The organism is Ruminococcus flavefaciens, from assembly GCF_900116855.1.
In the GTDB taxonomy this organism is placed as follows: Bacteria; Bacillota; Clostridia; order Oscillospirales; family Ruminococcaceae; genus Ruminococcus; species Ruminococcus flavefaciens_R.
The window spans coordinates 1-57671 of sequence record NZ_UETD01000002.1; the positions used below are offsets into that span (position 1 = coordinate 1).

At 43.5% G+C, this 57671-nt stretch carries 56 protein-coding genes, 2 tRNA genes and 1 riboswitch (1 of these 59 running past the window's edge); of the genes, 42 read left to right on the forward strand and 16 right to left on the reverse strand.

Going from position 1 to position 57671, the window contains the following annotated elements; all coding sequences use genetic code 11:
- The coding region (locus DSZ37_RS00010) for an RNA dependent RNA polymerase (protein WP_431768057.1) at positions 1-1796 on the reverse strand (1796 nt) is incomplete at its 3' end.
- A gap of 327 nt (positions 1797-2123) precedes the next feature.
- Between DSZ37_RS00010 and DSZ37_RS00015 the strand changes: the two genes are divergently transcribed.
- The 6 genes from DSZ37_RS00015 to DSZ37_RS00040 all read left to right on the forward strand — a co-directional run bounded on the left by DSZ37_RS00015 (position 2124) and on the right by DSZ37_RS00040 (position 7233).
- A complete protein-coding gene (locus tag DSZ37_RS00015; protein WP_109724939.1) occupies positions 2124-3314 on the forward strand; it encodes an AAA family ATPase in 1191 nt (396 codons plus the stop codon).
- 343 nt (positions 3315-3657) lie between these two features.
- Entirely contained in the window at positions 3658-3969 is a 312-nt protein-coding gene (locus DSZ37_RS00020) for a plasmid mobilization protein (protein WP_109724940.1), read from the forward strand.
- Positions 3969-4382: a relaxase/mobilization nuclease domain-containing protein gene (locus tag DSZ37_RS18185; RefSeq protein ID WP_431768058.1), complete on the forward strand. Its 414-nt coding sequence runs from the start codon at positions 3969-3971 to the stop codon at positions 4380-4382. Before DSZ37_RS00020 ends, DSZ37_RS18185 begins: the two co-directional genes overlap by 1 nt.
- A gap of 30 nt (positions 4383-4412) precedes the next feature.
- Positions 4413-5294, forward strand: coding sequence for a hypothetical protein (locus DSZ37_RS00030; protein ID WP_431768059.1), 882 nt, complete (start codon positions 4413-4415; stop codon positions 5292-5294).
- Between the two features lie 88 nt (positions 5295-5382).
- A complete protein-coding gene (locus tag DSZ37_RS00035; RefSeq protein WP_109724943.1) occupies positions 5383-5580 on the forward strand; it encodes a hypothetical protein in 198 nt (65 codons plus the stop codon).
- Positions 5581-5652: 72 nt separating this feature from the next.
- Entirely contained in the window at positions 5653-7233 is a 1581-nt protein-coding gene (locus DSZ37_RS00040; RefSeq protein ID WP_109724944.1) for a recombinase family protein, read from the forward strand.
- A gap of 33 nt (positions 7234-7266) precedes the next feature.
- Here DSZ37_RS00040 and DSZ37_RS00045 read toward each other — a convergent pair.
- Positions 7267-7353, reverse strand: a tRNA-Leu gene (locus DSZ37_RS00045).
- A 644-nt stretch (positions 7354-7997) separates the two neighbouring features.
- On the opposite strand from DSZ37_RS00045, the gene DSZ37_RS00050 reads away from it, so the two are divergent.
- The 16 genes from DSZ37_RS00050 to DSZ37_RS00125 all read left to right on the forward strand — a co-directional run bounded on the left by DSZ37_RS00050 (position 7998) and on the right by DSZ37_RS00125 (position 20187).
- Positions 7998-8861, forward strand: a complete 864-nt coding sequence (locus tag DSZ37_RS00050) for an SPL family radical SAM protein (RefSeq protein ID WP_109724945.1) — start codon at positions 7998-8000, stop codon at positions 8859-8861.
- Positions 8862-8875: 14 nt separating this feature from the next.
- Entirely contained in the window at positions 8876-9535 is a 660-nt protein-coding gene (locus DSZ37_RS00055) for a response regulator transcription factor (RefSeq protein WP_109724946.1), read from the forward strand.
- Positions 9536-9622: 87 nt separating this feature from the next.
- Positions 9623-10537: an ABC transporter ATP-binding protein gene (locus DSZ37_RS00060; RefSeq protein WP_109724947.1), complete on the forward strand. Its 915-nt coding sequence runs from the start codon at positions 9623-9625 to the stop codon at positions 10535-10537.
- The gene (locus DSZ37_RS00065; protein ID WP_109724948.1) at positions 10530-11390 is read left to right on the forward strand and encodes an ABC transporter permease subunit; all 861 of its coding nucleotides are present in this window, start codon (positions 10530-10532) and stop codon (positions 11388-11390) included. The genes DSZ37_RS00060 and DSZ37_RS00065 overlap by 8 nt, the downstream gene beginning before the upstream one ends.
- Positions 11391-11399: 9 nt before the next feature.
- Complete coding sequence (locus DSZ37_RS00070) at positions 11400-12272, forward strand: ABC transporter permease subunit (protein ID WP_109724949.1); 873 nt, start codon at positions 11400-11402, stop codon at positions 12270-12272.
- A 10-nt stretch (positions 12273-12282) separates the two neighbouring features.
- Positions 12283-13011: a hypothetical protein gene (locus DSZ37_RS00075; protein WP_109724950.1), complete on the forward strand. Its 729-nt coding sequence runs from the start codon at positions 12283-12285 to the stop codon at positions 13009-13011.
- Between the two features lie 12 nt (positions 13012-13023).
- Positions 13024-13896: a sensor histidine kinase gene (locus tag DSZ37_RS00080; RefSeq protein WP_109724951.1), complete on the forward strand. Its 873-nt coding sequence runs from the start codon at positions 13024-13026 to the stop codon at positions 13894-13896.
- A 70-nt stretch (positions 13897-13966) separates the two neighbouring features.
- A riboswitch (TPP riboswitch) is annotated at positions 13967-14073 on the forward strand.
- Between the two features lie 53 nt (positions 14074-14126).
- Positions 14127-14321, forward strand: coding sequence for a sulfur carrier protein ThiS (gene thiS / locus DSZ37_RS00085; protein ID WP_109724952.1), 195 nt, complete (start codon positions 14127-14129; stop codon positions 14319-14321).
- Position 14322: 1 nt separating this feature from the next.
- Positions 14323-14961 carry a sulfur carrier protein ThiS adenylyltransferase ThiF gene (thiF, locus tag DSZ37_RS00090; protein WP_109724953.1) on the forward strand — a complete coding sequence of 213 codons (639 nt, stop codon included), beginning with the start codon at positions 14323-14325 and terminating at the stop codon, positions 14959-14961.
- A 13-nt stretch (positions 14962-14974) separates the two neighbouring features.
- Positions 14975-15745, forward strand: coding sequence for a thiazole synthase (locus DSZ37_RS00095; protein ID WP_109724954.1), 771 nt, complete (start codon positions 14975-14977; stop codon positions 15743-15745).
- The gene (locus DSZ37_RS00100; RefSeq protein ID WP_109724955.1) at positions 15745-16227 is read left to right on the forward strand and encodes a GNAT family N-acetyltransferase; all 483 of its coding nucleotides are present in this window, start codon (positions 15745-15747) and stop codon (positions 16225-16227) included. Before DSZ37_RS00095 ends, DSZ37_RS00100 begins: the two co-directional genes overlap by 1 nt.
- 27 nt (positions 16228-16254) lie before the next feature.
- Positions 16255-16920, forward strand: a complete 666-nt coding sequence (locus DSZ37_RS00105; RefSeq protein ID WP_109724956.1) for a signal peptidase II — start codon at positions 16255-16257, stop codon at positions 16918-16920.
- A complete protein-coding gene (gene thiH, locus DSZ37_RS00110; RefSeq protein WP_109724957.1) occupies positions 16920-18173 on the forward strand; it encodes a 2-iminoacetate synthase ThiH in 1254 nt (417 codons plus the stop codon). Before DSZ37_RS00105 ends, thiH begins: the two co-directional genes overlap by 1 nt.
- Entirely contained in the window at positions 18166-18762 is a 597-nt protein-coding gene (locus DSZ37_RS00115; protein WP_109724958.1) for a thiamine phosphate synthase, read from the forward strand. The genes thiH and DSZ37_RS00115 overlap by 8 nt, the downstream gene beginning before the upstream one ends.
- A 5-nt stretch (positions 18763-18767) precedes the next feature.
- The gene (gene thiE / locus DSZ37_RS00120; protein ID WP_109724959.1) at positions 18768-19403 is read left to right on the forward strand and encodes a thiamine phosphate synthase; all 636 of its coding nucleotides are present in this window, start codon (positions 18768-18770) and stop codon (positions 19401-19403) included.
- A gap of 10 nt (positions 19404-19413) precedes the next feature.
- Positions 19414-20187 (forward strand): TatD family hydrolase, encoded by a 774-nt coding sequence (locus tag DSZ37_RS00125; protein WP_109724960.1) that lies wholly within the window; start codon positions 19414-19416, stop codon positions 20185-20187.
- Positions 20188-20397: 210 nt separating this feature from the next.
- Here the strand turns inward: DSZ37_RS00125 and DSZ37_RS00130 are convergent, their stop codons facing one another.
- Together DSZ37_RS00130 and DSZ37_RS00135 are read right to left on the reverse strand one after the other, a co-directional pair.
- Entirely contained in the window at positions 20398-20871 is a 474-nt protein-coding gene (locus DSZ37_RS00130; RefSeq protein WP_109724961.1) for a TspO/MBR family protein, read from the reverse strand.
- A gap of 59 nt (positions 20872-20930) precedes the next feature.
- Positions 20931-21593 carry a metallophosphoesterase family protein gene (locus DSZ37_RS00135; RefSeq protein ID WP_109724962.1) on the reverse strand — a complete coding sequence of 221 codons (663 nt, stop codon included), beginning with the start codon at positions 21591-21593 and terminating at the stop codon, positions 20931-20933.
- 242 nt (positions 21594-21835) lie between these two features.
- On the opposite strand from DSZ37_RS00135, the gene DSZ37_RS00140 reads away from it, so the two are divergent.
- Positions 21836-23257 carry a D-alanyl-D-alanine carboxypeptidase family protein gene (locus DSZ37_RS00140; protein WP_109724963.1) on the forward strand — a complete coding sequence of 474 codons (1422 nt, stop codon included), beginning with the start codon at positions 21836-21838 and terminating at the stop codon, positions 23255-23257.
- Positions 23258-23294: 37 nt separating this feature from the next.
- Here the strand turns inward: DSZ37_RS00140 and DSZ37_RS00145 are convergent, their stop codons facing one another.
- On the reverse strand, positions 23295-24032 hold the full coding sequence (locus tag DSZ37_RS00145) for an N-acetylmuramoyl-L-alanine amidase (RefSeq protein WP_109724964.1): 738 nt from the start codon (positions 24030-24032) through the stop codon (positions 23295-23297).
- Positions 24033-24356: 324 nt separating this feature from the next.
- Between DSZ37_RS00145 and DSZ37_RS00150 the strand changes: the two genes are divergently transcribed.
- Positions 24357-25208 (forward strand): prephenate dehydrogenase, encoded by an 852-nt coding sequence (locus tag DSZ37_RS00150; protein WP_109724965.1) that lies wholly within the window; start codon positions 24357-24359, stop codon positions 25206-25208.
- On the opposite strand, the gene DSZ37_RS00155 is transcribed toward DSZ37_RS00150, so the two are convergent.
- Positions 25201-26151: an RluA family pseudouridine synthase gene (locus DSZ37_RS00155; protein ID WP_109724966.1), complete on the reverse strand. Its 951-nt coding sequence runs from the start codon at positions 26149-26151 to the stop codon at positions 25201-25203. The two genes, DSZ37_RS00150 and DSZ37_RS00155, sit on opposite strands and share 8 nt — an antisense overlap.
- A 207-nt stretch (positions 26152-26358) precedes the next feature.
- On the opposite strand from DSZ37_RS00155, the gene DSZ37_RS00160 reads away from it, so the two are divergent.
- The 15 genes from DSZ37_RS00160 to DSZ37_RS00230 all read left to right on the forward strand — a co-directional run bounded on the left by DSZ37_RS00160 (position 26359) and on the right by DSZ37_RS00230 (position 47287).
- Positions 26359-27978, forward strand: coding sequence for a glycoside hydrolase family 25 protein (locus tag DSZ37_RS00160; protein ID WP_242978528.1), 1620 nt, complete (start codon positions 26359-26361; stop codon positions 27976-27978).
- Positions 27979-28042: 64 nt separating this feature from the next.
- Positions 28043-31378: a PD-(D/E)XK nuclease family protein gene (locus DSZ37_RS00165; RefSeq protein WP_109724968.1), complete on the forward strand. Its 3336-nt coding sequence runs from the start codon at positions 28043-28045 to the stop codon at positions 31376-31378.
- Between the two features lies 1 nt (position 31379).
- On the forward strand, positions 31380-35018 hold the full coding sequence (gene addA / locus DSZ37_RS00170) for a helicase-exonuclease AddAB subunit AddA (RefSeq protein WP_109724969.1): 3639 nt from the start codon (positions 31380-31382) through the stop codon (positions 35016-35018).
- A gap of 195 nt (positions 35019-35213) precedes the next feature.
- Entirely contained in the window at positions 35214-36287 is a 1074-nt protein-coding gene (locus DSZ37_RS00175; protein ID WP_109724970.1) for a D-alanyl-D-alanine carboxypeptidase family protein, read from the forward strand.
- Positions 36288-36332: 45 nt separating this feature from the next.
- A complete protein-coding gene (locus DSZ37_RS18080; protein ID WP_109724971.1) occupies positions 36333-37304 on the forward strand; it encodes a D-alanyl-D-alanine carboxypeptidase family protein in 972 nt (323 codons plus the stop codon).
- A gap of 74 nt (positions 37305-37378) precedes the next feature.
- Complete coding sequence (locus DSZ37_RS00185; RefSeq protein WP_109724972.1) at positions 37379-38518, forward strand: D-alanyl-D-alanine carboxypeptidase family protein; 1140 nt, start codon at positions 37379-37381, stop codon at positions 38516-38518.
- A 135-nt stretch (positions 38519-38653) separates the two neighbouring features.
- A complete protein-coding gene (locus tag DSZ37_RS00190; protein WP_109724973.1) occupies positions 38654-39988 on the forward strand; it encodes a glucose-6-phosphate isomerase in 1335 nt (444 codons plus the stop codon).
- A gap of 70 nt (positions 39989-40058) precedes the next feature.
- Entirely contained in the window at positions 40059-40466 is a 408-nt protein-coding gene (locus DSZ37_RS00195) for a hypothetical protein (protein ID WP_109724974.1), read from the forward strand.
- A 95-nt stretch (positions 40467-40561) separates the two neighbouring features.
- Complete coding sequence (locus DSZ37_RS00200; protein WP_109724975.1) at positions 40562-41023, forward strand: YceD family protein; 462 nt, start codon at positions 40562-40564, stop codon at positions 41021-41023.
- 22 nt (positions 41024-41045) lie between these two features.
- Positions 41046-41231, forward strand: a complete 186-nt coding sequence (gene rpmF, locus DSZ37_RS00205; protein WP_019678749.1) for a 50S ribosomal protein L32 — start codon at positions 41046-41048, stop codon at positions 41229-41231.
- Positions 41232-41305: 74 nt separating this feature from the next.
- Positions 41306-42607 (forward strand): DUF512 domain-containing protein, encoded by a 1302-nt coding sequence (locus DSZ37_RS00210; protein ID WP_109724976.1) that lies wholly within the window; start codon positions 41306-41308, stop codon positions 42605-42607.
- A gap of 96 nt (positions 42608-42703) precedes the next feature.
- Positions 42704-44032 (forward strand): ribosome biogenesis GTPase Der, encoded by a 1329-nt coding sequence (gene der / locus DSZ37_RS00215; RefSeq protein WP_028520601.1) that lies wholly within the window; start codon positions 42704-42706, stop codon positions 44030-44032.
- Positions 44032-44706, forward strand: a complete 675-nt coding sequence (plsY, locus tag DSZ37_RS00220; protein WP_109724977.1) for a glycerol-3-phosphate 1-O-acyltransferase PlsY — start codon at positions 44032-44034, stop codon at positions 44704-44706. The genes der and plsY overlap by 1 nt, the downstream gene beginning before the upstream one ends.
- Before the next feature lie 27 nt (positions 44707-44733).
- Positions 44734-45723: an NAD(P)H-dependent glycerol-3-phosphate dehydrogenase gene (locus DSZ37_RS00225; protein ID WP_109724978.1), complete on the forward strand. Its 990-nt coding sequence runs from the start codon at positions 44734-44736 to the stop codon at positions 45721-45723.
- Between the two features lie 25 nt (positions 45724-45748).
- Entirely contained in the window at positions 45749-47287 is a 1539-nt protein-coding gene (locus DSZ37_RS00230; protein WP_109724979.1) for an asparagine synthetase B family protein, read from the forward strand.
- 38 nt (positions 47288-47325) lie between these two features.
- On the opposite strand, the gene DSZ37_RS00235 is transcribed toward DSZ37_RS00230, so the two are convergent.
- From DSZ37_RS00235 to DSZ37_RS00285, 10 genes are all read right to left on the reverse strand, one after another.
- A complete protein-coding gene (locus tag DSZ37_RS00235; protein ID WP_109724980.1) occupies positions 47326-47637 on the reverse strand; it encodes a TfoX/Sxy family protein in 312 nt (103 codons plus the stop codon).
- A gap of 69 nt (positions 47638-47706) precedes the next feature.
- Positions 47707-48900 (reverse strand): homoserine dehydrogenase, encoded by a 1194-nt coding sequence (locus DSZ37_RS00240; protein ID WP_109724981.1) that lies wholly within the window; start codon positions 48898-48900, stop codon positions 47707-47709.
- A 20-nt stretch (positions 48901-48920) separates the two neighbouring features.
- Entirely contained in the window at positions 48921-49364 is a 444-nt protein-coding gene (locus DSZ37_RS00245) for an ACT domain-containing protein (RefSeq protein WP_109724982.1), read from the reverse strand.
- 169 nt (positions 49365-49533) lie between these two features.
- Complete coding sequence (locus DSZ37_RS00250; protein WP_109724983.1) at positions 49534-50808, reverse strand: replication-associated recombination protein A; 1275 nt, start codon at positions 50806-50808, stop codon at positions 49534-49536.
- An 18-nt stretch (positions 50809-50826) separates the two neighbouring features.
- Positions 50827-51177, reverse strand: a complete 351-nt coding sequence (locus tag DSZ37_RS00255; protein WP_109724984.1) for a VOC family protein — start codon at positions 51175-51177, stop codon at positions 50827-50829.
- A 15-nt stretch (positions 51178-51192) separates the two neighbouring features.
- Entirely contained in the window at positions 51193-51633 is a 441-nt protein-coding gene (locus DSZ37_RS00260) for an NUDIX domain-containing protein (RefSeq protein WP_109724985.1), read from the reverse strand.
- Positions 51634-51690: 57 nt separating this feature from the next.
- Positions 51691-52947, reverse strand: a complete 1257-nt coding sequence (glyA, locus tag DSZ37_RS00265) for a serine hydroxymethyltransferase (protein WP_109724986.1) — start codon at positions 52945-52947, stop codon at positions 51691-51693.
- Positions 52948-53781: 834 nt separating this feature from the next.
- Positions 53782-54738 (reverse strand): dockerin type I domain-containing protein, encoded by a 957-nt coding sequence (locus DSZ37_RS00275; RefSeq protein WP_109724987.1) that lies wholly within the window; start codon positions 54736-54738, stop codon positions 53782-53784.
- A gap of 8 nt (positions 54739-54746) precedes the next feature.
- Complete coding sequence (locus tag DSZ37_RS00280) at positions 54747-55031, reverse strand: hypothetical protein (RefSeq protein ID WP_109724988.1); 285 nt, start codon at positions 55029-55031, stop codon at positions 54747-54749.
- Positions 55032-55048: 17 nt separating this feature from the next.
- Positions 55049-55309 (reverse strand): hypothetical protein, encoded by a 261-nt coding sequence (locus tag DSZ37_RS00285; RefSeq protein ID WP_109724989.1) that lies wholly within the window; start codon positions 55307-55309, stop codon positions 55049-55051.
- Positions 55310-55526: 217 nt separating this feature from the next.
- On the opposite strand from DSZ37_RS00285, the gene DSZ37_RS00290 reads away from it, so the two are divergent.
- From DSZ37_RS00290 to DSZ37_RS00300, 3 genes are all read left to right on the forward strand, one after another.
- A tRNA-Pro gene (locus DSZ37_RS00290) sits at positions 55527-55602 on the forward strand.
- A gap of 132 nt (positions 55603-55734) precedes the next feature.
- The gene (locus tag DSZ37_RS00295) at positions 55735-56967 is read left to right on the forward strand and encodes a UTP--glucose-1-phosphate uridylyltransferase (RefSeq protein WP_109724990.1); all 1233 of its coding nucleotides are present in this window, start codon (positions 55735-55737) and stop codon (positions 56965-56967) included.
- A gap of 71 nt (positions 56968-57038) precedes the next feature.
- Positions 57039-57671, forward strand: partial view of an ABC transporter ATP-binding protein gene (locus DSZ37_RS00300; RefSeq protein WP_109724991.1) — the 5' end (the start) only. It continues 1101 nt past the right edge of the window; 633 of the gene's 1734 nt are visible here — the first part of the coding sequence; the start codon lies at positions 57039-57041; its stop codon lies off the right edge, out of view.

Here is a 57671-nt window from a genome sequence, read left to right on the forward strand (position 1 = left end):
GGAGTCTCAGCCTTTGAATTGCGCTTGACACATCGGTTGACGATTGGATCGGAGATAGTTTTTATCATATCGCCGTCGAAGTCCGCACCGCCGAGACGCTCCGCAGTCAGCGAGTCCCAGTTCACCATAACAACGTCGGTGAGGTGGCTGAGATAATACTTCCTCATATTCTCAACGTCGGGATAGACTTGCAGCTGAACCTCTTCGTTTCGGGAAATATGCGGATTTCGCAAGAGCGTACATTCATTGCTGTGAGTATACGCCATTGACGGAGCATAGAAAGCGTTCTTCTCAAATTCACTTTGTATTGCACCGTTGAAGAAGTTGCGCTGACTTGTATTTCTTTTCGCTTTGGCAGGAATAAAACTTCTAAGAAAACCGAGCAGGTCTGCGGAGAGGTAGCGGTTGTCGCCTGCAACGATAAGACGTCCGAGAGCATATTGTTTCAGCACCGCCTGAGCCCGTGACTTCAATCTGTCAGCGTAAACAGGCTCGGCAATGAACTTCGGATTTTTCTCCAGAATCTTTTTGAGATAGTATTCTTTAGTACCACGTCTGTGTTTTGGGCTTGTGAAAAAGCTCAGGCGGTACTCCCTGTCGGTACAAAGCCTGTGGTATTCTCTTTCCGTTTCCTTGGTGAGCCAGTGGCGGTTATCATTCACAGGGAAGGAAAGCGGCAGATCAAGAGGTCGGAACTCGTCAGCTGTCATTGAAAGTGTGTTGAGGAACTGATAGTTCAGCTCCGTAAACTTCTGCGGACTGTCTTTGCTGACACCAGAGATGTACAGAGCGTGCTTGTATCTGCGGAATGCGTCCCAATAGTTCTCCCAGCTCATATTGTTATCGCAGAGCCAGCCGTAGCCCTTGAACATACTCTTGGTTAGGATAATGTCAACGTCAGCAACCTTGTGCTCAACTCCCCAGATGTCGGTGAGCATTGCAACTCCTGCGCTTTTGAAGAAGTCGTGAATATCTATCTGGTGCAGCATACCCTTGATGTACGGCAGACGAATCTGAAACGAGGTGTGCTCGCCGCCTAACTTTTTATTGATGACCTTGGCGAACTCCTTAGAGATAACTCCTTCGCCGTCATAGCCGAGAATATCAACACTTTCCCTGCGCTCAACACGATGATACTTTCGCACAGGTGCGTCGCTGCCGTCGTCCTCAACAGTGATAACATCTGTGTCGTGAACGGTGTGTTTTTGATTTTCCACAACTATAACTCTGTGGGGCTTGTCGATGCCGATTCCGTCAACACGGATACCGCCCGAGAGCATAAGTCCGTTGTATGCGTACAGCTTGCTGAGCTGACACTTTGTTATCTCCATGCCGAGACGTATGCGCTCAGTGACCTTCCAGAAAATGTCCTCACGGATAAATGACAGCACAGCATTTCTGCTCATGCTGGCTGAGCGCTCAAACGCAACGTACTTGTGCATACCGTTGCCGAAATCTATCTCCACTCCTCTGTTCGTAAACAATGACGCAGCCTTCTCTTGGAGCTGTGCATAGTAAGGGTGCGATGCGTCACGGTCAAACACCCGTGAGAAGTCTGCGTAAAAAATAACATCGGACAGGTCCGTCACAAGGTCAGCGTTCTCATACTTGAAGTCGTCACCGTGCAGCACGCACATTATCTGATAGAAAAGTGCATTGTCGTCCTGCTCATGAGCGGAGTGTTTCAGACAGCTCCGCAGTGCGTTTTTATCAATAACTGTTTTGTAAAACAGTCCGTCAGGCTTTGAGTAGTTGAGCATTGCTCTGACGGACAGATCATATATCCTGTACTTCATGGTCTCACCACCTGCTAAAAGTATATCACAAAACCTGCCAAAATGCAATAAGGATACTGCTCCCACATTTTCATTCCGAAACGTTCATTTTTGGCTGAAAAACATTCAAAACTGTCATAATATCAGTTTTGAGTTTAAATGTCTGTAAAGCTCTATTCTATGAGCAATGCAGCTGTTTTTATGCTTTAGTGAGAAATGGTCAGTTCTCATGAAAATCAATTTGTGTTTCGGAAAACGTTTCAGAGCGGTCAAAATCTTATGCAAAAACAGGTTGATTTGCATATAGGATACTGCTCCCACATTTTTATGAAGAAAGGATGATTTTTATTGACAAAACGAATCGAAATCGAGTTCAAAAGCAGCGTCGAGATAATGAACACGCCGATGAAAAAGAGACGCTTCATCGTTGACGAAATGATCTATCCCGGTCTCCATGTACTGTCAGGTGATCCGAAGATTGGCAAGTCGTGGATGATGATGGATATGTGTCTTGCGATTGCCAAAGGTGAAAAGTTTCTTGGACGCAAAACAGAACAAGGTCATGTGGTTTACATGGCACTTGAAGATACGTCTGATAATTTGCAGACGCGAATGTATGAGCTGACAGATGAGCCGACGGATAATCTGCAATACGTTTTGCTCGTCAACACTCTCGGCAACGGTCTTGAAGATGACCTGCGTAAGTGCAAGGAAACATTCTCAGACCTGAAGCTGATAGTCATTGATACTCTGCAAAAAGTGCGCGATACAGTTGATATGAAGTACGGCAGTGATTACAAGGACGTATCAACGCTGAAATCTATTGCTGACGAGTTAGGCATCGCAATTATTCTTGTTCATCACAACCGAAAACAGCAAGACTCCAATCCGAACAACATGATACTTGGTACAAATGGTATCCCCGGTGCATCAGACGGTTGTCTTGTACTTCAGAGAAACGGAGACAGCAAGAATGCTGTGCTGAACATCAGCGGTCGCGGTGCTCCGTCACTCGACATAAATGTTATCAGGGACGGAGCAAAGTGGAAACTGCTTGACAAGCCGCCCGAAGACAAGCCTGATAACTTCCCGTCAGTGATACATGATTTTATGTTGGAGCGAAAAGAGTTCCGCGGAAGTGCGTCAGAGCTGTGCGAACTCTTATGCAAAAAGTTCCCGTCAGAGGAATTCAAAAACAACTGGATGTATCGCGAACTATTGCAGCACGATGAAGAAGTTCACTCGCTCGGTATCAGCTATGGCAAAACAAAAAGTAACGGCACTCGCAGTATCTGTGTCCGTTACGAAGCTGATAGGGACAGCAGTGGCAGTAAATTACTGTACCCTGAAAGTGGTGCCCCTGCCGTCCCTGAAACGTCTTCAAACGCTGATATATCTTCGCAAACCGTTACTCCTTCTGCAAGTGATGTTAAAACAATTGCTGTCCCTGTTGGTGATAAACTTATTGAGTGGGCAGCGAACCGAATCACAGAAAAGTTAGCGGAGCAAGGCATTGAAGTTGAGCCGTTTCAGCCGTGAGGCACAAAACCGCCCGTTTTTGCCGCCAATACAGAAATCGGGTAGTTATCCCACCTGCGGCGGTGAAAGCGATTGTGGCGCAACGTGGAGCGAGTGTGGCGATACCGCACAGATACTATCGGCAGAGGAGAAAAGTGGTGGTACCCGAAAAAATCAACCCTTTTGGGTTGGCAAGCATAGCTGCTGGCGTTCCGCCTGCCGCCTTGCTTGTCGGGCAGAAGCCCGAACCCACTTACGGCGAGCCGCCGCTCCCAGTTGTGCCTCCGCATAGTCCCTACGGACAGGAAGTACAATTGTCGGCACGCTGAAACATTTTACAAAACGGAAGAAAAGGAGGGATTCTATGAGACGGAGAAACACAACCATAGCGATACGCTGCACAGAGGAAGAAAGCAGACGTGTCCATGAGCTCGCTGAGAGGCACGGCTTGAAGCTGAATGACTTCGTAATGCGGTGTGCTCTCGGTAAGAAAATCGTTGTCGCCAACGGCATCGACGAGATAGTCAGGCAGCAGAAAGCTATCGGACGAAACCTGAATCAGATAGCTACACTTGCAAACATGGACAGGCTGACCGCCGTGAACTTCCAGCCGCTCCTTGACGAGCACAGGAAGGTCACGGAGCTGATAGGTCAGCTGCTTCGGGAGGTGAAATAGTGGCGACGGTCACAGCGATAAGCACGAAAGGCGGTGGCGGAGGCAAGAAGAGCCTCGACTACATCTGCCGCGATGCCAAGACCGAGAATAAAAAGTTCGTGACGGCTCTCAACTGTTCGCTGCCCACGGCATATCAGGAGTTCAAAAACACAAGGGAGATGTACGGCAAGACTGACGGAGTTCATTACTATCACTTCGTCCAGTCACATCCCAGCGGCTACAAGATAGAGCCAGCTCTTGCTCATAAAATAGCAGTTGAGTTTGCGGAGAGAGCCTTCCCGGGACACGAAGTTGTAGTAGCAACTCACATCGACGCAGACCATATACACTCGCACTTCATACTCAATGCGGTCAACGCCGAGACAGGTCTGAAGTACCACTCCAACAAGTTCACACTGCATGACCTGCGATAGCTCAGCGATGAAATTTGTCAGAAGTACGGATTGACAACGCTCGGCAAACCTGAGATTCACAAGCAGAGCAACGGTATCACTAACGGTGAGTATCGAGTTGCAATGCGAGGTGAGAGTTGGAAAATGGCTCTCTCCAATACCATTGACGTGGTAATGAAAAGAGCCAAGAGCAAGAAACAATTCCGCTTCTACATGAAGCAGTGTGGCTACGATGTGAAATGGGAAGACAGCCGAAAGTACATCACATACACCTGTCCCAACGGCAGGAGATGCCGCGACAACAAGCTTCACGAAGCGAAATACAGGAAGGAGAATATGGAATATGAATTCGAAATACGAAGAAGCGAAAGAAGCCTCCAAACAGAATTTAGAGGAGACACAGGACATACCAACTATGGTCTGCGTCCAGGAGCACAACTGGCTGGCGCTGATCTCGCAGCTGAAACTTCTGACAGATACGCTGTTCGATGTCAAGGCTCAGACAGACGAGACAATGACATATGCACAGATGAAACAATACCTGCAAAATCAGCGGACGATATACAATCAGCTGCTGGAACAGGGAAAGGAGATACAGGAGCAGACGTCACAAAACGTGACGGCAGAGGTGTCGAAGTTGGATCAGGCGGCGAAGGACCTCGTCTCACAGGCTGGGAAGCTGAACGAGCAGACCTTATCGCAGCTGAAATGCGCCGAAGAGCAGAGCAGAAGTCACGGCTTCAGACTGCTCCGACTGGTGGTGTTGATAGAGTTTCTGCACCTGATATCGTCGGTGGCATTGCTGCTATGGCTTCGATAATTGAGGACGAGCCTGTCGATGACGATACTGAGTATGCTCGAGAGCATGTTGACAGCAAAGCACTTGCCGAGGAACGAGAGCGTAAGGAAGCTCACGGAATACACATGGGATAAACCAAATTTAAACGAAAGGAATTTTGAAAATGAACAATATAGTTCACATCAGAAACATAAACGGAATAATTGAGAGGAGCGTGGTATATTGGGAAGAACGAGAACTGAACCTAAGATCAAAACAGCAAATTTCATATACAACAGTGATAAGACCGCCTTTGATAATTTCATAGAGGCTATGATCCACGACTATCTGAACTCGTTAGAATCTGCACAGACTGCTCAGGTGGATTTTAGTGGAAAGGTCGAATTTTCGGAAGATAAAGAAAAAATAGTAGACTTCTGAGGAAGTCTGTGGTATGGTGTGTCGTAGCACCGGACAAGGTGCTGCGACTGCCAAAAAAAGGAGAGTGATTATATGAGAGCATGGCTCTATTATAGACTGTCCCGTGACGAGGACGCTGAGATGAACAGCTTACAGAATCAGAGGCAGATACTTGCGGACTACGCAGAACAGAACGGATACGACGTTGTCGGAGAAAGCTTCGATGATAATGTTTCAGGTATGACATTCAATAGAAATGGTATTGGTCAGCTTGAAACAGCGGTCGATGAGGGAAAAGTTGACATAGTTTTAGTCAAAGACTTATCCCGACTCGGCAGACATCGAACTCAGACTGCTTTGTTTATCGACCATCTGCGCGAGAACAACGTAAAGGTTTATTCAGTGACAGAGGGCATAGACTCGACTAATGAAAACGATGATATGCTCATCGGCTTCAAGCAGTTGTTCAACGACTTCTATGCCAAGGATATAAGCAAGAAAGTTCGCGCAGGAGTGCGGCAGAAGCAGAAAACCACCGGCATAGTCGAGACTCTGCCGATGGGATATGTAAAGGATAAAAATACAGATATGATAACAATTGATGAGGAGACAGCATGGATAGTCCGGGAGGTTTTTCGCTTGTACATAGACGGATACGGTCTGACAACCATAGCAAAGAAGATGAACGCGGACGGAATTAAGTCACCTGACTATTACTTCAACCGAAAGCTGAGCGACCATAAGCCTGACATCTCCAAGAAATATCTGTGGGTTCAGACTACAGTGAAGCGTATGCTGACTAATGAGCTTTATCACGGAACACTTGTGAATCACAAGACGGTCAGCTCAAAGATATACAAAACCAAAACGACGGTCCCGGAGGATGAACAGTATCGTCATGATAATTACTGCGAGCCTATAATTGATGAAACTACATGGAAACAGGCACAGTTCATGCTGGAACAGAGGTCGAAGATAAATCCACGCTCGCAGTGTGGACGTAACATTCACAAATATGCAGGAATTATAAAATGTGCCGAGTGTGGTGCAAGTTTAATCGCACGGAGAAGGAGGTGGAAGGAAAAGGAGTACGTTGAATACACCTGCAACAGCAACCACCGATACGGCAAGGAATACTGCACACCACATTCAGTCCACGAGGAGCAGCTTGATGCACTGATAAATATTGAAATCGTATCTCTGCTTGAGTATATACAAGCTGAGAGTGCGAAGTACGAGAAGATCATCAAGAACTGGCTCAAAAAGAAGCCTAAGTATGATAAGGAAATACAGCGCAGCAATGAGAAAATCAAGCAATGCCGCGATGAGATAGAACAGATCATCATAGAGCGTATCAATGATCGTGACCATGCTAAGATCTACAATGATATGATTGAAAAGCGTGAAGCTGAGATACGCTCACTTGAAAAGAAGATAGCAGACCTTCGGCATTATGATGAGGTATGCAAGAAGCGCCGTGAAGAATTGAAGAACACTTCCGAGTTGATAGAGACTATACTTGCAGACGGACATATCTCAAACGTCAACCTGAGAATGCTTGTCCGTCAGGTCACAGTTCACCAGAACGAGGACAAGTCTATCGACATAAGCTTCGATATGAACGGCGCGTTCAATTACAACATAATGGAAGATGTTACAGATGAGATACTTTGATACAAAAAAAGCGCCTCACATTATGTGAGGCACTGGTGCGGATAACAGGACTTGAACCTGCATGAACTTGCGTTCATATGGACCTGAACCATACGCGTCTGCCAATTCCGCCATATCCGCTTGTATAATTGAGTCGAAAATTTTTACACGGTACGACTCTTGACCGAGGTGGACTTATTACAAGTTGCTCCACAGAAATGCTGATAAGTAATGCGAAATTAATTTTTACACTGACGTAACGTAACCTGAACCATACGCGTCTGCCAATTCCGCCATATCCGCTTGTATAATTGAGTCGAAAATTTTTACACGGTACGACTCTTGACCGAGGTGGACTTATTACAAGTTGCTCCACAGAAATGCTGATAAGTAATGCGAAATTAATTTTTACACTGACGTAACGTAACCTGAACCATGCGCGTCTGCCAATTCCGCCATATCCGCATATAATGTCTGATAAATTTTACACGGTCCAGACTTACCGAGGCGGACCGTATAACCGGTTGTTCCGCAGTACCTAAATATTTTACCACATATTAAATCGTTTGTCAAGAGCTTTTTTAAAAAAAATCAAAAATATTCTTGGTAATGTTTTTCTGCTGTTGCAGCTTTGAGACTTTTGTGGTATAAGCGGCGAGCCGCCGCTCCCCCCCGATTTTGCGGTACAGCTATTGTTAACATCTTCTTTCACACTGCGCACCTTGCTATTGATAATAAAATGTGGTATAATTTTTTATAACTTGATCATTCTGAAAGGAGAAGCCATGCACTTTGTTGATGCCAAAGGAATACTGTCATCCAAGAACGGTATGAATATATACAGAGGCTGCTCTCATGGGTGTATATACTGCGACAGCCGCAGCACCTGCTATAATATGAGTCATGCATTCGAGGATATTGAGGTAAAGCAGAATGCTCCTCAGCTTCTTGAGAAGGCTCTGCGTTCAAAGCGTAAAAAATGCATGATAGGAACTGGCTCCATGAGCGATCCGTATATGCCAGCGGAAGCTGAACTGAAGCTTACCCGCCGATGTCTTGAACTAATAGAGCAATATCAGTTCGGGGCAACAGTTCTGACAAAATCTGACATGATACTTCGTGATGCCGATCTGCTGGCTTCTATTAATGAGCAGCAGAAAGCTGTGGTGCAGATGACAATGACTACATACGATGACGACCTTTGCAGAATAGTCGAACCTAACGTATGTCCTACGAGCAGGCGATTTGAAGTCCTTATGGAGATGAAACGGCTCGGCATTCCCACGGTAGTTTGGCTTTCGCCGTTTCTTCCGTACATAAATGATACGGAGGATAATCTGAAAGGACTTCTTGATTACTGTGCTGAGGCTGGAGTAAAGGGGATAGTCTGTTTTGGCATCGGTATGACACTGAGAGACGGCAACAGGGAATATTTATACTCTGCACTTGACAGGCGTTTTGAAGGTCTGTCACAAAGATACCGCCGAGAATACGGAAATTCATATGAGATAGTCAGCCCTGAACACGGTAGGCTCATGAGTATATTTAATGATTTTTGCGAAAAATACGGCATCATTCATGATTTTAACGAGTGTTTCAGCTATCTGAACGAGCTTCCGGAGAAATACCAACAGCTTACATTATTCTGACTGGAGATATTACAATGAATGAACATATAATGGTTATTGATGATGACATACACATAGGTAATATGCTGGAAGAAGCCCTTTCCCGTGACGGTTACAAGGTTTCAAGGGCGTACTCGGGCACTGAGGCGCTCATGCTGCTTTCAGCACAGAAGCCCGATCTTGTTTTGCTTGATCTTATGCTTCCGGGGCTCAGCGGAGAGGAACTTCTTCCAAAGATCGAGGGAATACCTGTAATAATAGTAAGTGCAAAGATAGATATCGATAATAAAGTCGAGCTCCTTCTCAGCGGTGCTGCTGACTATATTACCAAGCCTTTTGATATAAAGGAATTGAAAGCACGCATAAGGGTCCAGCTTCGCAGCAGACAATTTACATCTTCTGCTGAACTTGTTTACAAGGAACTGAAGCTCAATACAGATACCCACAATGTAACGGTGAACGGAGAGGCTATCAGGCTGACAAGGACGGAATTTGCCATTCTGAAGCTTCTCATGATGAATCCGGATCAGGTCATCACAAAGTCAATTATACTTGACAGGATAAGCGACGATACTCCCGATTGTACAGAAACCTCTTTGAAGCAGCATATAAGCAATCTTCGCAGGAAACTACGCTCCGCTGACGGAAAAGACTATATAGAGGCTGTATGGGGTATCGGCTTTAAAATGGCGTAATATTTACTATATCTTTACTTTTTTCTTTACCGCTTTCTTTACTTTTGTGGTATAGGATAGTATCATAAGGTCAAGGAGGTACGAACTATGGAATACATCATAAAGACAAATGATCTTAAAAAGAATTACAGAAGCTTCAAAGCTCTTGACGGACTCAGCCTTAATGTCCCCAAGGGCTCCATTTATGGACTTGTAGGACGTAACGGTGCAGGAAAGACTACTTTTTTCCGTATACTCTGTGGACTGCAGGAGCCCTCATCAGGTGACTACGAGATATACGGAGTTAAGAATAATGACAGAGGCATAATGAAATCGCGCAGAAGAATGGGCGCAGTCGTGGAAACTCCCTCTATTTACCTTGATATGAGCGCACAGCAGAATTTAAAGTATCAGTGCAGGATGCTGGGGCTGCCCGATTACAGCTGCGTTGATGAGCTTCTCAAGCTTGTTGGACTTGCAAATACCGGCAAAAAGAAGGCAAAGAACTTTTCCCTTGGCATGAAGCAGCGTCTCGGTATTGCTATTGCGCTTGTCGGTGAGCCCGATCTTCTTATACTGGACGAACCGATAAACGGACTTGATCCTCAGGGAATAGTCGAAATGCGAGAGCTTATCCTCAAGCTTAACCGCGAAAAAGAGATAACAGTAATGATATCCAGCCATATCCTTGATGAGCTTGCCAAGCTTGCCACATACTATGGCTTTGTCGACCACGGCAGAGTTGTCAGGGAAATGAGTGCAGAGGAGCTTGAAAACACCTGCCGCAAATGTATCAGAATGGAGGTGACTGATACAGCAGCTATGGCGAGAGTCCTTGACGGCATGGAAGTTGAGTACAAGATACTGTCAGAGACTACCGCAGATGTTTTTGCAAAGCTCAACTTCTCAAAGCTTTCTGAGGCACTTGCCAAGGAAAACTGCGAGGTAATATCCATGAACGAGCATGACGAGAGCCTTGAAGGCTTCTTTATCTCCCTTGTGGGAGGTGGCGGAAATGATTAAGCTGCTGAAAGCAGAGTTTGCACGCTGCTTTTCGGGAAAGGTCTTCTGGCTTATTGCTCTGTTTACTCTTGTGACGGCATCAAGCTTCAACTTTATCAAATATATTACAGTAAAGAGGGAGCATCAGACAGAGGTATTCAATGACAGTATGCTCTATATCGGTCTTATCTCTCTTGGTATGATAGCTGCAATATTTGTGGCTTTCCATGCGGGCGGAGAGTTTGACGAGGGAACTGTAAGGAACAAGCTTATTGCCGGCAACACGAAAACAGGAATATATTTGTGCCATCTGGCTGTCAGTTCAGTGGCTATGGCCATTATACAGTATCTGTTCTTTTTTACCTTCTATGTTTGCTCTTATCTGTTTTTCGGAGCATTTCATCATTCATTCTCTGTTATGATGCAGATCCAGCTCATCGGAGTTCTTGGAACTGTTGCTGTTACAGCTTTCATGCTGATGATAACAATGATCGTCCGCAGCAGGACCATAGCAGTAACAGTGTGTATGACAGCTGCCGTCATTATGTTCATTATAGGCGTAGCCCTCATAAACGAACTGGAAGAGCACAGCATGGAGCTTATGGCGATGGAAGATATCATTTCTCCCGAAAAGTATGCTATACTCAATAAATACAGCTATGTTTACGGAGTTGACAGTGAATCTCTTTCGGGGGCTGAGCTTGCCGTAAAAGAGGCTTTATATGATGGTCTGTTTATTTGTCAGGCATTCAGATTCAGCTCGGAAAGGGAACTTCCTTATCACTGGGAGTTCATGGCTGTTTACAACATCGCAATAACGCTGGTAACAACGCTTATAGGCTCTGTTACGTTCCGCAGACTTGACCTGAAGTGAGGTGGAAATATGAAAAACTTGTTAAAAGCCGAGTTCAGCCGTATGTTCAGATCAAAGCTTTTTTGGATATTTATGGTGCTGTCAGTACTTTTTTCTGTACATAGCATATATGATGAGGCAACAAGACCTGTAATGGACAGTTACTCAGCGGAAGCTTACGGATATGTCTTTGAAGCTGCTCTGTACTTTTATATAATGGCATATTGTTTTGCTGCTGCTGTTATAGACAGTCTCTTTATCAGTCGGGAGTACGCTGACGGCACTGTACGCAACAAGATCATCTCAGGACATTCAAGAGCCTCTGTTTACCTGACCGAGCTCATCGTATGCACTGTAACGGGGATTATGATGTTCATTGTGAATTTAGCGATCATAAGTCTGCCTTTTCTGAAATTCGGTATACATGGTATGGACGGATGGGTGACTATGAGAAGGATAATACTTATCGCTGTACTGATAATAGTGATAAATGCAATGTTTGTTCTGTTCTCCATGCTTATTTCATCGAGAGCAAGCTCTATTGTTTGGTCGATAGTATTTATGATCATCATGCTCGTCTCATCGGGACTAATACAGGAAAAGATTTCCGGTGATTCATGGAGCCGAAACAGGCGTGAAGCGGGAGAATACTATAACGAGAGCGAGATACTGAGCGTCACAGAAAGAAAGGTATATAAAGCCTTTGATCGTATTCTGCCGACCGATCAGGTGCTCCATACCTATGATATTGACGATTATCTTACAGACTATAAGGATCCTTCAACTGTTTCGCAGAAAAAGCTCAACACAGCACTTGCAGATATATGCATTTTGGATGCGGTTACGATCGCAGTTGTAACGACCGCAGGAATTGCTTTATTCAGGAAAAAAGATTTGAAATGAGGTAAACAGATTGACTAAGCTTATAAACTCGTATTTATGGCGGCTTTTCAGAAATAAATTACTATACGTCGGACTTGCAGCCGCTTTTATCATAACTTTCGCAGGAGCAGGTACAGAAAGCTCGTCTGAGCAGGCTTTTCTGATGATAAAGGTGTTCGGAGTAGGGATAATTGCCTTTACATCGGTGTTTGTGCCGCTGTTTCTCGGACGCGAATATTCCGATAAGACTATCAGAAACAAGTTCGTTTGCGGATATACAAGACCACAGGTCTATTTTGCAAGCTGTATTGCTGTTACAGCAGTTGTTGTTCTCATGACAGCCGCATGGCTGACCGGAGCTGTCCTTGCTATGCAGGTAACAGGAGGGGATGTGGGGCAGATCACTGCACACATAGGGGAGATACTGCTTTTTTGTATAGCACATTCGGCTTTTGTGACTTTTTTCAGTATGCTGATACCTTATCCTGCTATATGTGTAGCTATACAGATAATGATCTTCCAGATCGGTTCATTTGTTGCACCGGTTATGCTGTCAATTAGCCATAATACTGGCGGAGAGCTCGGAAAAGCTTTGATATATGCAGCAAATGCTTTCCCGTTGGGGCAGTGGTTTTCATCTATCGGTCTCACTGAAGGCTTGGGCGGAATGGGGGCATATAGGGCAATTGCTTCTGTTGCTGTGATAACTGTGTTTACATTATCGGGGTGCCTGATGTTCAGAAAGAAGAATATTCGTTAAGGGAGTACATCTATGGTAGTTCTGACTATTCTGCTGGCTTTATTGTCGGCTTTCTTATCAGTGAAGATCTGGCTTCTGCGTAGATCATCAAAAGAGATCGCAGAGGCTTTGTCGGAATGCCTAAAAACAGATACAAACTCGATAATAACGGTGTCAAGCAGAGATAAACAGGTCAGAAGACTGGTAACAGAACTTAACAAGGAACTTAAACTTCTCCGCGAGGAGCACCACCGCTTTGTGCAGGGTGATATGGAACTGAAAAATGCCGTCACCAATATCTCTCATGACCTGAGGACTCCTCTTACAGCTATATGCGGTTATCTTGATATGCTGAAAAGTGAGGATAAGTCTCCTGAGGCAGAGCGCTACCTTGAGATCATCGGCGGAAGAGCAGAGTCAATGAAACAGCTTACAGAGGAGCTTTTCCGCTATTCTGTCATAATGACCTCGGAAAGTGAACCAAAGCAGGAGCAGGTGATCGTGAACGATGTGCTGGAGGAGAGTATAGCAGGGTATTATTCAATACTCAGTGAGAAGAAAATATCACCTGAAATAGATATCACATACAAAAAAGTGATAAGGATACTTGACCGCTCTGCACTTGCGAGGGTGTTCTCAAATCTTATAAACAATGCAGTCAAGTACAGTGATGGCGATCTTTCTGTAAGGCTTTCAGATGACGGGACAACTGTTTTTTCAAACCATGCTTCGCAGCTTACTTCTGTGCAGGTGGACAAACTTTTTGACAGGTTCTATACAGTTGAAGCAGCCCGTAACTCAACAGGTCTGGGGCTTTCAATAGCGAGAACTCTTATCGAAAAGATGGGCGGAACGATATCCGCTTCTCTTGAAAACGGTGTATTATCCATTGTTATTCGGCTTTAGAGCTTATCTGCCGTGATATATGAAGTATTTTTGCTTCAACACTTGATTTAGAGAAAAATATGTGATATAATAATATTTGCAGGGGAGCTTGCGGGACAGGCTGAGAGGAAGGTGCTACCTTCGACCCTTCGACCTGATTTGGTTAATGCCAGCGTAGGGAGTCTGATATTGTTATGTACATTCAGGGAACTGCGCAGGCGGTTCCCTGAATTTTTTAAGGAGGTGCCTAAATGGTAAAGATAAATGGTGAACTGCTTGAAAAAGACGGAAAAACTGTAACGGAAATGCTCGCTGATATGGAAATAAGCGGTCAGAGAGTGGCTGTGGAAATAAATGAGGAGATCGTTCCGAAGGCAAAGTACGATGAAACTATACTTAAAGACGGCGACCGTGTAGAGGTCGTTCGTTTTGTGGGAGGCGGCTGATATGCCAATACCTTCGAGAGAGGAAATGTACAGCGCTCTTGAGGAAAGACACGGAACAGAGCTTCAGAAAAAGCTTGACAGCGCTTCCGTAGCTGTCTGCGGACTTGGCGGACTTGGCTCTAATATTGCCATTGCACTTGCAAGAGCTGGTGTGGGATATCTTCATATCATAGATTTTGATAGAGTTGATATCTCAAATCTGAACCGTCAGCAGTACTTTCCCGAGCAGCTCGGGGAGCCAAAGTCCGAGGCTATGAAGGACACACTTGAGCGTTTAGCTCCGTATTGCCATATAAAAGCTGATAACATAAAGCTTTCTGAGGATAATATACCTGCTCTGCTTTCTGATGCGGATATTATCGTAGAAGCTTTTGACAAAGCAGACCAGAAGGCAATGCTGGTAAACTGTGTTCTGGAGAATATGCCTGATAAATACCTTGTATCGGGTTCGGGGATGGCAGGCATAGCTCCCTCGAATATTATAACCACTAAAAGGATAACAAAGCGCTTTTATCTTTGCGGTGACGGCGTAAGCGATGTTGATGACGGAATGGGACTTGTTTCATCACGGGTACTGATCTGTGCCGGGCATCAGGCTCATGCAGTCATAAGGATAATTGCAGGCGAATTTGATATATAAGGAGAGACCATTAATGAAGGACGATAAGCTTATTATAGGAGGACATGAGTTTTCCTCACGTTTTATTCTCGGCTCGGGAAAGTATTCCCTCAGTCTCATTGAGGCTGCCGTAAAGTATGCAGGTGCAGAGATAATCACACTTGCTGTACGCCGTACCAATTCCAAAGAACATGAGAATATCCTTGACTATATTCCCGAGGGAGTAACACTTCTTCCCAATACTTCTGGAGCAAGAAATGCTGATGAGGCTGTTCGTATAGCACGACTTGCCCGGGAGCTTGGCTGCGGAGACTTTGTAAAGATAGAGATCATGCGCGATACTAAGTATCTTCTTCCCGATAATCAGGAAACTGTACGCGCTACGGAGATACTGGCGAAAGAGGGATTTGTTGTAATGCCCTATATGTATCCCGATCTTAACACAGCCCGTGATCTTGTGAACGCAGGTGCGGCTTCTGTAATGCCCCTTGCATCACCAATAGGCTCCAATAAGGGACTTGCTACAAAGGATTTCATACAGATACTCATTGACGAAATAGACCTTCCCATAATCGTTGATGCAGGAATAGGCAGACCTTCACAGGCTTGCGAGGCTATGGAAATGGGCGCAGCTGCTGTTATGTCAAATACTGCACTTGCTACTGCGGGAGACCTTCCCGTAATGGCGGAGGCTTTCAAGCAGGCTATTGAAGCAGGCAGAAAGGCATATCTGTCCGGACTTGGACGAGTTCTCACAAGAGGTGCTTCTCCCTCAGATACTCTGACAGGCTTCCTTCGTGACTGATGGTACGTCTTGAAAGGGTAAACGGCGGTAATATCTATGATATTATCGAGCTTGAAGTCCATGAGAGCCAGAGAAAGTTTGTCTCAGACAATAAAATGAGTATTGTTGATGCCTATGGTGCAATAACAGGCGGCGGTAATGCTTTCCCATTCGGCATCTATGATGATGATATACCTGTGGGTTTTCTGATGATAGGCTTTGATGTGGATGATTACTGGGAGGACTATCCTCAAGTTGCTGTTGGCAGCTACAATATCTGGCGGCTTATGATAGACCGCCGTTATCAGGGCAGGGGATACGGAAAAGCCGCAATGAAGCTGGCACTGGAATTTATACGGACATATCCCTGCGGAAAGGCTGAAAAGTGCTGGCTGTCCTATGATCACGAAAATCATGCAGCTGAAAAGCTGTACAGCTCATTCGGATTTGTGCCGAATGGCGAAAAAGACGGCGATGAAGTGATCGCTGTACTTGATCTGTAAAAATACTGAAAAGGAAATACAAAAAACATGAAAGAGAAAGAAACTTCAAAGTGGCATTATCTTGTGTTTTTGATATACCCTTTATTATCACTGGTCTATTACATAAAATATATAAAAAGCTTTGAGAGAGCATTGAGTTTTATGCTTTATGTTGCTGTAAGCTTTATTGTAATGGTTTTATTATGGAAAATCATATCTGCTGTTAATTCAAGATTTGACTTAAAGAAGATAAGTGTCATTTCAGTTACGGCAGCTGTTTTGGCTGCCGTAGATCAGCTCATAAAACTTGTTCTGAGTAAAACAGGCTTTGAGACCAAGCTAATAAGCAACATTTTTATGATAAAGCAAACTCACAATGTCAATCAGACAGGTTTGTTCAATTTTCTGAAGATAGAAACATCACAGACTTCTATGTTAATTTTCAAAGCTGTTTTACTTGTCTTGGTTATTTGTCTGTATAGGCTTTTTAAGTCGGATACAGCGAAAAAAGCCTATGTTTTTGCGGCTGCTGCCGTTACTTCGCATCTGCTTGATACTGTTTTTTACGGTTATACACTGGATTATATATTTTTTCGCAAAATAATTGTTTATGACATGAAGGATTATTATGTAGATGTATTTGTAGCGGCTCTTATTATAATTGTTATCGGTAATGAATTAAAGAAGTCAAAAGAAAAAAAGAAGGTTATTTAATGGAAAATCACTATTTTGTGGACTCGGACAAGCTCTCCGAGGCTGCTCTTAAAAAGAAGCATATGCTTGAAACAGATCCTGCTTCACGCACAAATCACATGGAGTACATGGAAGGCATGGAGCGTATAAAGTCCGACATTATGGACAAAGTTATGACTGAGATGAAGAACTATGATTATTCTCAGTATACTGCCCGTGACGTCAATGCAGCTCTCAACCATGAGACCTGCACTGTTGAGGATTTCAAGGCACTGCTTTCTCCTGCGGCGGAGCCTTTCCTTGAGAAGATGGCTCAGCGTGCGAAGCTTGAGACCCAGAAGCATTTCGGCAATACCGTATATCTGTTCACTCCTCTGTATATCGCCAACTACTGCGAGAACTACTGCGTTTACTGCGGATTTAACTGCTATAATGACATAAAGCGCATGAAGCTTAATATGGAGCAGATCGAGCACGAGATGAAGGTCATCGCCGACAGCGGTATGGAGGAGATACTTATTCTCACAGGCGAGAGCCGCGCACAGAGCAGTGTGGAGTACATCGGCGAGGCGTGCAAGCTGGCACGAAAGTATTTCCGCATGGTCGGGATTGAGGTCTATCCGCTGAATACCGATGAATACAAGTATCTGCACGAATGCGGAGTTGACTATGTAACTGTATTTCAGGAAACCTATGACAGTGACAGATATGAGCAGCTCCACCTTATGGGTCACAAGCGTGTTTGGCCGTACAGATTTGAAGCTCAGGAACGTGCTCTTATGGGCGGTATGAGAGGTATTGCCTGTTCAGCACTTCTCGGACTTTCCGATTTCAGAAAGGATGCTCTGGCGAGCGCGCTTCACGTTTACTATTTACAGAGGAAATATCCTCAGGCTGAGATTTCACTTTCCTGTCCGAGACTTCGTCCTATAATCAATAATGACGAGATAAATCCTCTCGATGTTCACGAAAAGCAGCTGTGTCAGATACTCTGTGCATATAGGATATTCCTGCCGTTCTGCGGTATAACTGTATCCTCCAGAGAGAGCGAGAGTTTCAGAAACGGTATCGTAAAGATAGCTGCTACTAAGGTGTCGGCAGGTGTTTCAACAGGTATCGGCGACCATGAGAGCAAGTACACAGGCAAGGAGAGCGAAGCTGCTGAGGGCGATGAGCAGTTCGAGATTAATGACGGACGCAGCTTTGATAAGATGTACAAGGATATGTCAGAGGAAGGACTCCAGCCTGTGCTGAATGATTATCTCTATGTCTGATATTATTTGTGTGACCTCTCGTTCACTGTGCCGTGGTGACTTCCTTGATCAGCTTAGCAAAATTGCGAAGGCAGGACCAAGATATGTTATCCTCCGTGAAAAGGACCTGAGCGAGGAGAAGTATGGTGAGCTTGCCGAGAAGGCTGCTGCAGTATTCCAAAATACTGATACAAGGCTTATACTCCACTATTATTACAGAACCGCCATTGAAATGGGCTGGAAGTCTGTACATCTGCCGCTCCATATTCTTCGTGAGCTGACTGCTGACGAGAAAAGCCGTTTTGAGCATATAGGAGCATCATGTCACTCGGTTGAAGATGCACAGGAGGCTGAGAGCCTTGGAGCTGACTATATAACTGCCGGTCATGTTTTCGCTACTGACTGCAAAAAAGGACTTCCACCGCGCGGAATTGAATTCCTCAGCAGTGTGTGTGAAAGTGTCAGTATACCTGTTTATGCTATCGGAGGAATATCGCCCGATAACATTGATCTTGTCAGACAGTGCGGTGCCGCAGGCGCCTGCGTAATGAGCGGATTTATGAAATGCAGTGATCCTGTTTACTTTATAAAAGAATTTGAAAAGAAGTGATATAAATGAATATCGAAAGGAAGGATCTGCTCCTCTATGCCGTTACAGACAGAAACTTTCTTCACGGAATCAGCCTTGAGGATGCGGTCGAACAGGCTATACTCGGCGGAGCTACTTGCATTCAGCTTCGAGAAAAGGCTGTTGATGAGGGTGAGCTTATCAATAGAGCGAAGAAACTAATTGAAGTATGCCACAGATACAATGTTCCTTTTATTATCAATGATGATTATGAAGCAGCTTTGAAATGCGGAGCTGATGGAGTTCATGTTGGTATCGAAGATGCTCCTGTAGCTGAGATAAGACGTATTGCAGGCAAGAACTTCATTATCGGAGCCACAGCTAAGACAATTGAACAGGCTCGACTTGCAGAAAGCTCGGGAGCAGATTATCTCGGCGTCGGGGCTGTTTTTCCGTCTCCGACCAAGAAAAATGCTCTGAGGATAACTCCTGAGCTGCTGAAAGAGATATGCGGCTCCGTAAGTATTCCTGCAGTTGCTATTGGCGGAATAACAGCTGAAAATGTAAAGGCGATAGCAGGCTGCGGTCAGAGTGGTATCGCTGTAGTATCGGCTTTGTTCGGAGCGGAAGATGTCAGAGCAGCCGCTGAAAAGCTGACGGAAGCTTCTAAGGCTGCGTTATAAGAGGGAATATATGATAAAGTATTATGATATCGGACTAAATCTGTTCTGTAAACAGTTCAGAGAGCCGGAAATGATAATCGAAGATGCTGAATACGAAGGAGTATGCTGTATTCTGACAGGTTCTGATATGAAAAGCAGCGAAAGCGTCAATAGCTTTGTAAAGGATCATGACTGCTTCGGGACCTGCGGTATACACCCTCATAGTGCAGACAGTGCTAAAGAAGAGGATTTTCTGCGTATACGCGGGATAGTGTCAACAAATGACAAAATTGTTGCGGTAGGCGAGTGCGGACTTGACTATGACAGAATGTTTTCTGCCAGAGAAAACCAGATACGCTGCTTTGAGAACCATATAAAGATAGCAGAAGAACTTGGAAAGCCGCTGTTCCTTCACGAAAGAGATGCTGCGGATGACTTTATCGCACGTTTCAAAAAACACGGTGATATATGTAAAAGAGCGGTAGTTCATTGCTTCACCGGCGATAAAGATACCCTGAAAAAGTATATCGACATGGGCTTTTATATAGGTGTAACCGGCTGGATATGTGATGAGCGCCGCGGAGGAGCACTTCGCGAGGCGGTCAAGTATATCCCTCTTGACAGGATAATGGCTGAGACAGATGCACCTTATCTTACTCCGAGAAATATCAAGGGACTTGGCAGGACAAATTTACCGCAGAATATAAAATATGTTGTAGCAGAGCTGGCAAGGAATATGCAGATAGATGAAGCAGAGCTCATTGATGCATTAAAAGAAAATACAGAGCGATTTTTCGGAATATAAAAAGATTGCACGACGTTAAGCCGTGCAATCTTTTTGCTTATTTGCAGCAGATACCGAACATTTCGCAGAGTATCTTCCATATGTTGTTGCAGCACATAAATGTATACCTCCTGTATGATAATTGTCCCTTTCGGGATGATTTAATTATACCAGAGATGATTAGTTAAATCAATGCAAAATATCTGGATATTATTTTTACAGAAATATCCTCTAATTCAGAATATAAACTGCAACAGCAAGGTATGACGCGAATATAAGCCATATAAAATATGGGATATTAAGCCATGCGGAAAGTTTTTTTATTCTGGTGAACGCTAAAATCATTGCTCCCACAAGCATCAGCAACAGAATTGCAACAGCAGCAGCCAAACCAAGCAGCCTGAAGCGGAAGAACAGGATGCTCCATGAGAAGTTTACAGCAAGCTGAACATAATAAAGCTTCAGAGCTGTTGAACGGCATTTCACGGAATCGTCAGTCTGCCATATCATATATGCTGATATTCCCATTAGTGCGTATAGAATTGCCCATACTACCGGAAACAGCCAAGATGGCGGAAGTAGTGGGGGAGCCTTGATCTCTGTATAAAATGAGGAGAAGTCTCCCGAAAAAAGAGCAGAGAGAGCACCCACAAGTTCTGCGGTCACAATAAAAATGAGCAGATCCGTTAATTTGAATTTTTTCATAGCATCTACCTCTTCTGATTTGATAGTAAATACTATGCCGGATCTGCTCAAATTATGTTTTATTTCAACGGAAGCACGCTATTGAATACAGCATAAAACTTGATAGGTATGTGCTTATCGATATGGCATTTGCCAAAGAACCATTTCTCGTATTTACAGGTCTTTATAACATCCTCAAAGAAAGCGTGCAGTTCAAGCCTTTCGAGTACATCTACTCCAAGGCATTCTTTTAACGAAGCAGGGGGCTCATGAGTGATAACATAATCGATATTATAATGGTTTTCTCTCAGATGAGCGATACCTTCGGTAATTTCTGCCTGGGTAGGCTGTTCCTGAGGCCACCAGTCGTTATCGCGCCTGAACTCAATGTCCTGACTGTGTCCTCCGCCGAATGTGAATATCTTTTTCTTCTCAATTGTATATACCTGTCCTCGCATAAGGTGGATGATGTTGGGAGCTATGATTCTCGCTTTTCCTCCATGCCATTCCTCGGGCTTATACTTCTCAAGAATATCGAAGTTTTCATGACAACCATCAAGAAAGGCTATGGTGTAATTCTTGTCCGCAAGCTTTTTTATCGCTGCGCGTTCCTGTTTGGAGTTATCCCAGAAAAAGCCAAAATCTCCGGCGATAATGAGTGTGTCTCCTCGACCCAGCTTTTTGATCTCAGGGCTTTTAAAGCGAGTAATATCTCCGTGAGTGTCTCCTATAACGTAGATCACATTAAAAACCTCCGTTCTTTTGTTCAATTTTATACGGCTTATTTTTTTCTGTGCCGCTTTCGTTTTGTATTTATATTGTATCATATTTTCAGAAAAAGGTAAAGGGGGTAAGAAAATTTTTCTTAAATTTAAAAAAAATTTCAGAAACCCCTTTTAAAATGATGTAATATCTGCTATAATATAGATTAGGCTTTTCAGAAAGCAAATAACAGCGGGTGACCGCGTGAAATAAAGGAGAATGTATGAAGAAGTTATTATCTGCGCTGGCAGCAATAGTAATAGTACTTCCATTTATATGCAGTATCAGATCTGAGGCGGTCAGTTTTCCGTTATCTATGAACATAAAAAGTGAGTCTGCGGTATTGATGAACCTTGACTCGAATACAATTATACATCAGAAGAATGCTGATACAAAGCAAATGCCGGGACCTCTGGTAAATATAATGACAGCAGTAGTCTGTATTGAGAACTGTCCTGATCTTTCACAGGAGGTCACGATCGATGAATCTGTATATGAGTACCTCTATAACATAGAGTTTCCTGATGATCTGAGATTTGCCGAGATCGAGGACGGGGACGTCCTTACCTATACGGATCTGCTTTATGCGATGATGCTTACTTCCTCTGTTGAAGCGGCTGAGACTATCGCATACAAGATCGGTGGAAACAATACTTCAAAGTTTGTTGACATGATGAATGAGAAGGCTGCTGAACTCGGACTTGCAGATACTCATTTTACCAATGCAACAGGTATGTACGATCCTAATCAATACACTACTGCGAATGATATGATGGCACTTACGGTCTATGCCCTCGGAGTTCCTTATTTTGAAAGCATCGCGACAACTTTCACATATACTCCATCAGTGCCGAATCCTAAAAATCACCCTGAGATGGACAAATGGATATGGCCAAACTCCAACGTTATGATGGACAGTCAGAGCGATTATGCCTACAATGGTGCCAAGGGAATAAAAACCTCCAATCTTGAGCGTGCGGGAAGAAGCATAGTTACTATGGCGAGTCGCGACGGTAATAAGTATCTGGTAGTTCTCATGAAGTCGCCGCTGAATAATGCTGACGGTGACAACACATTCTACCATTTGACAGATGCGATCGCTATGTTCAACTGGGCGTTCGACAATTTCTCATATCAGGTAATACTGGCTGATACTGCCGAGGTCGGTGAGCTTCCTGTTGAGCTGGCTGAGGGCAATGATTATGTTCTTGCCGTACCCAAGGACGAATTCACTCTTTTATGGTATGATGAGGTGGATATCTCTACAATAAGTCGAGATAAGGTGGTCTGGTACAAAAATACACTGCAGGCGCCTGTTGCTAAGGGCGAGCCTCTTGGTAAAGTTACCCTTGAGTACTCGGGGGAAGAGCTCGGAACTGTTGAATTGGTAGCTGTAAGCAACGTTGAACGTTCAACTTCCAAGTATAATATGTATGTTGCGAAGATGTTCACCAAGTCTCGCTGGTTCAACAAAGCACTTATGGTGTCATTCCTGCTGTGTGCAATATATATCATAGTATGTATTTACTCGTACATTGTTTTCAAGAGCAAGGCAAAGCCAATGAAGCCGATATATGCAGTTCCTAAGGTCAATGACAAGAACCGCCGCAGACGCAGACCGCAGCAGAGCGAAGACGAAAAATAATCAAAATACCGTACAGCTTGTGACTGTACGGTATTTTTTATAATGTGATATATCTGCTGCTGGAATAACCGTTTAAACCATTGTAGCTGACTACATACCATCCGTTTGTCTCTCCGTTGATCATCAGAGTTGCTCCGTCAGGCGCTGAACCGATGATGTTGCCTGACAGCCCCGGATAATCACGGATATTGAGGCCGCTGCCGTCCGTTGTTACAGTGCCCCATCGAACCGCACCTGCAGGCACAAAGGGGATACCGAAATAGTCACAGAGAGAGTCTACAATGTTCTTTGCGATGTTTTCAAGATTATTTTTCAGCCACGCCTCGTCAGCGTAGTTGTCATGATATCCAAGTTCGCAGAGTACTGCCACTGCCTTGGTACGAAGGACTTCACCAAGTGAGTATGTTGGAACAGCTCTCACTTTATCCGGTAGAGGATATACAGCTTTCAGATTGTTTGCGATGATATCCGCAAGCCTGCGGCTCTGTTCGCTTTTGGGAGCATAGTAAATATCTATGCCTCTGAGTTTACCTGCAAGAGATTCAGGCGCGGCGTTAGAATGAAGGGCAAGGTGGACATCATAGCTTCCTGCATTGGAATCTGCAATTGCACCCGTAACATTTCTTACGGGATCATTCCTTACGAAGCTTATGCCGCAAGAGCGAAGATATGGTTCAATTCGATCGGCAAGAAGGTTCATATACAGTTCCTCATTGCCGTCAGTGGCATATTGGTTCCATTCCTGAGTAGATGGACTTAAAAAGACCTTTGGCATATTATCATTCCTTTCGATTGATGTGAGAAAGCTCTCATTCCATTTTATGCCAAAGAAGCAATGTATGTTATAATTATTGATGTTAAAACTAAATCTTGAATTATATACTTGACAAAAATGAAGTTTTTCTGCGTTGCAAAAGCTCGCAATACGATAGTATTCCTTCACTTTTTGCGCCTTGATAAATACCATTTTTTACCTTCGTCTGAACTTCAGAATCTAATTGTCGTATCAAAATTCAACAGAAATCAATAACTGACTATTGACTTTTTGCTTTTAAAGCGTTATACTTTAAATGATAAAAGAAACTGGAGGTTTGATCTCATGAAAATATTAGTTGTCGGACTCGGACTCATTGGCGGTTCTCTTTGTAAGGCGCTGAAAAAATATACATATCATACAGTAGCAGGCTGTGACATCAATCGCGATATCGAGAATGCAGCTTTGCGCGATGTAGCTCTCGATGAAGTCTTTGACGGAAATTATGAGGGATATGATCTTATCGTTATATCACTTTTCCCTGAGGGCACTGAAAGATTTTTTGCGGAAAATGCTTCAAAGATCGGAAAAAACACTCTGATTACCGATGTCTGCGGTATAAAGGGCGATTTCTCGCAGCGAATGAAAAAAATCGCAGAGCGAAACGGACTGAGATATGTTGGTATCCATCCAATGGCAGGCAAGGAGTTCGGCGGATATTACAACAGCACCGCTGATCTGTTTGTAAAGGCTAATTTTATCATAGCACCATTTGTCGACAGTCAGCAGTCTGATATTGATCTGCTCAACGGGCTTGCCAAGGAGGTAGGTGCAGGAAAAATTGTTATCACCAGTCCCGAAAACCATGATAAGATGATAGCGTATACTTCGCAGCTTGCACATATAGTTTCAAGTGCATATGTAAAAAGCCCCGAACTGGGGCTTGAATGCGGATTCAGCGGAGGAAGCTTTCAGGATATGACCCGTATAGCTACCATGAATGAAAAAATGTGGACCGACCTGTTTATGCAGAACAGGGAACATCTACAGTATGAGCTTGATACACTTATCGATAATCTGAAAAAATACAGTGAGGCACTGAAAAACGGCGATGCTGACGGAATGAGAGCTCTTATAGCAGAGGGACGTGAGCTCAAGGAAGAAAACCTGCGCCACAGAGTCGGTCAGCCTAACTAAAGAACCTTTTCTCGAAATCAGGAGCATTATCGGTTATTTTCAGCTTGTTGAGATAGCTGAACGGCGATCCATCGGGAAGATCAAATCTCAGTTCATAGGCACATAATGCCTGACGGAATACGCCGCAGCGCTTGTTAGCGGCGATATTACCATATTTGCCGTCGCCGAGAACAGGAGCACCGATATGTGCCATGTGGGCTCTTATCTGGTGAGTTCTGCCTGTATAGAGGGTTATCTCTGCCAGTGTCAGCTTTCCGCGCTGTTCAATAATACGGTATCCGGTTTTTATAGGTTTATAGCCATCAATAGGCGAGTCAGATATCTTTACAAGGTTTCTCGACTCGTCTTTCTGATGATAGGCAGTTATCACATCTTCTTTTTTAGGAGGTGGAGATGTGGTTATGCAGTGATATATTTTGTGGATACTGCCGCTTCTTATTGCTTCATTTAATTCGCGCAGCGCGGCAGCATTTTTTGCAGCTGTGACAAGTCCGCAGGTATTCCTGTCGAGTCTGCTGCAAAGCGCAGGGGCAAATGAGCTCTCGCTTTCGGGCAGATATTCTTTCTTATTGTAAAGATAATGCTTTATCCTGTCTATGAGGGTATCGGTCATGGGACTTCCGTTTGAGTGCGAGTCAAGTCCGATCGGCTTACTGACGATAAGCACATTTTCGTCCTCATATATTACATCGAGGTCTGCGGAGCACTTCAAAAAACTCATGTCGTGTTTTTTTTCAGCCGATACTTCATCCTTTACATAGACAGTGACCTTGTCACCTGTGTTCAGACGGTCGGCAATATCACACCGCTTTCCGTTAATCTTGATGTCTTTTTTTCTTATGAGGCGGTACATCATGCTCTTTGGAAGAGTGGGAAGCGCCTTTGATATAAACTTGTCCACTCTCTGACCGCTGTCATTTTCATTTATAATAAACTCTTTCATGTAAACTCCTTAATTATTACAAAATTGTATCCATAAGTTACAAAAACATTTCATGAAATTCTTCAATCCTTACAAAAATACACAATTAATTGACTTTTTTGTGAGAAAAAGGTTGAAATAAGATTAATAGTATGGTATAATTGACTAAAAGAAGCTCGTTTTTAGTTTTTCTTTTTGCAACCTTAATGAAAAGGAGTTCGATAAGCTATGAAGATCTACAAAACTTTGCTTTCCTTATTGATCACCTGTGGTGTCATAAGCTCAGGGGTAATGATGTCTGCATCGGCAGCCGACTCCAACATATATAATGATATCACAAATTCATCGGAAAGTAAAGAGGACGAGGAACTTAATGTTCCCGACCAGGTCGTAAAGGTAGGAAACAGCGCCCTGACAGAGAATGCTGTTCAGGATGAGAATGTTTCCGCATCAGCAGCTATGTTGGAGACGCCTTATAACGTTTTCGATATATATGACGCTCATCAGAAGTATGTTAAGCTGCATTCGGGCGATATGAGCATGATCTATAAGAAGGCAGAGGGCATCGATGTCTCCTATGCACAGGGAAAGATAGACTGGCAGGCTGTAAAAGACAGCGGGATAGATTATGCTATTATCAGAGCCGGTTACGGAAACGCAAACAAGTATCCTAATCAGGTCGATACATGGTTCAAGTACAATGTTGAAGAAGCTGCTAAGGTAGGAATGGACATCGGCATTTACTGGTACAGCTATGCGGATGATGTTGAGACTGCAAGATATGAAGCGGAATCCTGCTATGAGGCAATAAAGGATTACGATATAAAATATCCTGTTTACTTCGATATTGAGGAGCCTAAGCACAAGAATTTCTCAGCTGCAAAGGTATCTGAAATAATAGAATCATTCTGTTCGACAATTGAATCAAAGGGCTATTATGCAGGTGTATATAGCTTCGCAAGTTTGTTAAGTACAAAGGTATATCAGGATGTACTTGATAAATACGCAGTATGGGTAGCGCATTGGGATGTTGCTGCACCAGGTTATGCTCATGCTTATGGAATGTGGCAGTATAACGCAAAGGGCAGGGTCAAAGGTATAAATACCGAGGTTGATCTTGACCACTGTTACATAAATTATCCGTATCTCATTTCACCCGAAACATATGAACCTGACGGCACGGAAACAGATTCAAGTGAACAGCTTTTCCCCATAAGTGTTGATAAAGGAAAGGCTAAAGGGATCGATGTTTCTGTATGGCAGGGAAAGATAGACTGGGGAAAGGTCAAGTCATCGGGAGTCGATTATGCAATTATCAGAGCAGGATACGGTGATCTTGCAACTCAGACCGATAAGTATTTTGAAGCCAATATCGAAGGTGCTGAAAAAGCTGGAGTAAACAGCGGTGTTTACTGGTACAGCTATGCATCATCTCCAGAAGACGCAGTTCTTGAGGCAGAAGCCTGCTATGAGGTAATAAAGGGTCACAAGTTTGAGTACCCTGTATACTATGCAGTGGAGGATCCTTCCATTGCAGCACTGAGCAATAAGGAGATAACGGATATTGTCAATGCTTTCTGCTCAACTCTTGAGAAAAAAGGCTATTATGTAGGTGTAAAGAGCTATGCAAACTTCCTTAATACAAGGATAGATAAATCTGTATATTCCAAATATGATGTATGGGTAGCTCACTACGGCGTTTCAAAACCTGCATTCAACAGCCACTTCAATATGTGGCAGTTCACTAACGAGGGCAAGATCGACGGCATAAAGGGCTATGTAAACTGCAATTATGCATATCTTGATTTCCCTGGGATTATGAAGAGCGCACATAAGAATGGTTTCTGATCAATAACACATATATGCATACCGTATTTGCGCGGTATGCATATTTTATATTACAGGAGATATTATGGTCGAATTTATTATCGGTGCCGCAGGCAGCGGAAAGACTACCCGTATGTTCGGGCGCATAAAAGAAAGATGTCACGAAGCGGACAAGCTCTGTATTATCGTTCCTGAGCAGTTTTCTCAGGATTTTGATAAGAAGCTGTATTTCTTCCTCGGAGCCGAGAACTTCAATGAGCTTTTCTCACTTAGCTTTACCGGCCTGTCAAGACAGCTTTTTCAGCTTTATGGTGATCCGAACCGAAAGGGCGAATATGCTGATGAAATGGCGAAGATGATACTTGTGTATCAGGCTGTTGAGGCGGCTCTTGCACGTCCTGAGTCCCTTGGAAGTTTCCGCAGGCAGAGTACTCAGAGCGGATTTGCCGAGGAGATCATTACTCTTATACGCGATATGAAGCGCATTGGCGTTAGTCCGGAAGAGCTTCTCGTTCGTTCTCAGCTTCTTGATAAGAGGCTTATGGATAAGACAAAGGATGTTGCAGCCATTTTTATAGAGTATCAACGGCTTATGGAGGAGTACGGCTTCAAGGATGAGCTTGATAACATCAAGGAAGCCGCTGCTGTTGCAAATCTAAACAACTACTTCAGAGGCAGAACTGTTTTTCTGGACGAGTTTGAGAGCTTTACAGCTGATCAGTACGAAATGATAAAGCTCATACTGTCATCGGCTGATAATGTGTGTATTACTCTGAGGACAGACGATGTAAACGCAGGAGAATATACATTATTTGAAACCGTTAATGATACATACAGAAGAATAAATATGCTTTGCCGTGAGATCGGCGCAGATACAAGAATTACTGTATGTGATCAGAGCTATCGTTTTCTCACACCAGACCTTGAATATGTAAGCAGACGTTCTCTTCGCAATCTGCCAAATGAGCCCGGGAAAGCTCCCAAAGCTGAGAATGTTCATATTTTTGAAGCAAGAGATATGTACAGTGAGGCTGAGTATGTCTGCGCGACGGTCAAACACCTTCTATATGAGGACAGTGAGCTGAAATATCGCGATATCGCTATAATCTCAAACGATATTGCTATGTATTCGGATGTGCTGAAGGCTGCATTCAAGAGATATGACATACCGTTTTTTCTAAGCCTTGAAAAGCCTGTTTCCCATACAGCCGTAATGGTATATTTTACTACTCTTCTTGATATTCTGAGCAGCAGAAGATTCCGGTCAGAGCAGATATTCAGGCTTATCAAGAGCGGTCTGCTGGATATAGACCTGACAGAGACCTCGCTTCTTGAAAACTATTGCTACAAGTGGGGCGTAGACGGAGAACTGTGGAATGCTCCGTTTACAGCTGAAGACCAGTTCCTTGATAAGCTCGAAGTCATAAGAAAAAAGATCATTCCGCCGATTTCAGAGCTGAAAAGAAAGATCAGGCGTGATATTGCCGCTTCGGAGATATGCTCGCTGTTATATGATCATATTGTTAACTGCGGTGCAGAGAGAAATACCGCACGGCTGATGGGAGAGCTTATTAAACAGGATAAGGACTATGAGGCGGCCGAGTTAAAAAGGCTTTGGGGCTGTCTTATAGATATTCTTGACAGTATAAGTGACACGCTCGGCGACAGAAAAATCAGTTTTGCTGAAATATCCCGAATGATCAGGTCTATGATAGGACGTATACAGTATTCTGTGCCTCCGCAGACGCTTGATGCGGTCACTGCTGCATCTGCAAGGATGGCAAGACTTGACTCGCCTAAGATCGTTTTTGTAATGGGTGTTAATGATGGGGATTTCCCAAATCGCATCAGTCTTCACGGACTTTTTTCAGAAGCAGACAGAGCAAAGCTTGCAGAAAACGGCATTGAGCTGTCAACGCCTCTTGCGGAGCTCATTGCATCGGAGAGACTTGTTGTTTATAAGGCGATATCCGCGGCTTCCCATAAGCTTTACATAACCTATCCGTTATCCGACCTTTCAGGACAGGCGAAGTATCCGGCACAGATAGTTGACAGGATAATAGGCATGTTTGGTGATAACAGCATTCGCGTCAAGGATGATGACGTTCCTGTGGATTATTATGCTGTCACTTTACATTCGGCATTTTATCATTATATGCAGGAGAGAAGTTCGGATAATTCCTCGGTGGCTTCTATCAAAAAACTATTGATGGAAAGCCTCGAGTATAGGAGAAGACTGTCCTATGTTATAAGCAGGAGCAGCTTAAAGCAGGACTACCATATTGACAGCAGCGTTATCCAAAAGCTTCAGAGCTTTGAGCCGTTAAGGTTATCATCAACAGGCCTCGAGGAGTATAATCAGTGTCACTTCAAGTATTTCTGTGACAAGTGTCTCAGGCTCCATATCAATGAGAAGGTCGAACTTGATGCGCGGATAGCAGGCGAATTGACTCATGAGTGCTTTTACGGCATTCTGGGTTCAAGGTCAAAGGCGGATTTCATAGCTATGTCTTATGATGAGGTCAAAAGCGAGATAAACAGCTGTGCTGAGAAATACCGTGAAACTGCTCTGGCAGGGGATTTCGGCAAGGATGCTAAATTCGGGCTTATCTTCAATAAGCTTACGGAGCGTATGTCCGATGTTTTCCTTTATACCCAGCAGGCTCTTATGGCTTCGGACTTTGTGCCTCATGATTTTGAGCTTGATCTGAGGGAAAGCCATTCGGTCGTGCTTCCTTTTGGCGACGGCAGAAGCCTGAGCTTCGGAGGAATAGTTGACAGAGCTGACATATGCAGGATAGGTGACAGTGATTATCTTCGCATTATCGACTATAAGAGCAGCCGAAAGGATATAACTCCCGAGACACTTGCCTGCGGTATCAATATGCAGATGCTGCTTTACCTGTTTGCCTCTACTGATAAAGGCGGATTGTATGAAGGCTTCGAGCCTGCGGGAGTGCTTTATTCTCCTGTCAGGATATCTGATGTCCATCTTGAGTCGCATAAGGTAGACTCCAAGAACAGCGACGCGGTGAAGGAATCGCTGCGTACAAGCGGACTTGTTCTCGGAGATATGGATATACTCAGAGCTATGGAAAAGGATGTCCGCGGAGAATTTATTCCTGTAAAGCTTGATAAAAACGGTGTTCCTGACAAGAGATCATGCTGTGTATCTGCAGAGGGAATGACTCTGCTCAGAAAATACACTTATGGTAAGCTTGTCAGCATGGCAGAATCTCTGCTTGAAGGAAATGCGGAAGCTGTTCCGCTTGTGGTTGATGGCAAGGTTCCGTGTACTTACTGTGACTATATCAATATATGTGATAATTCGGAACTTCTCAGTCAGCGTGCTCCCGATGAAGAGCAGGTGGCGGAAGCAGCTGAAATTCTCGGCAGAAAATATAAAGGAGAGGAGGAGTAATATGGGCTGGACAGAACAGCAGCAAAAGGCGATAGATGCGCGCGATACTTCACTGATCGTTTCGGCAGCCGCGGGAAGCGGAAAAACAGCAGTCCTTACAGAGAGGCTTGTACAGCTGCTCGCCGACAGGGATTCAGGTGTAAGAGCTGACAGGATGGTCGTTGTAACTTTTACAAATGATGCGGCTTCAGAGCTTAAAAAACGTCTCGACAGCAAGCTGAGAGCAATGATCAATGAGTCTCCTGACGACAGACATCTTCTGAAACAGCAGATACTCCTTCAAAGTGCGAGGATATCGACCATCAACTCCTTCTGCTTTGACCTTATCAGGGACAATATAGGAGAAAACGGCGTCACATCCGGATTCAGCGTGCTTGATGATACAGATAACAAGGTGCTTCGAGCGCGCGCTATGGAAGAACTAATAAACTATTACTGCGAGAATGAGTACGAAAAGATATCATTCATGTATGATCATTTCTGCATAAAAGATGAAAAAAGACTTGTCGAAGTGCTTGAACGTGCTGACAGCTTTCTTTCATCTGTTGCTTTAAGGGATAAGTGGCTCGAAAATGCGGTAAGTATGTATTCGGAGGACTTTGAACGCTCCGTATATTATGAAAGCTTTTTTGCTTCTGTCACAGAAGAACTGAATAAAGCGGTCAGAGCGGCGGATGATAACATCGGAATGATAAAAAAGATATTCCCCGATATGTCAGCCGCAGCGGCTGAGAAATCCTATGCTCAGGCGGAGGATGACTATGACAGGATATCAGCTATTGCTGATATTTTCAGGTCACGCCGTTTCCCTACATCTGAGGAGGCTGAACAGGCTCAGGCTTTTTCGGCACTTGTCAGAACCGGAAAGACTCCCCATGATAAAGCTCTCAGAGAGATATATAAGAAAAAACGCGACCTGATAAAGAAAACGGCTGAAAAAGTTATAAGCAGTATATCATCAGTAAAAAGCGATTACCGCGAGTGCGGAGAGGTGACGAAAATACTTGCTGAAATGCTGAAAAAGTTCGGTGAACTTCTCTGGGAAAAGAAATGTGAGAAGAATGCTCTCAGCTTTGATGATGGCGAAAGGCTGGCACTTGAGATACTCGCAGCAGAAGATGAAAGCGGCATGATCATACAGTCCGAAACTGCTGAAAGAACAGCGGAATACTATGATATCATAATGATAGACGAGTATCAGGACTCCAATAACAAGCAGGACTTGATATTCAAGCTGATCTCAAAGAATTACAGACATGATGAAACAGGAGAGCCACTTTACGGTGACAATGTATTCCTTGTAGGTGATGTGAAGCAGTCAATCTATCGATTCAGACTTGCAAATCCCCGTAATTTTATCAATACACTGCGGGTATCTGAACCGTACAGTGAGGATAATACCTCTAAAAATCAGGCTATCGTTCTCAACAAGAATTTCCGAAGCTCACCACAGGTCATAGACTTCGTAAACTTTGTCTTTTCTCAGATAATGAGTGAAAAATGCGGAGATATCAATTATACCGAGGATGAAATGCTGTATTTCGGAGCTTCTCAGTATACTGAAAATGAAGCTGCAAACAGGAAGGCTTGTATATCGTTTATAAACGATGATGCTCCCGAAGATGATGAGCAAACTGAAAAAGTTAACCGTGAAGCTATATATACAGCTTCAAAGATAGCCGAAATGCTTGCAAACGGAGTAAGAGTGACCGATAAGGACGGAAGTGAAAGGCCGTGCAAGCCGTCTGATTTCTGTATACTTGTCAGAAATAATGCACACATAAATATGTATGCCGATGAACTGAACAGGAAAGGGGTGCCTGCAAAGGGCAGCGAAGAGTCGGGATATCTGAAGTCAAGAGAGATTGCCGTCCTGATAGATCTGCTCAGGATAATCAGCAATCCGCTTCAGGATGTAGCGATGGCTGCTGTTATGACCTCCCCGATGTATATGTTCAGCATATCAGATATAGCGGCAATAAAGTCCTATGACAGAAAGAAACCGCTGTTTCCTGTTATAAGAGGAATAGCAGACGGAGAATACGCCGAATGTGAAGATATGTTTCTGATGGAAAACTGCAGAGAGTTTCTGGAGTCCCTTGACAGATTCAGACTTGACTCGGTGACCATGACGATCGGTGAACTGATAGGTGAGATATACGATACCACCGACTTTATCTCAGTAATGGAGCTTTACAATGACGGTGACAAAAAACGCGCTAATCTTCGTGCTCTCATACAGTATGCACAGAATTATGAAAATACAGCGGCTTTTGACGGCTCGGGGGGACTTAACGGATTTCTCAGACACCTTGACAGAGTCATGGAAAACGGTGACTATGCACAGGGAAAGGTCTCGGCATCTGCCGGCGATTATGTTTCGGTAATGACACTTCACCGCTCGAAAGGCCTTGAATTTCCGTTTGTGTTCATTGCGGAGACATCTGTAAACTTTAAATTTGATTCCAAACCTGTCATGTGCAGCCAGGACGGAAGAATAGGATATGTGCTTTATGATCCGACGCTTCTGAGAAAATACAAAACTTTTCAGCAGGTAATGCTTGCGGGCGAGGAAGAACGTGACACACGAAGTGAGGAGATGCGTCTGCTTTATGTTGGACTGACAAGAGCTCAGCAGAAGCTGTTTATTAATCTGAAATGCGGTGAAAAGGCTTTAAAAAGAGTGAGTGCACTAATAGACAGTGTAATTCTTCAGAACGGAGATATTTACGAAGCTGTAAGTGAAGCAAAAAGCTTCTCGGACTGGATGTGGCTGAGTGTCCTCCGTACTCCTTGTTTTGATGAGATCGCAGAAAAAATCGGCATGGATACCGGATCGATGCTGCAATATGTTAATAAAGATATGGTCGGACTCTTTGAGTATGAAACGGTAAGTGATATCAGTCTTGCAGAAGCAGAGCAGGAAGAGGTTTCTGAGGAGTCGGCACCTGATGAAATGATGATAGATAATATGAAGGATATCATTTCTTTCTCGTATGACCGTACTTTGTCGGAAATGCCTGCGAAGCTCAGCGTAACACAGATAACCAAAAAGCTGAAGGACGGTGAAGAATCATTCGATATGAAGCTTAAACGACCGAGGTTCCGCTCTGAAAGTTCAAAGCTCACAGGTGCTGAAAGGGGTACAGCTATACACACATTCTTCCAGTATTGCGATTTTGAGAGAGCGATTAATAATGTCGGAGCGGAAATAGCGAGTGTGACGGAAAAGGGTTATATCAGCAAAGCTGAGGCAGAGTCCATTGACAGAGATAATGTTTCCGCTTTTTTCAGAGGAGAGCTCTACAAAAGGATATGCAGTGCAAAGGAATATGTTCGCGAGAAGAAATTCATGGTAGCGGTGTCAGAACTCGACATAGATAACGAAGCTCTGGATAAGCTGAAGAAATCCGACGGTATGATAAAGGGAATAATCGATCTCATGTTTGAGGAGGCTGACGGTATCGTTATCGTAGACTATAAATCAGACAGGGGAGTGTCCCTTGAAAAGCTCAAAGAGCGTTATTCTATGCAGCTGAAACTGTATAAAGCTGCGATCGAGCTCACAACTAAGAAAAATGTAAAAGAAGCGTACCTGTATTCGTTTGAAAAACAGGATTACATCGCTGTCGATATTTAAGCCAAAAGCTCCTGTGTATTTCATGGGAGCTTTTTTCAACAGCTATTCAACACTGTAATTTGTTAAATCGCTATAAGATAATGTATGGTCTTTGTGCAAATCGTAGAAATAATCCGAGCTTGCAAATTTTGTTGACAATAAACGGAATTTGTATTATAATAAAATATACAGAGATATAAAATTTTGAGGTGTAGAATGAACAAAAGAAGGAAACAAAAGCGCAATGCTAACTTGTTTAAGGCAGGCACAGCGGTTTTCCTTTTAGTTCTAATATTTATTGGCGCTTTTACTGCGAGGTATCTGAGCAGGCACAGCAGACGTACAGATTCTGCTGCATCTGTAATATCAGCTGAAGCAGTAAAAACTACAGACGAATTGTCTGTATATGCCGAGCCCACTACAGAACAATCAGAGGAAACGGCGGTGCCTTTTGTTGTATTTCCTGAAAAGACGGACAAGTCTCAGAAATTCAAAAAGGAATACGATGCCAGAAATGCTATTCTGATAAATGTAGATGATAATGAGGTCGTTGCTTACAGGGACGAGCACATTCAGTTGTATCCTGCATCATTGACTAAAATAATGACACTCATTGTCGCAGTTGAGAATATAGATGACCTTTCAGCTACCATTAAGATAACGCATGAAATGGTGGCTCCATATATAACTCTGGACGCTTCGCGAGCGGGCTTTGAACCTGACGAGACACCTACACTAAAGGATGTCCTTTATGGTATGATCCTATGCTCGGGAGCTGACGCATCTCTGGCTGCTGCCGAATATGTTGCAGGCTCAGAGGAAGAATTTGTGAAGCTTATGAACGCTAAATGTGACGAGATCGGACTTAAACGCACACATTTCACTAATGTTGTAGGACTTCACGACAAAAACAATTACAGTACAGCGGAAGACATTGCAGTTCTTCTGGAGTATGCTGTTCAGAACAAAACGTGCAGGGAAATCCTTTCGGCAGTTGAGTACAAAGTACCTCCGACAAAACAGAATCCGGAGGGGCTTGTATTTGATAGCACGTTGTTCAGCAGAATGTACGGTGATGAAATGCCGGGAGTTAAGATACTCGGCGGCAAAACAGGATTTACAGATGAATCAGGAAACTGCATAGCGACGTTTGCAGAGGTAAACGGAAAGACATATATACTTGTGCTGTGCGGCGGGACTACAAACTGGAACAATGTATATAATACGTTAAGTGCGTACAGTGAATACTGTGCAGGCGGAAAAGCTTATGTGCCGCCTGACGAAAGATAAAGAACAAAGATATGTATGTAGAACAAATATCGGAGGATATGTATAATGAAAGAGACAAAGAAAAACAAGCTCAGGGTGAGCCGTGTTTTACTTGCTATGGGTATAATTGTCGGTACTCTTTTCAGTGCTGATGCTCTGAGGAGAGGACTTGCCTCTCAGCAGCCCTACAATCTTACAATAAAGGGTGATTTCCGCAATACGGAAACGCATACTGAGGCTTCGACTGGAAACACTCTCAGTTATAGCACAACAGATCAGGGAACTACCGCGTTTGAGGGTGTAAAGTACCTTGGATATTCTGAGTGTGAGCTTTATAAAAAGGACGTTTCAGACGGGATTTTATCCGTTTTTAATGATAAATCGCCTGCAAAGGTTTCACATCAGGGAACGATGATCGATCTTGCTGATGAAAAAAACGAGTTTTACAGTCTTGTTGACGAAGAGGTTGAACTCAATGAAGATGCTGCAGAAGCACTTAACCGCATGATGGAAGATTATGCAAACGAGACAGGGCTTGCAGACTTCATTGTTTACGGTACTACCGATACATATACGGGAGATGGTTCGTTCTGCCCTAAGGCTTTTGCGGAGTCAAAGGCGGGATATTGTGTTGATCTGGCACTTAATGCTTATGGCTCTGTTATATCTTATGATGGATATGACACTGAAGGCTGGATCGGCGAAAACTGTTGGAAATACGGTTTCATAGTAAGATATCCCGAAGGAAAGAAGGAGAAGACGGGCTCTGAGTATTGTCCGTGGCATCTCAGATATGTTGGAGATATACACGCAGCCATAAGCACACAGAAGAAGATGTGCCTTGAGGAGTATGTTGAGTTCCTTGAGCAGTACACATTTGAGGATCCGTATACGTTTACTTTTAACGGAGAAGCTTATCAGATATACTCTGTAACCGGAAATGAGGACAAGCTCACGACGAGAGTGCCTGTTTCGGGCAATTACGAGCTTTCAGGAGATAATAAGGATTCGTTTATAATAACTGCACATAAGGTTTGATGAGTGGGAGCAGCTTCGGCTGCTCCTTTTCATTTATTTTGGAAAAGCTGCATATTATTCACTGAGGTGATTATATGCATATTGTTTTCAGAGCCGCTTTTATTATTTCTGCTGTCCTGTTTTCGTCTGTATTTATTCTTGCGGCGGATAAAAAAGAGGATTTGACAGCTGCTTCATATATTGTTATTGAAGCAGATACCGGAATGATGATAGATGGCATTGATATGGATCGTAGACTTGATATCGGCTATCTCAGTAAACTTATGAGTGTTCTGCTTATAGCTGAAGATATTGACTCGGGCAAATATACTTTCAACGATATTCTGACCGCTTCTGACAGTGTTACAGGTACAAAAGGCTCGGTGATATGGCTGCAAAGCGGTGATGCATTGACTGTTGATGAGCTTCTTAAAAGTGTTATAGTAGGAAATGCAAATGATGCTCTTACAGTTCTTGCAGAGAATTCTTCGGGAAGTATCGGCGATTTCGTTAATGATATGAACGCTAAGGCGTTTGATCTCGGCTTGAGAGATACTTTTTTCAAGACTCCATATGGTTACGGTGATGATGCATCATATTCAACAGCTCATGATGTGGCGGTTATTTGTTCAGAGCTTGCCAAGCACAGCTTTCTTCAGAGGTATTTTACTATCTGGAGAGATTTTGTGAAAAACGGACAGGTCGAACTGGTCAGTGAAAACGATCTGTCAAGGAATTATGATAAGCACATAGGCTTCAAGGCTTGCCATTCTGACAGATCGGGATATTGTATAGCTGAGGGCGGCAGAAAGGGTGACGGGACCGCATTTATTGTAGTTATCCTTGGGGCTGATACAGCCGAAAAAACTTTCAAATCCGCGAAAAAGCTTATCAAGCAAGCCTGTTATAATTATAAAGTATCCGATACGATGTTCCCAGAGGAAATGCTGAAACCTGTTCTTGTTCGCAGTGGTACAGAATCTGCCGTAGAAATAGGTATCAAAGAGCAGGGGAGAACCGTGGTTCCGCGTGAACAGACTGAGCTGAGAACAAAGGTCGTTATTCCAGAATTTCTCACGGCTCCCGTGAGAGCCAACCAGCCGGTGGGGACGGCAGCATTCTACAATGGAGATAAACTTGTTTTTGAGGCTGATATTATAACAAAATCGGCTGTACCAAGACTGGATTTTACCTATGTATTGGAGAAACTGTTGGTGAAACTGATAGAAAAATGATGTTGAAATAGTCACAAATGTACAAATGTTGAAAATGTTATGTAAAGGGACTTGAAAAAAATCCGAAAATATAGTATCATAAAGATGGTAAATTATATTTGTATGGCTTTCCATACATATTGGAGGTAAATTTTAATGTCTTTGAAACTCAACACCAAATACTTGAAGGATTTCGTCAACGCTGACGAAATGACTGGTATCAAGGCTCAGGTAGAAGCCGCAGCACAGTCCCTTCACAGCAAGACAGGTCTCGGTAATGACTTTTTAGGCTGGGTAGAGCTTCCTACAGCATATGATAAGGAAGAATTTGCTCGTATCAAGGCTGCTGCCGAGAGGATCAAGGCTAATTCCGATATTCTTATAGTTATCGGTATCGGCGGTTCCTATCTTGGAGCAAGAGCAGCTATCGAGCTCCTCAAATCGCCTCTTTATAATAATATGAAGAAGGACACTCCTGACATCTACTATGTAGGAAACAGCATCAATCCTGCTTATCTCAATGAGATCATTGCCCTGTGCGACGGCAAGGACTTCTCTGTAAATGTTATCTCTAAGTCAGGTACAACTACAGAGCCCGCTCTTGCTTTCCGTATCTTCAAGAAGATGGTTGAGGATAAATATGGCAAGGAAGAAGCTAAGAACCGTATCTTTGCTACTACTGACAAGGCAAGAGGAACTCTCAAGAACCTCTCAGACGCTGAGGGCTATGAGACCTTCGTTATTCCCGATGATGTAGGAGGACGTTTCTCTGTTCTTACAGCTGTTGGTCTTCTTCCGATCGCAGTTGCCGGCTGTGATATCGACGCTCTTATGAAGGGCGCTGCGAAAGCACAGGCTGATTTCTGCGCTGATTTCGATAATAACGACTGTTATAAATATGCAGCTCTCAGAAATATCCTTTACAGAAAGGGCAAGTCTGTGGAGATGCTGGTTTCATATGACCCCAGCTTCGTTATGATGTCTGAGTGGTACAAGCAGCTCTTCGGCGAAAGTGAAGGCAAGGACAACAAGGGCATATTCCCCTCGGCAGCTGTTTTCTCAACAGATCTTCACTCTATGGGTCAGTATATCCAGGATGGTGCAAGAATACTCTTTGAGACTGTTGTTGATATAAAGAAGCCTAAGACTGATCTTTTCCTTGAGCCTGATGCTGAGAACCTTGACGGACTCAACTTCCTTACAAATCAGAATATGTCTGTTGTTAACAGAAAGGCGTTTGAGGGTACAGTTCTTGCTCATACTGAGGGCGGAGTTCCCAATATCATTCTTGAACTCGATGACACAACTGAGGAAAATGTAGGCTATATGATCTACTTCTTCGAGAAGGCTTGTGCTATTTCCGGTTATGTACTCGGTGTTAATCCTTTCAACCAGCCCGGCGTTGAAAGCTATAAGTCAAATATGTTCGCTCTTCTCGGCAAGCCCGGTTATGAAGGCGCAAAGGCTGCTCTTGAAGCTAAGCTTGGCTGATCGGTCTGTTTAGCTCATAATACAAAATATAATACGTCATAAATGCTGAAAGGCATGGAAGGAGTAAATTATGATTAAACTTATTACAGGAAAAAAAGGCACAGGTAAGACAAAGATACTCATCGACCAGATCAACGATGCTGTAAAGTCAACAAACGGCAACCTCGTTTGCATCGAAAAGGGCGATAATATCAGACGTTCTATCAGCTTCAGAGTTAGATGGTGCGATACAGAGAGCTTTGCTATCGAGGGTGCAGACGCATTCTACGGCTTCGTTGCAGGTATGCTCGCAGGCAATTACGATATCAAGGACGTTTTTGTTGACGGAATCCTCAAGATAGTTGGCCGCGATTACGATGTACTCGGCAACCTCTTTGAGAAGCTCGACAAGCTCACAGGTGAGGAAGCAACTGTTGTATTCACAGTTTCTGCTGATGATTCTGAGCTTCCTGAGAGCGTTAAGCAGTTTATCAAGTAATTTAGTCTTAAAACCGAAAAAATTTACACCTAACTATTGACATATCTTGTCATCTGGTGTATAATATATCTTATGGTGCTCTGAAGGATTATAATATGAAGATCAATTTAAAACAGATATTTGATATCGTTGGAGAATCAAAGAAATTCGGCTATGAGATCGGCATTGATGAACTTGAGGGAGTGAAAGGCTTTTCTTTCAGTACTCCAGTAAGTCTTGATGGAAAGTTCTATAACCGTGCGGGAGTCGTTTATCTTGAATATTCCGCTTCGTTTGAAATGCTCCACACCTGTGACAGGTGCTTGAAGGAGTTTTCAAAGAACTATGATCTCAGCTTTGAACATATTGTTGTTCCTTCCGTCAGCAACAGCGATAACGACGACTATATCGTCGCTGACGGTGAGAGCATTGAAGTGAATGAAATTGCACTGACTGATATGCTTCTCAGCCTACCTACAAAGGTTCTCTGCAGAGAAGACTGTAAGGGACTTTGTATGGTATGCGGCTGTGATCTTAATGAAATGCAGTGCGATCATCTTAATAATAATGAGCTGTGAAGCTCTGTAAGGAGGTGCCAGAATGGCTGTACCGAAGAGAAAAACTTCCAAGGCAAGACGTGACAAGAGACGTTCTGCAGTTTGGAAGCTTGAAGCACCCGCAATGTCCAAGTGTGATAACTGCGGCGCATATAAGGCTCCGCACAAGGTTTGCAAAAACTGCGGATTCTATAAGGGCGTTGAGGTCCTTAAGATCGACGCTGAATAATCGGCTTGATCCGATAAAAGAGAAGGAGAGGAGGAGAGATCCTTCTCTCCTTTTTAAGTATTTGGAGTAATATTATGGTTAAGATCAACAGCGTTATGCATGGCTCTCCGTCAGACAAATGCGGAGTAAAAAAAGACGATATACTCGTTAAAATTAATGGTCATGGTATAAAAGATGTCCTTGACTATATGTATTATGCTGCCGATACTGAAGTTTCTCTTGAATTGCTGCGCGGAAACGAAACAATTAATCTGGATATCAGTAAGGACGAATACGACGATCTCGGGCTTGAATTTGAGACTTTCCTTATGGACAGCAAACAGTCATGCAGTAATAAGTGCGTTTTCTGTTTTATAGATCAGATGCCGCCCGGGATGAGAGAAACTCTTTATTTTAAAGACGACGATGCACGTCTTTCGTTTTTGCAGGGAAATTATGTTACCCTGACCAATCTTCATCAGGAGGATATAGACAGAATAATTGAGATGAAGCTGAATATCAATGTTTCTGTCCATACCACAAATCCTGAACTCAGAGTCAAAATGATGCACAATCGCTTTGCAGGTGAGAAGCTGAAGTATATCTGGCAGCTTGCCGAAAGCGGTATTAAGCTTAATTGTCAGATAGTATGCTGTCCGGGACTTAATGACGGCGATGAATTACGGAGATCTCTTACTGATCTGGGTACACTTATGCCAAACATCACAAGTATGGCTGTTGTGCCCGTAGGACTTACAAAGTTCAGAAAGGGACTTTATCCCCTCGTCGGCTTTACTAAGGAAACAGCAGGCGAAACTATCGATATAATCGAAGAATTCCAGCAGGTGTTCCTCGAAAAATTTGGTACAAGAACTGTCTTTCCGTCAGACGAATTCTATCTGATAGCTGAGCGTGAGCTTCCTCCTATGGAGGCTTATGAGGACTTCTCTCAGTATGAAAACGGCGTCGGAATGCTCAGATCGCTTATCGATGAATTCGATAAGGCTCTGGATATGGCCGAATGGGAAGGCGGCGAGCGCCATGTTTCCATTGCTACCGGCTATTCTCCGTTTTCTACCATCAGCAGTCTTGCTAAAAAGGCTGAAAACAGATTTTCACAGTTAAAGTGCGATGTTTATCGTATAAGAAATGATTTCTTTGGCGAAACTATAACGGTTACGGGGCTGATAACTGCTCAGGATCTTATTGCTCAGCTGAAAGGAAAGGACCTTGGGGACGAGCTTCTCATTTCTTCTGCAATGCTGAGAAGGGATTCGGATGTATTCCTTGACGATCTTACAGTATCTGATGTGGAGAAGGAACTTAATGTTAAGCTTACTTCCACTAACAGCGACGGATATGAGCTTCTTGACGCAATAATGGGTATAACATACTGATGTTCAGGGATCAGTTCAAATAATTCACGATCATACGAAGTTGAACAGCTTCTTGATATAATAAGTTAAATCAAAATATAGAAAGGGGAATAGAATATGCCTTTACCGATAGTTGCAGTAGTCGGACGTCCTAATGTAGGAAAGTCCACCCTTTTCAACAAACTTATAGGCCAGCGCCTTTCCATTGTGGAGGATACTCCCGGTGTAACCAGAGACCGTATCTACTCTAAGTGTGAGTGGCGCGGTAAAGAATTCATGGTTGTAGATACAGGCGGTATCGAACCCGATAGTAATGATGTCATCCTTGCTCAGATGAGAAGGCAGTCTGAGCTTGCAATTGAAAAAGCAGACGTTATTGTCTTTGTTACAGATATCAGATGCGGAGTGACAGCTGATGATTATGCAGTTGCCCAGATGCTTCTGAAAAGCGGAAAGCCGATTGTTCTTGCGGTAAACAAGGTAGACAACCTTGGTGATCCGCCTATGGAGCTTTATGAGTTTTATAATCTTGGACTTGGCGATCCTTACCCCATATCTTCTGTTCATGGCCATGGAACAGGTGATATGCTGGACAAGGTCTACGAAAGCCTTCCCGACAGCGAGGAGGCAGAATATGATGAGGATCATATTAAGGTCGCTGTCATTGGAAAGCCAAATGCAGGAAAGTCTTCCCTCATCAACAAGATAGCAGGCGAGGAGAGAGTGATAGTTTCCGATATTGCAGGAACTACCCGTGACTCAACGGATACAGTTATCGAAAATGAATACGGAAAGTTTGTGTTCATTGATACAGCAGGTATACGAAAAAAGTCTAAAGTAACTGAAAAAGTTGAGCATTACAGCGTTCTGAGGGCTTATATGGCTGTTGATCGTGCAGATGTCTGCGTAATAATGCTTGATGCAGCCGAGGGCTTTACAGAGCAGGATTCAAAGGTAGCAGGTTACGCTCATGAACAGGGAAAAGCCTGCGTAGTTGCTGTTAACAAGTGGGACCTTATCGAAAAAGATGACAAGACCATGCAGGAGTACAGAACAAAGCTGGAGAATGATTTCAGCTTCATGTCATACGTTCCCTTTGTATTCATATCCGCCAAAACGGGACAGCGCATCAATAAGCTTTATGAGCTTATAAAGTATACCTATGAGCAGAACAGTATGCGTATCTCAACAGGTATGCTGAACGATGTGCTTGCCTATGCTACCACAAGAGTTCAGCCGCCTTCGGATAAGGGCAGGAGACTGAAGATATATTATATGACTCAGCCTTCTACAAAGCCGCCTACATTCGTTACATTCGTTAACAGAGCAGATCTTTTCCATTTTTCATACAGAAGATATATTGAGAACCAGATCCGTTCTACATTCGGACTTGAAGGCACTCCTGTTCGTTTTATAGTTCGTGAGAGGGGAGGAAATGATAAATAATGAAAGTTTTTCTTGCTATCATCGCTGCTGCAGGGCTTGGTTATTTTCTCGGCAGTCTTAATTTCTCCATCATAGTTGTAAGAATGATGACAGGACGCGATATCCGTGATATGGGAAGCAAGAATGCAGGTCTGACCAATACGCTCAGATGTGCAGGCAAGAGCTGTGCTCTCTTTACACTTCTCGGTGATCTCCTGAAAGGAATAATCGCTGTTGCTCTTGCGAGAGGTCTCTGTCACTTGCTTCATGCGGGACTTATGCCGGGTAATGATACTCATTACATCGGATATATCGCTGGCTTTTTTGCTATTCTCGGACACGTTTTTCCGATATACTACAGTTTCAAAGGCGGAAAAGGTGTGCTTGTAGGAGCAGCTTCATTCCTTGCTGTAGACTATAAGGTATTTCTGGCACTTCTCGCGATTTTTGCAGTAATACTTGCACTTTCAAAATATGTTTCACTTGCTTCTATCATTTCAACAGCATATTGTCCGCTTGCAACTTTACTTATGTCGTGGCTTATCGATGGATATTCGTTCGGAAGAAGCTTTTTGTATCTGATAATGTCGCTGCCAATGGCGGCTATGGTCATCTGGATGCATCGTTCCAATATCCAGAGACTTCTTGACGGAAATGAGAATAAATTCTCATTCAAGACCATAAATATAAACTGAGGCTCAATGCGGAAGGAGTAGAATGTTATGGCAAAGATCGTTATACTTGGTTCAGGCGGTTTCGGACTCAGTCTTGCTATAATGGCTGAGCACTGCGGACACGATGTTACGGTGTGGTCGAAATTCCAGTCGGAGATAGATGATATCCGTTCTCACGGTGAGCACGTTCAGAAGCTACCGGGAGTACCTGTATCGGAAAGCATTGCAATGACCAGTGATATTTCATGTATAAAGGGCTGCGAGGTGCTTATATTCGGTATACCGTCATCATTTGTTAGGGATGTGGCAAAGGCAGCTGCTCCTTATGTTGATGATAATATGGTTATCGTAAACACAGGTAAGGGTCTCGAAGAGGGAAGTCTCAAGACTCTCAGCGAGGTCATAAAGGAAGAGATACATACGGATAAGCTTGTAGTCCTTTCAGGTCCTTCACACGCAGAGGAGCTTGCAAGATGCGTTCCGACAACAATAGTTGCGGCTTCTGAAAATCATGATGCGGCTGAGTTGGTACAGAGGGAATTCGGAAACAGCTATCTCAGGATATACCTTAATGATGATGTAAAGGGCTGTGAGATAGGCGGAGCTCTGAAGAATATAATAGCACTGTGTGTGGGCATATGTGACGGTCTTGGCTACGGTGATAACACAAAGGCGGCGCTTATGACAAGAGGCATACATGAGATCGCTCGCCTTGGCAAAGCCTGTGGAGCTAATATCGCCACATTCAGTGGTCTTACAGGAATAGGTGATCTTATAGTTACCTGCACAAGTATGCACAGCCGTAACAGGCGCGCGGGCATACTTATCGGACAGGGAGTTTCTCCCGAGGAAGCTGTCGAGCGTGTGGGCACTGTAGAAGGTTACTTCTGCTGCAAGGCTGCATATGATCTTGCCAAGCGCCTTGGCGTTGAAATGCCTATAACGGAGCAGCTCAATGAGGTGCTTTTCAACGGCGGAGACGTAAGACTTGCTCTCGGCGCGCTCATGAACCGTCCGCAGAACTATGAGGAAATATAAGCAATTCTTTACGAGGTGAGTTCAATTGATTAAAATATGCGATTACAGAGGACATATCCGTAACTGGAGAGAGCTTTGCAAGGAGCTTGGCATTGATGATACTCTTACCAGAGAAGAACGCGAGAAGGCTATTATTGTAGCCGCTTACGAAAAATGGGGCAAAGAGCTCGCAGATCATTTTTACGGAATGTTCGCATTTTCACTTTATGATACAGAAAAGGACAAGTATTTCTGCCTGAGAGATCAGTTCGGAACAAAACCTTTCTATTATTATATCACAGCAGATAACAGGCTGCTCTGCGGTACTTATATAAGAGATATAATGAAACAGCAGGGCTTTGTTAAAGAGCTCAACGTTGATATGCTCCAGATCTACATGACCCTCACATATGTAGCCGGTGAGGATACATTCTTTAAAGGTCTGAAAAAACTCATGCCGGGACACTGGCTTGAATTTGAAAACGGAAAGCTTACTGTTGAACGCTACTGGACCCCTGAGTTCCATGCGGACGACAGCAAGTCTCTTGATGACTGGGCAGATGAGATACACGAAACTCTGAAGAATATCTTCCCAGAAGTAAAGGATCAGGATGAGATCGCGGAGTCGTTCCTTTCAGGCGGAGTTGATTCTTCATATGTTCTCGCTATGTCTGACGCAAAAAGAGCTGATTCCTGCGGTTATGATGAGGAGCGTTTTGATGAGTCGAGAGTCGCTGCAAAGACAGCTGAGCTGCTCAATGTTGAGCATAGCATCGCGAAGATACAGCCTCAGGACTTCTTTGATATAGTTCCTTTTGTAATGTATAATATGGAACAGCCGCTTGGAGATGCTTCAGCTATCGTATTCACTCTTGGCTGTAAGGCAACTGCTGAGCATACAAAGCTTTGCTATTCGGGCGAGGGAGCTGATGAGTTCTTCGGCGGATATAATATGTACAGAAACGCAGAGCGTTATGGCGATAACCTCAAGACCTTCTATGTAGGCAATACAAATATAATGAAAGAAGATGAAAAGCAGCGTATTCTCAAGCATTATGATCCGGATGTGCTTCCGATCAATCTTGTAAAGTATATATATGACGAGACCGAGGGACTTGATCCTCTCACAAAGATGTCGGATGTTGATATCCAGATATGGCTTGAGGGAGATATCTACCTCAATGTCGACAAGATGAGCACAGCCTGTGGACTGGAGATCCGTATGCCGCTTACAGACAGAAGGATATTCGACATCGCCTCTCGTATGCCTTCAAAGTATAAGGTGAACGAGGAGACAAATAAGGTAGCTTTCAGAACAGCTGCAGCAAAGGTTCTTCCTGAGGAGATCGCATTCAGAAAGAAGCTCGGTTTCATTGTGCCGATAAGAATATGGCTTGCAGACGAGCGCTACAATGCCGATGTACGCGCAAAGTTCAAAAGTGACATGGCAGCTCAGTTCTTTGATTTGGATGAGATCAATGCGATATTTGATGAATATGTAGGCGGAAATTCTGATAATTGGCGTAAGGTTTGGACCATTTATACATTCCTCGTATGGTATGAGGAGTATTTCGTAAAGAGATAAAAATATGCCCGTGGGAAGACTCTCACGGGCTTTTTGCATTATTTGTTCTTCTTAGCAGGCAGTTCTTCATAGACAGAAGTGATTAGATTATTTAGAAAATCCTTGTCATCAACTTCTGTTACCAGTATCATCTTCTTAGCACCATCATACGGCAGTTCGAGCGGCGCGTCGGGCATCAGTTCTCTGGCAGATCTGACATCTTTGACGAGTAATCTGTCATCATATACGCCTCCGATGATCTTATTCTGATAATAAATAATAAATTCTCCCATCATTGCTCTGTATGTAATTCCGTCCAGTTCCGAAAGCTGTTCCAGTATAAAGTTAAGATAATCTTTGCTTGATGCCATAGTGAACTCCTCATTGTGTTATATAAAAAGATACTTCCAAAAGATATCGGAAGTATCTTGTATTGGTTATTATTCGAGAACAGGGAGACAAGCGAGAGCTCCAAGTTCCTTAGCCTTTTCTTCTGCCTGAGCGAAAGTAAGCTCCTTCTCAGTAACAAATGACATACCGTTGTCATTGTTGTAAACCTCAACGCCCTCGATTGCTGAGCCTGATGGAACTCTGAAGTACCAACGTGATCTGAATTCATCGATCTTTGAAACAAATGAGTCGTCCGAAGCAGATTCCCATGACTGTGATAAAACTGTTACCTTGTGCTTTACAGCTTCAATAACGTCACCCAGAACAGCACTTGCAGTAGGAAGCTTTCCTGCACCGCGTCCGTAGAACATAGTCTGGTCTATACCGTCACCGTAGACGAGAACCGCATTGAATACATCATTAACACCTGACATAATGTTGTCATAGGAAACAAGCGTAGGCATTACACAGGGGAGAATATTTCCGTTATCGAGCTTTGTAACGGAAGCAACGAGCTTTATAGAATAGCCGAGTACATCAGAAGCTTCTACGTCACAGAGCTGAATATCCTTGATTCCCTTTGTGTAAACGCTCTTGGGATAAACGTGCTTTCCAAAAACGAGAGAAGATATAATGCATATCTTGCGGCAGGCGTCATGACCTTCGATATCAGCTGTAGGGTCCTTCTCGGCGTAACCGAGTTCCTGAGCAAGCTTCAGAGCTTCGTCAAAAGGCATATTATCATTATACATCTTTGTGAGGATGAAGTTTGTTGTACCGTTAAGGATACCTGCTACCTTTGTGATCTCATTGGCAGCGAGGCAGCGGTGAAGAGGTCTGATGATAGGGATAGCTCCGCCGACGCTTGCTTCAAAGAAGAAGTTACAGTTGTGTTCCTTGGCTGCTTTAAGAAGAATATCGCCTTTTTCTGCAACAAGCTCCTTGTTTGAAGTAGAAACGCTTTTGCCCTTTTCAAGGCAGGCTTTAACGAATGTGAAAGCAGGCTCAACACCTCCCATACACTCAGCAACGGAAACTACTTCATCATCATTGAGGATATCATCAAAGTTTTTGGTGAACTTATCGGCGTAAGGAGAGTCCGGAAAATCTCTGAGATCGAGGATATACTTTATATCCATTTCCATGCCTGCGCGCTTCTCGATGATCTTCTTATTCTTATAGAAAAGCTCGACTACGCCTGAGCCAACAACACCATGACCTAAAACTGCAAATTTAACTGACATAAAAAGAAAACCTCCGTAAACTATTCGGCAGAGAGTATCTTGACCTCTAAAACGCCGTCCAGTTCAGTAATTGAATTTAGTGCAGCGAGTTCTTCATCGTACTCGCCGGTAAGCCTGAGTGAAATATTGACAGCAGCCGCGCCGTCCACGGGGATACTCTGATTAACAGTCAAAATATTAGCATTCAGGTTATGAAGAAAAACAAGAGCGCTTGAAAGAATACCGGGACTGTCACTGAGGAGCAGATAGATATTGACGATCTTCCTGTTAAACAGCTCTTCATATGAAAAAACGCTGTCCTTATATTTGTAGTAAGCACTTCTTGAAATGCCGATACGCTTGCAGGCTGACGCGAAGCTTTTTTCGCCTTTCTGTGCCATGAGTTTTTTTACCTCAAGGACTTTTGTGAAGACCTCGGGGAGTATCCTTGCATCGGCAACGATAAGCTGTGATTTGGTATCCATAGAAAATCACCTTATTTTTTGATAATCGTCCACCACTGATGAACAATTGTATTCTACTTAATTACTATAACATTTTTTACGCCTTTTGTCAAGACTAAAAAAATCAAGTTTACCGTGGTTAATTTATGTATATTGCTATTAAAAAGTCCGCAGATTTCTGCGGACTTGCTTATTTATCGGCTTCGCTCAGAAGCTTTTGTCTGTACTGGTAAGCTGACTGCTCCTGTTTATTCTCACCGTAATGATAATAAATGCGGTCTTTAAGTGCATCGGGGAGGTACTGCTGTTTTACATAGTGATTAGGGAAGTCATGAGGGTAAAGATAATGCTGTCCCACGACCTTGGCACCCTTGCCGTCAAAGTGAACATTCTGGAGATGCCTTGGAAAATCAAGAGCATCGCAGCTTTTCAGATCGTCCAGAGCGGCATCAATAGCCATGCAGGCACTGTTGGACTTCGGTGCTGTTGCCATTAAAATTATCGCTTCGGCGATGGGGAGCTTAGCTTCGGGAAGTCCTAATTGTAATGCCGAGTCAACGCAGGCTTTAACGATGGGCACAGCCATAGGGTAGGCGAGTCCCACGTCTTCTGACGCAATACAGAGCATACGCCTGCAAAGCGAGATAATATCTCCGGCGGCGATCAGACGCGCAGCATAGTGCAGTGCGGCGTTTTCGTCAGAGCCGCGGACAGACTTGTGAAAGGCTGACAGAATATCGTAATGCTGGTCTCCGTCTCGGTCATAGCGCATATTGCTGCGCTGTGCAAGAACTTCAAGGGAGTCTTCGGTTATGGTTACTTTACCGTCAGAGGGCTCTCCGCAGACGACCGCAAGCTCAGCCGTGTTCATTGCCTTGCGGACGTCACCGCCGCAGCTAAAGGCTATACGGGTTATAATGTCATCGGAAGCTTCTATTTCATAGCCGTTTTCCTCCGACATGATTCTGAAAGCGCGTTTTATCGCAGGTATGAGCTGCTCGGCAGTAACAGGCTTGAACTCAAAAACAGTGCTTCGGCTTATGACAGCATTATATACAGCGAAATACGGGTTTTCCGTAGTCGAAGCAATAAGTGTTATCTCGCCGTTTTCGATGTATTCCAGAAGACTCTGCTGCTGCTTTTTATTCAGGTACTGTATCTCGTCAAGATAGAGCAGTATACCGTTTTCGCTTCCGAATGTGCCTATCTCGGCTACTACATCCTTGATGTCAGAGAGGGAAGCGTTTGTACCATTGAGCTTATACAGCGACATACCACAGTTTTCGGCGATAATACGCGCAACGGTTGTCTTGCCCACGCCCGACGGACCATAGAATATCATATTCGGAACTGTTCCGCTTTCGATAATGCGTCGAAGCGGCTTTCCATCGGCGAGTATGTGTTCCTGACCGACAACATCAGCAAGTGTTTTCGGGCGTATTTTATCGGCTAATGGTGCAGACATAGCAGTTCTCCTTTCATTTTACTTTGCAGGTGCAGTCATTTCAATGTGATTGCCCTCAGGATCAACAAACTCTGCCACCCAGTTATTTCCTATGCGGGTTATAGGGAAGCAGATCTCTTTTCCCTTGAGCTTGGCATCAAGAAGTTTGAGATCGTCAACGCTGAAACTCGGTATGCAGTTGCTTCCAAATTCGTGAGTTTCGTTAGTAAGTTTATAAGCGAACAATCCAAGACGGAAGCCGTTTACTTCAAAAACGCTGTACAATTCATCTCTTTCAGTAACTTCCTGTTCAAAAAGTTCCTCATAGAACTTTATTGCTCTATCCATATCATTTACGCAAAGATAGAGTGAATTAATGTGAAGATCCATATTAAATACCTTGTTTTATGATAATCGGAATATGTATTGTTTGTATACAATATCCAGTGCCCAGTTCTGCATTTCCCAGAACATTTTTCCTTTGATGTTTTCGTACTTGATCCACAAGAATTCATGGTCATCTTCGGTCGGCGAGGATACTTTTGAGATAAACTCACCGGTATAATAGGTCTGGACGGGGTGAAAATAACCTATTTCATTGTGAAAGCAATATGTCTCGGCAGAGCATACTTTTGCTTTTACAGAAACTGTATATCCTGTTTCTTCAAGACTTTCTCTTTTTACGCAATCAGAGTGAGATTCGCCATTTTCTATTCCGCCGCCAACAAAGAAATATCCTTTAGGAGTATGTATCACACCGATCTTTCCATTGCAGACAGGGATAACGTATGCGCCCTCTCTGTCGCAGTATTGTATGTTTTCTTTTGATCCGAATATCCTGTGCATAATAATTTCTATAAAATAAGGGGACGGACAGTTCGTCCGTCCCTTGATGATTATTGATTACTTATAAAGAGGGAACTTCTCGCAGATAGCGTTTACGCCTGCACGAATCTCATCAGCCTTGTTCTCGAAATCTGTAGCGCAGAGGTAGATGTATTCAGCGATCTTTTCCATTTCTTCAACGCCGAGACCTCTTGTTGTAACAGCAGGAGTACCGATTCTGATACCGCTTGTTACGAAAGGCTTCTCGGGGTCGTTGTGGATAGCGTTCTTGTTTACTGTGATATATACCTCGTCCAGTCTGCGCTCAAGCTCCTTTCCTGTGATGTTGAAGGGACGGAGGTCAACCAGCATGAGGTGGTTGTCTGTACCGCCGGAAACGAGGTTGAAGCCTCTCTTGAGGAGACCGTCAGCCAGTGCCTTTGCATTGGCAACTATTCTCTGCTGATATTCCTTGAACTCGGGCTTGAGAGCCTCGCCGAAGCATACAGCCTTAGCAGCAATAGTGTGCATAAGAGGACCGCCCTGTGTTCCGGGGAAGATAGCAGAATTGATCTTCTTAGCCAAGAACTCGTTGTTTGTAAGGATAAGTCCGCCTCTTGGACCGCGGAGAGTCTTGTGAGTTGTAGTAGTGACAATATCAGCATAGGGAACAGGGGACTCGTGGCAGCCTGCAGCAACAAGACCTGCGATATGAGCCATATCAACCATAAGGAGTGCTCCGACTGCTCTTGCTATCTCGGAAAGACGCTTGAAGTCGATAGCGCGGGGATATGCAGAAGCACCTGCAACGATAAGACGCGGCTTAGTCTTGTTTGCAAGCTTGTAAAGCTCATCATAGTTGATAGTCTCTGTCTCGTCATCAAGACCGTATGATACAAAGTTGAAGTACTTACCGGAAAGGTTTACGGGTGAGCCGTGTGTAAGGTGTCCGCCGTCAGCAAGGCTCATTCCGAGAACAGTGTCACCGGGCTGAAGAACTGCAAAGTAAACAGCTGTATTAGCCTGAGCACCTGAATGGGGCTGAACGTTAGCATATTTAGCACCGAAGAGCTTGCAGGCTCTCTCGATAGCGATTTCCTCTACCTCGTCAACGCACTGACATCCGCCGTAGTAACGCTTTCCGGGATATCCCTCAGCATATTTGTTTGTAAGAACACTTCCCATAGCAGCCATAACAGCAGGGGAAACGATATTTTCGCTTGCGATGAGCTCGAGATTTCTCTGCTGGCGAGCAAGCTCCTTGCCCATAGCCTCGCCTACAGCAGGATCATAGCCTTTAACGAAGCCGATTGAATCCATAAGATCGTTGTACATTATAAGCACTCCTTTAAAATAGTGAATTTGCGCAAATGCATTACTTTATAATTATACATTAACTTTCCTGAAATTTCAATAGGAAAACAGAAAAAAGTTTACAAACAGCAAAAAAACTGCCTGTCAGTACTTTTTTGCGAAAGTCAGGCAGTCTCACGATTTTTTCAGTTTATTCTTTATGCGAAGGCAGGCTTCGGTATGCATTATCCAATGCCGTGAGAATGGCATTTGGATAAGACCGCGTATATCCTTCCCGCACCAGTAATCTATGAGCCAGACAGCATTTTCGTCAGTACTTACAGTATTAAGCGAAATAAGCCGGTCTTTCCGCTCAGGAGATATTTTATTTTTCAGCATATCAAAGGGGAGTTTTGACAATACAGACTCTGTGCTCTTCTTTACTTCAACGATGTATGTATATAGTTCATCAATATTGAGTTTTGCAGAAAAATCGGCAATATCCTGACCGACAAGTTCATTACCTGTTGTTATTATCGGAGAATTGATACGATCCTTGTAGTTCCCCGAGAAAAATATCTGCTCATCGTCATTTATAAGAGTATGAGCAACTATATCTTCAATGCGGAATATATGCCAGAGTGAATAGGCTATGTTTTTGCTGTGGTACCCATCAGCATTTATAAATGGAATAACATTGAAGTCATCGCGTTCTAATTCTTCTTTGAATGAGAGTAATGTTTCCGTAAGCCGGTCTCTAAGATGAAATAGTAAATCTATTCCACTATTGTAGGTATCTTTTTTTTCTGAGCTTTGCCTGCATTGATCTGTTAAGCTCTGACCATTCTTTGTTCATAGAAACATCCTTATTAATCATTATTTTGAATCGAGTATTTTATCGTAATCAAAGAAATACTCCCAATCAATAGTTTCACTTATTGTTGAGGAGACTGCATAGTATTTCAGGATATGTGATGCGTCGCGGGCGTCAAGCTTTCCGTCTAAATTAACATCTGAGAGCTTCAGCACTTTGTCTGATACTTTGAATTCTTTGGAAGCAGCCATTTCAGCATATGTGGTCAGAACAAGAGAAGCGTCCGTAGAATCAATGCTTCCGTCTTCGTTGACATCACCGAGATTCCGATGACAGATAATATCGAATTTGCAAAGCGGCTTCTGGTCTCCGACCGGATAAACTGTAATAGTTGCTTTGTCACCGTTAGCAAAAGCTTCTTCAAGAGTATTAGGTTTGGCGATACAGCTTGATGAAATATCAACAATATTTTCTTCATTGATGAATTTGCCATCTTTGTCCTTCTGAGGAGTCTGGACAGTCATTTTGATCGAAGCTTCGAGACCGTTGAGAGAAACATTCCCTTTTGCAGAGAAATATCTGTGCTTCTCGGGATACTTGCTGAATGTTATGGAAGCTGTTTTGGAAAGGGCATGGATGGTGTAATCCTGATCGGCAAAATCAGGCTTTATATCCCATGCACAGAAGTCCTGCTCCGTATACTCATTGATATGCTTATGAAGCTTGGTTATATCTACTTCGGAATAATCTATCGGATCACCTTCCTCAACTTCAAGAACAGTCAGGGGCTTGTTGTCAAAATCGAGAAATGTAATATTATACTTTTTTAATGTTGTTGGCTCAGTTGTTGAGTCAGACGGGGCGGTCGATGTCGTTGATGTGACCGTTGTTCCTGCGGCAGTATCCGAATCGGCTGATACTGGCTTATTATTACTTTCTGCTGCATATGCAGCTGCTGCAACAGCTCCTGAGAGCAGCACAGCGGACGCTAAAGCAGAGATCGAATGCTTTATGATCATATTTTCACCTATCCGTTTCCGATGCAGAATAATCTGCAGAATTTTGAAAGTCTTTCACATACTCGGGCATAATGTTCAAGTGTAAGGCGTTTCAGCATGAAGTTTGCGTAAATAAAGCGTTGTGTATCTTCATCAAAAGCGTATATCGCAAAGAGGATGACCTCGTCATCGCCTATATCCTTTGCAGCTTCTGTCGCCATTTCCTGGTATTCATCAAATCTTTCCTCGATATCTGCGAGCTTGTAGAAACCGTGATATATAAAATCAATGTAAAGATCAATATCAGTATCCATAATACCTGCTCCTGCTTTTATTTATCTTTTTCATTATCAGATGATGTTTCATCTGAACGGCTGATTTTATTCTTTTTGACCTTGAAAGTAATGAAAGCCGAACATATAGCGGTAGCGATGAAAACAGCTATCATTATCAGGGCAGTAGTTCCTTTTGAGAAGCTTTCGCTTTTTTTCTCTTCGGCAGCAAATGCAACAGTTGCCGAAAAGAAAGCAGAAAAGATCGCAAATACAGCCGAAATAAAAAGCGAGCAGAAATAATTGTAATGCTTTTTCATGAGATCAGCTCCTTACTGAAAAGTATTATACCATATAAAGCATTATTTGTCCATAGAATTGAAAAACTAAAAAAATTTTTTTGAGCAATAAATGGCGTAAAACAGGCGAAAAAGGAATTGAAATAAAAAAATCTGAAATTTTTTTCAAAAAGCCCTTGACAAATTGCTTTATGGGTGATATAATTAATATCGTTGATTGCGGAGGACACAAAAACGTCTGGGTGTGGCGCAGTTGGTAGCGCGCTACCTTGGGGTGGTAGAGGCCGTGGGTTCAAGTCCCGTCACTCAGACCAGATGCAATCAGCATTACCCCAAAAATCCGATACTCGTTTGAGTATCGGATTTTTTTATACATTGACTAATATATAATGTTATGTTATAATATATTTCAGTAAATTGGCATTGCCATAATCAAGGAGGAGTTTATGATAGATCGCGATAAGGCATTTCGTATTCTGTCAGAAATCGGCCAGGAACATGTACTGAAATATTTTGATGAGCTTAACGAAACAGAGCAGAAGGAGCTTCTTTCTCAGATCGAAATAACAGATTTTTCAGTGCTTGAAAATCTGGCAGGCGACCATAACAGCGGGGGAGAACGCGGCAGTTTTGAACCTCTCGGTGCTGTTACGATCAAAGATATCGCTTCTGAAAGTGACAGATTTACTCAAACAGGAGTCGAGGCATTAAAAGCAGGAAAGGTGGCTGCTGTTCTTCTCGCAGGCGGTCAGGGCACAAGACTCGGATTTGATAAGCCTAAGGGTATGTTCAATATCGGAGTTGATACGGAACTGTACATTTTTCAGTGTCTGATAAATAATCTTATGGATGTTGTCAAGCTTGCAGGTGCATGGGTCCCTCTCTATATCATGACCAGCGAGAAAAACAACAGCGAGACGGTGGAATTTTTCAAAGAGAAGAATTATTTCGGATATGATCCTGCTTATATAAGGTTTTTTATCCAGGATATGGCTCCTTCTGTTGATACAAACGGTAAAATATTGATGGAAAGCCGTTCAAAGATATCGCTTTCACCCAATGGAAACGGAGGCTGGTTCTCGTCACTTGTCAGAGCAGGATTGCTTGATGAGATAAAGGAAAAAGGCGTTCAGTGGATCAATGTATTTGCAGTTGATAACGTGCTGCAAAGGATAGCTGATCCGAGTTTTATCGGTGCTGTTATCGATTCGGGGATGCAGTCAGGCGGAAAGGTCGTCAGCAAGGTATCTCCTGATGAGCGCGTAGGAGTTCTGTGCCTCGAGGACGGAATGCCCTCCATAGTAGAGTATTACGAAATGACCGAGGAAATGAGAACGCTTCTGGATGATAACAGAGAGCTTGCATACAAGTACGGAGTAATTCTCAATTATCTTTTTAACGTGGACAAGCTTGAGGAGATATGTGACAGAAAAATGCCTGTTCATGTTGTCAGCAAGAAGATCCCGTTTATGAATGATAACGGTGAGCTCGTAAAACCTGATTCTCCAAACGGATATAAATTTGAGACTCTTGTGCTTGATATGGTGCATATGCAGGATAGCTGTCTTCCTTATGAAGTTGTTCGGGACAAGGAATTCGCACCTGTTAAAAATGCAGAAGGTGTTGATTCGGTAGAGTCTGCAAGAAAACTGCTTCAGGCAAATGGAGTTAAAATATAAAATTACACAACACTCCCTTTGACAGGGAGTGTTGCTGTGTGTAAATGATTTTAATGGACGGAAGCGGTCGGATGAGAAGATTATTGAAATATCTGAAAAACTACAAAAAAGAACTTATACTCGGGCCTTTTTTTAAATTGCTCGAAGCTGTTTTTGAGCTTATCGTGCCTGTTGTAATGGCTAAGATAATAGATAATGGAATAGGGAACAGTGACAGCTCTTATATACTGAAAATGAGCGGGCTTATTGTTTTGCTTGGAGCCAGCGGCTTGTGTTTCGCTCTTACCTGCCAGTTTTTTGCGGCGAAATGTGCATACGGCTTTGGTACCGAGCTCAGAGCAGACCTTTATAAACATATTAATTCGCTTTCATATGAAAGCATTGACAAGATCGGAACCGCATCACTTGTGAACCGACTTACAAACGATACGAATACTGTTCAGAGCGGAGTAAATATGTTCATCCGGCTTGCTGTCAGAGCGCCTTTTCTTGTTATAGGCGCAGCTGTTATGGCTGTAACTATCGATGTAAAGCTTTCGCTCATATTCTTTATCGTTGCTCCGCTTATTTCTGCGGTCATCTTTATTATTATGAAAAAGACAGTTCCGATGTACAAAAGAACTCAGCAGTGCCTTGACAGGGCGTCGCTGCTTACTCGTGAAAGCCTCGAGGGAGCAAGAGTTATAAGAGCGTTTTCGCGTCAG

What these genes read in the sequence shown, in the direction of transcription:
- DSZ37_RS00020 (WP_109724940.1), top strand. Translation starts at nt 3,658, where the DNA reads ATGAGACGGAGAAACACAACCATAGCGATACGCTGCACAGAGGAAGAA.
- DSZ37_RS00040 (WP_109724944.1), top strand. Translation starts at nt 5,653, where the DNA reads ATGAGAGCATGGCTCTATTATAGACTGTCCCGTGACGAGGACGCTGAG.
- DSZ37_RS00050 (WP_109724945.1), top strand. Translation starts at nt 7,998, where the DNA reads ATGCACTTTGTTGATGCCAAAGGAATACTGTCATCCAAGAACGGTATG.
- DSZ37_RS00055 (WP_109724946.1), top strand. Translation starts at nt 8,876, where the DNA reads ATGAATGAACATATAATGGTTATTGATGATGACATACACATAGGTAAT.
- DSZ37_RS00060 (WP_109724947.1), top strand. Translation starts at nt 9,623, where the DNA reads ATGGAATACATCATAAAGACAAATGATCTTAAAAAGAATTACAGAAGC.
- DSZ37_RS00065 (WP_109724948.1), top strand. Translation starts at nt 10,530, where the DNA reads ATGATTAAGCTGCTGAAAGCAGAGTTTGCACGCTGCTTTTCGGGAAAG.
- DSZ37_RS00070 (WP_109724949.1), top strand. Translation starts at nt 11,400, where the DNA reads ATGAAAAACTTGTTAAAAGCCGAGTTCAGCCGTATGTTCAGATCAAAG.
- DSZ37_RS00080 (WP_109724951.1), top strand. Translation starts at nt 13,024, where the DNA reads ATGGTAGTTCTGACTATTCTGCTGGCTTTATTGTCGGCTTTCTTATCA.
- thiS (WP_109724952.1), top strand. Translation starts at nt 14,127, where the DNA reads ATGGTAAAGATAAATGGTGAACTGCTTGAAAAAGACGGAAAAACTGTA.
- thiF (WP_109724953.1), top strand. Translation starts at nt 14,323, where the DNA reads ATGCCAATACCTTCGAGAGAGGAAATGTACAGCGCTCTTGAGGAAAGA.
- DSZ37_RS00095 (WP_109724954.1), top strand. Translation starts at nt 14,975, where the DNA reads ATGAAGGACGATAAGCTTATTATAGGAGGACATGAGTTTTCCTCACGT.
- DSZ37_RS00100 (WP_109724955.1), top strand. Translation starts at nt 15,745, where the DNA reads ATGGTACGTCTTGAAAGGGTAAACGGCGGTAATATCTATGATATTATC.
- DSZ37_RS00105 (WP_109724956.1), top strand. Translation starts at nt 16,255, where the DNA reads ATGAAAGAGAAAGAAACTTCAAAGTGGCATTATCTTGTGTTTTTGATA.
- thiH (WP_109724957.1), top strand. Translation starts at nt 16,920, where the DNA reads ATGGAAAATCACTATTTTGTGGACTCGGACAAGCTCTCCGAGGCTGCT.
- DSZ37_RS00115 (WP_109724958.1), top strand. Translation starts at nt 18,166, where the DNA reads ATGTCTGATATTATTTGTGTGACCTCTCGTTCACTGTGCCGTGGTGAC.
- thiE (WP_109724959.1), top strand. Translation starts at nt 18,768, where the DNA reads ATGAATATCGAAAGGAAGGATCTGCTCCTCTATGCCGTTACAGACAGA.
- DSZ37_RS00125 (WP_109724960.1), top strand. Translation starts at nt 19,414, where the DNA reads ATGATAAAGTATTATGATATCGGACTAAATCTGTTCTGTAAACAGTTC.
- DSZ37_RS00130 (WP_109724961.1), bottom strand. Translation starts at nt 20,871, where the DNA reads ATGAAAAAATTCAAATTAACGGATCTGCTCATTTTTATTGTGACCGCA.
- DSZ37_RS00140 (WP_109724963.1), top strand. Translation starts at nt 21,836, where the DNA reads ATGAAGAAGTTATTATCTGCGCTGGCAGCAATAGTAATAGTACTTCCA.
- DSZ37_RS00145 (WP_109724964.1), bottom strand. Translation starts at nt 24,032, where the DNA reads ATGCCAAAGGTCTTTTTAAGTCCATCTACTCAGGAATGGAACCAATAT.
- DSZ37_RS00150 (WP_109724965.1), top strand. Translation starts at nt 24,357, where the DNA reads ATGAAAATATTAGTTGTCGGACTCGGACTCATTGGCGGTTCTCTTTGT.
- DSZ37_RS00155 (WP_109724966.1), bottom strand. Translation starts at nt 26,151, where the DNA reads ATGAAAGAGTTTATTATAAATGAAAATGACAGCGGTCAGAGAGTGGAC.
- DSZ37_RS00160 (WP_242978528.1), top strand. Translation starts at nt 26,359, where the DNA reads ATGAAGATCTACAAAACTTTGCTTTCCTTATTGATCACCTGTGGTGTC.
- DSZ37_RS00165 (WP_109724968.1), top strand. Translation starts at nt 28,043, where the DNA reads ATGGTCGAATTTATTATCGGTGCCGCAGGCAGCGGAAAGACTACCCGT.
- addA (WP_109724969.1), top strand. Translation starts at nt 31,380, where the DNA reads ATGGGCTGGACAGAACAGCAGCAAAAGGCGATAGATGCGCGCGATACT.
- DSZ37_RS00175 (WP_109724970.1), top strand. Translation starts at nt 35,214, where the DNA reads ATGAACAAAAGAAGGAAACAAAAGCGCAATGCTAACTTGTTTAAGGCA.
- DSZ37_RS18080 (WP_109724971.1), top strand. Translation starts at nt 36,333, where the DNA reads ATGAAAGAGACAAAGAAAAACAAGCTCAGGGTGAGCCGTGTTTTACTT.
- DSZ37_RS00185 (WP_109724972.1), top strand. Translation starts at nt 37,379, where the DNA reads ATGCATATTGTTTTCAGAGCCGCTTTTATTATTTCTGCTGTCCTGTTT.
- DSZ37_RS00190 (WP_109724973.1), top strand. Translation starts at nt 38,654, where the DNA reads ATGTCTTTGAAACTCAACACCAAATACTTGAAGGATTTCGTCAACGCT.
- DSZ37_RS00195 (WP_109724974.1), top strand. Translation starts at nt 40,059, where the DNA reads ATGATTAAACTTATTACAGGAAAAAAAGGCACAGGTAAGACAAAGATA.
- DSZ37_RS00200 (WP_109724975.1), top strand. Translation starts at nt 40,562, where the DNA reads ATGAAGATCAATTTAAAACAGATATTTGATATCGTTGGAGAATCAAAG.
- rpmF (WP_019678749.1), top strand. Translation starts at nt 41,046, where the DNA reads ATGGCTGTACCGAAGAGAAAAACTTCCAAGGCAAGACGTGACAAGAGA.
- DSZ37_RS00210 (WP_109724976.1), top strand. Translation starts at nt 41,306, where the DNA reads ATGGTTAAGATCAACAGCGTTATGCATGGCTCTCCGTCAGACAAATGC.
- der (WP_028520601.1), top strand. Translation starts at nt 42,704, where the DNA reads ATGCCTTTACCGATAGTTGCAGTAGTCGGACGTCCTAATGTAGGAAAG.
- plsY (WP_109724977.1), top strand. Translation starts at nt 44,032, where the DNA reads ATGAAAGTTTTTCTTGCTATCATCGCTGCTGCAGGGCTTGGTTATTTT.
- DSZ37_RS00225 (WP_109724978.1), top strand. Translation starts at nt 44,734, where the DNA reads ATGGCAAAGATCGTTATACTTGGTTCAGGCGGTTTCGGACTCAGTCTT.
- DSZ37_RS00235 (WP_109724980.1), bottom strand. Translation starts at nt 47,637, where the DNA reads ATGGCATCAAGCAAAGATTATCTTAACTTTATACTGGAACAGCTTTCG.
- DSZ37_RS00240 (WP_109724981.1), bottom strand. Translation starts at nt 48,900, where the DNA reads ATGTCAGTTAAATTTGCAGTTTTAGGTCATGGTGTTGTTGGCTCAGGC.
- DSZ37_RS00245 (WP_109724982.1), bottom strand. Translation starts at nt 49,364, where the DNA reads ATGGATACCAAATCACAGCTTATCGTTGCCGATGCAAGGATACTCCCC.
- DSZ37_RS00250 (WP_109724983.1), bottom strand. Translation starts at nt 50,808, where the DNA reads ATGTCTGCACCATTAGCCGATAAAATACGCCCGAAAACACTTGCTGAT.
- DSZ37_RS00255 (WP_109724984.1), bottom strand. Translation starts at nt 51,177, where the DNA reads ATGGATCTTCACATTAATTCACTCTATCTTTGCGTAAATGATATGGAT.
- DSZ37_RS00260 (WP_109724985.1), bottom strand. Translation starts at nt 51,633, where the DNA reads ATGCACAGGATATTCGGATCAAAAGAAAACATACAATACTGCGACAGA.
- glyA (WP_109724986.1), bottom strand. Translation starts at nt 52,947, where the DNA reads ATGTACAACGATCTTATGGATTCAATCGGCTTCGTTAAAGGCTATGAT.
- DSZ37_RS00275 (WP_109724987.1), bottom strand. Translation starts at nt 54,738, where the DNA reads ATGATCATAAAGCATTCGATCTCTGCTTTAGCGTCCGCTGTGCTGCTC.
- DSZ37_RS00280 (WP_109724988.1), bottom strand. Translation starts at nt 55,031, where the DNA reads ATGGATACTGATATTGATCTTTACATTGATTTTATATATCACGGTTTC.
- DSZ37_RS00285 (WP_109724989.1), bottom strand. Translation starts at nt 55,309, where the DNA reads ATGAAAAAGCATTACAATTATTTCTGCTCGCTTTTTATTTCGGCTGTA.
- DSZ37_RS00295 (WP_109724990.1), top strand. Translation starts at nt 55,735, where the DNA reads ATGATAGATCGCGATAAGGCATTTCGTATTCTGTCAGAAATCGGCCAG.